Below are 57671 nucleotides of genomic sequence, written 5' to 3' on the forward strand. Positions count from 1 at the left end.
GATCGCCGCGACGCAGGTGGCGCGCGCCGTGCCCGACGGTACGCAGTTGCTGGTCGATGCCTCGTCCTTCGCCGTCAATCCCGCGCTTTACCCCAAGTTACCCTACGACACCGACACGGCTTTCGCGCCTCTGGCCGTGTTGGCGCAGTTCCCCAACGTGCTGGTGTGCACGCCCGGTTTTGAAGCCAAAAGCGTCAAGGACCTGATACGCCTGGCCAAGGCCAAACCCGGGCAGATCGCCTATGCCTCCTCCGGCAACGGCTCGGCCCAGCACCTGGCTGGCGCGCTGTTTGAAGACCTGGCCGGCGTCAAGCTGGTGCACGTGCCCTACCGCGGCGGCGGCCCGGCCATGAACGACGTGATGGCCGGCCAGGTGCCGCTCTTCTTCGCCAACGTGGCCTCCTCGCTGGGACAGATCCAGTCGGGCCGGCTGCGCCCGCTGGCGGTGACCAGCCGGCGCCGCACGCGCTCGCTGCCCGACATGCCGACCATGGAAGAAGCCGGCGTGCCGGCTTATGAGGTGCTCGAGTGGAATCCGGTGCTGGCGCCCGCCGGCATAGACGCCAAGTCCAAAGCCGCGCTGGTCGCCGCCATCCGAAAGACCATGGCCGACCCCGAAGTGCTGGGCCGCATCCGCAGCCTGAGCGGCGAAGCCTTCCCTGAGGGCCCCGAAGCGCTGACCCAGGCTTTCCTCAAAGCCCAGCAGCTCAAATGGGGCCGCATCATCAAAGACCGCAAGATCACCACGGGTTAAGCGGTGCAGAGTTCCACGCCTGACCCGGTGGCGCCCGGCTGGGACAGCCACGTCCACGTCTTTGACGCCGCTGCGGCTGTCGCGCCGGGCCATTACCAGCCCGCGCACCGGCCGCTGGCGGACATCGAGCAACTGGCCCAAAGCCATGGCTTCGGCCACCTGGTGCTGGTGCAGCCCAGCGTTTATGGCACCGACAACACAGTGTTGCTGGACACCTTGCGTGTCGGTGGCGGGCGACATCGCGGTGTGGTGGTGCTGCCGCCTTCCATCGACGATGCGGCACTGCAGGCCATGCATGCGCTCGGCGTGCGTGGCGTGCGCTTTAATCTGGTGTCTCCCGTCGGGGACAGCCTCAAGGCCGGGGAGGGTGACGGCGCCCGGGACAGCTTCCAGGCCCTGGCGCCGCGCCTGCGTGCGCTGGGCTGGCATGTGCAGTGGTATGCGGCACCGCAAGACCTGCCCGTGATCGCGGCCCTGCATGCGGCCAGCCCGGTACCGGCGGTGTTGGACCACCTCGCCGGCATGTACGCCGGCGTTCCTCCGGATCACCCGGCCTGGCTGGCGCTGGAGCAGCTCGCCGACCAGGGCGCCTGGGTCAAGCTCTCGGGCTGGTACCGCCTGGGGGCGCAGGCGCCGTATGAGACGCTAGACGAGACCATCCGCAAGGTCGCGGGGCTGTTCGGGCGGCGCATGGTCTGGGGCTCCGACTGGCCGCACACCGCCTTTGCACCCGACGCGCTCCCCGCCTATGCCAGCACCTGGGAGCCCGTGGCGCGCACGCTGGCGGCGGCCCAAACACAGTGCGTCCGGGAGCAGGCGCCGGCCGCCTTGTACGCCTAATAAGCCCGGCGGGAGCCCTGCAGCCCCGGAGTGGCTTAAAATCACGGGCTACGCCATTTTTAACCCGGAGTCTTCCATGCCCAAGAAAATCAGAGTCGAAGCCGACATCTGCGCCCCCAAGCCAGTCCCTCCCAAGGGCTACACGATCACGACCGGCCGCGGCCAGAAGATCAGCCTGGAGCGCGGTTCGCACACCCGCAGCAAAAAGAACCCAGGCAAGCGCCCTCACCAGGGTTGAGCCGGTCTGCCGATGCGGCCCCAGGCTGCATTCATGAAAAAAGCGCCTCTTCAGGCGCTTTTTTCATGGCCAAAATGGCTGGGAGGTCGGTGAATTGGGTTCGATGCGGCATCCGATCCGGATAAGAACTCCCTTGGTGGAAGACGGCCATGATGTTTAATCCATGGATAACGTCAACGGGGGGTACCGAAAAATGTTGTCCAGAATGGCGGTTTTCCTGGCATTGATCCTGGGGTTGGGATGTTTGTCCATTTCAAGCGCCCAGCCGCTTGCAAACCCGATTGCAACAAGGCAGATAGGAACGCCGAACGCATTCCCGATGGCGATCTACAAAAGCATCAAAGTGCAGGATTTGAATCAAATCCTGATTGATTCGTTTGTGGAATCCGGCTTCACCCTGCTTGCCGCCAAAAAAGACGCAGACAGCGCCACGGTCTTCCGGTTTTCTTATCCCGTGGACAAGAATGGCAAATACGGCGTTGTGATTTTTGGATTCAAGGTAGACGGCACCGTTGTCAATGGCCGGTGCATGAACTGTTTTTTGCGATGGGGAAAAATACAGGACGAAACGGACATCGGGAAATTTCCATGGATGGTCCAGTACGATCTGAGCAGCAGGCTCTACCCGGACATCGACCAAGCGTATTCGTCCATCAAAAACAAATCCCTGAACTACCTGGATCCCCAGCGCGGGTTTGATTACAAAAACGCATGGGGCGGAGAGCGTAATCGCTGGACTTACGACAACTCCTACGTCAAGGTCAAACTGCCGGATCTGAAGCGGGAGTGGGTCCGCGCCTTCACTGATTCCGGTTTCATCCTGTTGCGCGACAGCAATCCTGCCGCCGATGCCTCTGATTCTGTTGTGGATTTTTCATTTCCCATCGACAGCGATAAACCCGGTGGGGTGGTCTATTCCATTCAATTCCGAAGCCAGTTTGATGCCGATGGGCTTTGCTACCCTTGTGAAGCCAGGCCGTCGTATGACCCCTACCAGACATTGCCCCCCGCTGGTTTGTCTGCCATGCCCGGCAGGCTGACGCTGGCTTCGCGGTTTGAGGCCGGCCTCAACAGCGCATACGAGCAGATCAAGGCGACGACGGAACGCAATCTTCGGCCGAGAACCCAGTTCGTCCGGCCGCCAAAATTCGTTCCTCCCGGCTCAGCGCGGCCACCTCCCATTATTCTGCCGGTGACATGAGCCTGCGCTGGCCGGTCGGTACCGCCAATCACGGCCCGCTTCTCTACGATCCGTGGTTTGACAGGCTGTTCCTCTTTGGCACCGCCGGCATCGCGCTGGTCCTGGGCGCTTTGGCGACGATCTCACCCGCGATGTTTGTAGCGGTGGTACTGGTCGACATCTGGCTATTTGCCAGCCCCCACGTCATTGCGACCTACACCCGCATCGGGTTTGACAAAGCCCAAGCCAAAAAGCACTGGTTCCTGATTTTTGGTTTGCCGCCCATCGTGCTGGTCGGGGTCACGATGGTCGCGCTGGCCTATGAGTTGGGCGGCCTGTTTACCTTGTATTTCATTGCGCAGACCTACCATGTCACCCGGCAGTCGTTCGGCATTGCAAGGGCGTACAGAAGGGCCGACCCGCAGGCAACGGGCCCTGATCGCTTGTCTGAAAGCCTGATCTATCTCTTTCCGCTTTGGGGCTTGATGCATCGGTGTACAACAGCCCCTGAATTCTTTTATGGCTACCCCATCTATCTTCCATCCGTTGACGCCGCGTTGACAGGCGCAACAGGCATCGTCGCCGTGTTTGTGTGCGCATGGTGGGGATATCGGCAGCTGCGCCTTGCGCTGGCCGGTCAACTCAACGCGGGGCATTGCCTGTTTGTGGCATCGCACCTGCTTGTCACGGCAGTCGCTTACCTGTGGGCCACGAACATCACGTCGGGGTGGCTGGTGGTCAATATCTGGCACAACCTGCAATACCTGCAGTTTGTATGGCTGCAGAATGTCCGCCGTGACGCGCAACTGCCGGGCGCCGTCGATCAACGATCCCTTGACGGCCAAGACCTTCAGCGCCTGATGAACCCATTCAAAAATGCGGCCAAATACCTTGCCTTATGCCTGGTGCTGGGCGCCGTGATGTACGAAGCGCTGTCGGTGGCGGGTCGGCAATTGATCTGGCTAGGCTTGCCCGCCGTGTTCATTTTGCATTTCACCGTGAATTTCCATCACTACCTGGTGGACGGCGTGATCTGGAAAAGGCCTAAACCCGGCGCGTGACGCATCCGGCGCGAGGTGTTCGATGAAGCGGCCCTGCACCGACTCTGCACCTTCGCCGGCCAGTTGCCCGGTGACCTCGGACCGGGCCAGTGAGAGCAAAAAAAAGGGCGTGAACACAAGGTCCACGCCCAAGGCGCTTAGTTCTGCAACAACGCAGCAAGCTGCACCGCTGGGATCACCTCATAGTGAGCCAGCTGCATCGAATACTGCGCGCGGCCCGAAGACAGCGCGCGCAGGCTACCGATATAACCGAACATCTCCTTCAAAGGCACATCGGCTTCGATCAACGCCGCATTGCCGCGCTGGCCTTGCCCGCGCACCATGCCGCGCCGGCGATTCAGGTCGCCAATACAGTCGCCCAGGTAATCCACCGGTGTGATGACTTCAACGGCCATGACCGGTTCCAGGACCTGTGGCCCCGCTTTTGCAAAGCCTTCCCGGAAAGCCGCCATGGCGGCCAACTCGAACGCAACCGTCGACGAGTCTCTTTCATGGAAACCGCCATCCAGTAGCGTGACTGAAAAATCGACACAGGGATAGCCTGCCACCACACCCGAAAGCGCGGCACGCCGTATGCCGGTCTCTACCGCTGGAATAAATTCCCGCGGCACAGCGCCGCCGACAACACGGCTGTCGAAACGGATGCCTTCGCCTCGGTTCAGAGGCGTCAGCAGGAGTTTGACCTCGGCGAACTGGCCGGGCCCTCCGCTTTGCTTCTTGTGAACATGGTTCACCTCCACATTTCGTGAAATTGTTTCCCGGTAGGCAACCTGTGGCTGGCCAACCGACACTTCGACACCATATTTGGCCCGCAGCTTCTCGATAGAAACCTCGAGCTGCAGCTCTCCCATGCCGGAGAGGACTGTTTGCCCGGACTCCGCGTCATGCCGGAGCTTCAGGCTCGGGTCCTCCCTCAACATCGCCTGCAGTGCCTTGGAGAGGCCTTGCTGGTCGCCGCTGGTCCTGGGTTCTATTGCCACGTGAATCACCGGCTCTGGAACGCTGATTTCTTCCAGATGAACCGGATGAGACGGATCGCACAGGGTGTGGCCCGTCAGCGTGTCCTTGAGACCCACAACGGCGGCAATATCTCCCGCTACCAGTTCCTCGCGTTCAATGAGGTCGTCCGCATGCACCTCATAGAGCCGCGTCACGCGTTCCGTCTTGCCGGTCGTCGCGTTGAGCACGACGTCGCCACGGCCAAGCCTGCCGCCGTACATACGCACGAAGACCTTCGAGCCATGGTCATCCGTGGTGACCTTGAACGCCAGCGCGGCAAGCGGATCACTGGCGGAAGCCGGTTTTCCATCTTCGCGAACCATATCGTCCGGCGCGGGCAGGTAGTCCACGACGGCATCCAGCAGAGGCTCCACACCACGGTTCTTGAATGCCGAACCGCCGAGCGCAGGCACAAACGCTCCAGTCAGCACACCTTTGCGGATGCAGCGGCGCAACACGGCGAGTTCGATCTCCTCGCCGTTGACGTAGGCCTGCAGCGCGGCATCCTCCTGCTCTGCCGCGAGTTCGACCAGGCTGGCGCGTGTACGAACTGCCAGATCCACCAGGTCGGAGGGAATGTCCGCCTCGCGGAAAGGCTCGCTCGCATCGTCCTTGTCCCAGAACATTGCGCGCATCGCCACCAGGTCGACCACGCCGCGGAAGTCGCCTTCCGAGCCGATCGGCAGTTGCAGCGGAACGACCGTCACACCCAGGCGATCTTTCATCATGGCCACGACGCGCTGGAAATCCGAACCGACGCGGTCAAGCTTGTTGATGAAGGCGATCCTGGGCACTTGGTATTTGTCCGCAAGGCGCCAGTTGGTCTCGGTTTGCGGCTCCACGCCGGCCACGCCGTCGAAGACGACAACCGCTCCGTCGAGAACGCGCAAGGACCTGTTCACCTCGATGTTGAAGTCGATGTGTCCGGGCGTGTCGATGACATTGATCTGCGCGCCTTTCCAGTGAACGGTGATGGCCGCACTGTTGATGGTGATGCCGCGCTTGCGTTCCTGGGGGTCGAAGTCCATGCGCGTGGTGCCGTGATTCACGTCGCCGATGCGATGGCTTTCACCTGTGTAGAACAGGATGCGTTCGGTGGTCGTGGTCTTGCCTGCGTCGACGTGGGCGATGACGCCGATATTGCGGAGCTTGTGGGTTTTTGCAGTCATGGTGAATCTTTCTTGCGGCCGCACTCGGCTTTGCGAGCGGCTGCCGCCTGGTTGGCAAAGGCCAGCCCAGGCGGGATTCGCCTGGATGCTAGCGTTGAAGGTTGAAATTGCGGCCGGAGCCCAGGCGCACGGTGCTTGCGCTCCGGCGGTCGGGAATCGTGGCAATCAGCTTGTCGTAGGTACGCATGGTTAAAGCCCAAAAAAACAAAACCCCGGAGGGAAAGCCTGCCGGGGTTTTGTTGTCCGGAAGGCACAAGCCTTCCGAACGCGATCGAAAGGCGAAGTCAGGTGGCGAAAGTTGCCTTGATCACGTTGGTGAGATTCATAAGAGGTCGGATTATTACTGTCATTGATGGGAATGGCAAGACGAAAAAGAGTGCATGGGCAACTCCGCAACACCTGGCGAAGAAGGGGCAAGCTTCCGGCGATGCTGTGCCTGCACCGCAGAACCGGTTCAAGCCGTGGGATAGAAAGTAAGCTTTCCTGAAGGCGCGCAGGCTGGCCGGTTTCAGGTCTCAAGCGCAGCCGCCATGCGGTGCGGCATGAGGCGTTCGCGTGGCGCTTCGCCGCCCCACAGGCTCAGCATCAGGTCCACGATGACCGGTCCGAAATCCTGGTGCGGAATTTCGACCGAGGTGAGCCACGGGGCGAGCCAGGCATTGATCGGGTTGCCGTCGATGCCGACCAGCTCGCAGTCGCCGGGCACCCGGATCCCGCTCTCGCGGGCCACGCGGTGCAGCCCATAGGCGACCTGGTCGCTGATGCACATCGCGCCACGCGGCCAGGCACCGGGCGCCGCGAACTGGGCCGCGGCGGCGTAGCCGATTTCCAGGTGCGAGATGCCCGGAGCCTCTACCCGACGGATCCGGTCGGCTGACAAGCCTCTGGCGCCGGCCCGCTCGCAGAAGCCCTGCACGCGTTCCCGGGTCGTGGACGATCCGCGCGACGGAAATACCACGGCCGGCGCGTCGATGCCGCGGTCGAGCAGGTAGTCTGCGGCGGCGGCGCCGGCCGCCAGGTTGTCCGGCCCCACGAAGGCGCAGGTGCCGAACGGGCTGCGCCGGCTCACGAAGACCATCGGCGCGCCGCGCTCCACGAAGTCGCGCAGGCCGGCACTGGGCTGAGCCGCGACCATCACGTAGCCCTGCACGACCTGCGAGCGCATGGCGTTGAGATAGTCGTCCTGCAGCTCCGGCCGGTCGTGCGTATCGCACAGAATCATCGTGTAGCCGGCCTCGCGCAGCGCGGCCTCGGTGGAGGCGGCCAGTGTGGCCATCACGGGGTTGTCGAGGTTGGCGGCCAGCATCGCGACCAGGCGGCTCTCACGGTTGCGCAGCGCGCGCCCCAGCTGGTTCGGGTGGTAGCCCACGGTCTTGATCGCCTCGCGCACGCGCGCCAGCGTTTCCGACGAAGCCCGCCGGGTCTCGCCGTTCACGATGCGCGAGACGGTGGAGATTGAGACGCCGGCCTGCGCGGCGACTTCGCTCAGCGAAACCGGGCCGACGCCCTTGCGCCTGCGCGGGGTGTCGTCGGTCATCGGTGCGGGCGGCAGGTCTGCCGGGTCTGGACGCCGCAGCGAATATTGGGTTGGCGCGAAGGCCGGTCATGCGGATGGCGAGGCGAGAGTCCGGCGAGTGGAAAGCGAAGCATCGATGGGTCGTATTTTTGGAAAACAAGGGCCGACGGCGGATGGCCGACCGGCGGCGCGATCGGTGCGTGCCAGGACAACATATAACCGAGAAAGCCGTGACTGACAAGTATGGCAAACGATTGCCAAGCGTTGGCAAACGTTTGCCATAATAGCCCAAAGTCAGCCACGATCGCAAAACAACGGCACAAGACGACATGGGTTCCATCTCCAGCAGCACGCACAGCGCCGGCAAGCCCCTGTCGGTGCTCCTGCTCGATCCGTATCCGCGCACCGAGGAAATGCTGCCCGGCGGTGGACCGGATGCCGCGCTGCGTTCCGGGGCCGACGCGCATTCCTGAAGCCGGCGAACGATCGGCCCCACCTTCCTTTTTCCAGAAAGAGACAACCATGAACTTCCAGCTTCGTTCCCTCGCCAGGCACGCCACGCGCGCCGGCCTCCTGGGCGCCACCGTCGCCACGCTGGCCACCAGCGCCTTCGCCGAAATCCGGGTTATGTGCTACCAGGACGGCAACGAGTGCGACGTGACCGCCGACCTCATCAAGCGCTACGAGGCGCAGAACCCCGGCGCCAAGGTCATCCTCGACACCGTGCCCTACAAGACGGTGGTCGAGCAGCTGCCCGTCCAGCTGGCGGCGGGTCAGGGCCCCGACATCGCGCGTGTCGCCGAGATCGGTGGCCTGTCGAAGAACTACATCGACATCAGCGCCCATGTGAAGGACCGCAAGTACTGGGAAGACAACTTCGGCAGCACCTTGCCCTGGATGCGCAACAAGGCAGGCGACAAGGGCATCTACGGTTTCCTCTCGCAGATGACCATGACCGGCCCCTTCGTCAACAAGACCTTGTTCGAGCAGGCCAAGGTACCCATGCCAGGCCCCAAGGCTACTTGGGAAGAGTGGGCCGATGCAGCGCGCAAGGTGGCCAAGGCCACGCAAACCCCGGCCGCCATGGCCTGGGACCGCTCGGGCCACCGCTTCGCCGGCCCCGCCGTGAGCTATGGCGCGAAGATTTTCGACGCCAAGGGAAACCTCACGGTGGATGCAGGCTACAAGGCCGCCGTGGGCAAGTTCGTCGCCTGGCACAAGGACGGCACCATGCTTAAAGATGTGTGGGGCGGCTCGGGCGGCTCCAGCTATGCCGATGCGGTGGGCGAGTTCAAGAACGGCCGTGTGGTGATGATCCTTTCGGGCTCATGGCAGATCAACCGCATGCAAAAGGAAATCGGCAATGCCTTCGACTGGGTCGCCGTGCCCAATCCCTGTGGCCCGGCTGCCTGCTCGGGTATGCCCGGCGGCGCGGCCTGGGTGGCGCTGAAGACCACCAAGTCGCCGAAAGAAGTGGGCCGCTTCCTGGACTTCATGGCGCAGGAGGCCAATGTCGCCGAATTCGCGTCCCGTACCAACAATATTCCGGCCCATGCAGGCGTGGCCAAAAAAGGCGTGGACTACCCGAGCGCCGGCCCAGCGGCGCGTGCCGCGCTCGGCGTGTTCACCAGCGGCACCTCCACCATCGCGCCGCCGGCCTACGCGCTGCAAGGCTACAAGTACAACCGCGCCCTGATGCTGCCGACCGTAACCCGGGTCACCCAGGCCATCGTGGGAGAGATCAGCGTGGATGAGGCCGTGACCAAAATCGGCACCGACATGGCCGAAGCGGTAAAACAAGCCGAAAAATAGGCGCACCCCCGTGGCGCGCACTGCGTGCGCGCCTCCCCCTTGCAGGGGGCGACACCTGCGGCCTGGCGGAGCCAGTTCCGCGGTGTCACTGGCATAAGACGGCGCAGAGGGCGTCATGTTGGGCACAGTAGATCGGAGTCGGTATGTCGGTTTTTTCGGCCTTCCTGGGCTTTTTGTTCAACCTGTTCGAGCCGGTCTTCCGGCTGGGCCAGAAATGGCTGGGCGCCTCGCGCATAGGCTGGCTCTTTGTCGGCCCCAACCTGGTGGTGATCAGCATCTTCACCTTTTTACCTATCGTGGTGAACCTGGTGTATGCGGTGACCGGCGGGGTAAATCTACTGCCCATGCAGCGGCCTTTCACGGGGCTGGAAAATTTCGCCATCCTGCTTGAATGCCGCGACTACACCGACCTGCAGACCTGCCGCACCGACATCTTCTGGCGTTCCATCGCCAACACGGTGAAGTTCAGCCTGATCCAGGTGGCCTTGATGGTGTTCTTCTCGCTGGTGACGGCCCTGGTGCTGAACCGCAAGATCATAGGCCGCGGCTTCTGGCGCGGTGTGTTCTTCTACCCGGTGCTGCTGTCGCCGGTGGTGGTGGCGCTGATCTGGAAATGGCTGTTGCAAAGCCAGGGCGTGTTCAATGCCGGCCTGGTGGCCATGGGCGGCTCGCCGATGGACTGGCTGCTTGACCGGCACTGGGCATTCTTCTGGGTGGTGGTGGTGTCGATCTGGGCTCACATGGGTTTTTACACACTCATTCTGCTGGCCGGCCTGCAGGCCATTCCGAAAGACGTCTACGAAGCCGCCGAGATGGACGCTGCACCGCCGTTTCGCGTGCTGAGGCGCATCACGCTGCCCCTGCTCATGCCCAACCTGATCGTGGTGCTGGTGTTGGTGATGATCCGCGCGGTGCAGAGCTTTGACGAAGTGTTTGTGCTCACCGGCGGCGGCCCGGGCTCGGCCACCACCTTCATCGTGCAATACATCTACCAGACCGGTTTCGCCGAACAGATCCACCTCTACGGCCTGGCCGCCGCGGCCTCGCTGATCCTGGCCGCCGGCCTGATGGCCCTGACGCTCGCGCAACTGCGGCTGTCCAAAGCCGGTGAGGCCGGAAAAATCAAGAAGTAAGGAAAAGCCATGGCCAATTTCCTCACCCGCACCAAGGGCTACAAATACGGTGGCACCAGCCTGCATTGGACCGACTGGGTCTCCTATGCCTACCTGCTGGCCGGCCTCATCGTGATGTTCGGCCCGGTGCTGTGGCTCGTGATGTCGTCCTTCAAGACCGAAAGCGCGCTGAGCCAGTTCCCGCCGACCTTTCTGCCCTACAGCCAGAAGGAAGCGGTGGTGGCCGGATACGACAAACCCCTGCCGCTGTTCCGTGCCAAGGACGAACAGGGCAATATCCGCGAACTGGCCCAGGTGCGCCGCATCGGCCTGGTCGCCACCATGGTCGATCCCGCGGCGCCGCAGACCGAACTGCGCGTGAACATCAATGACCGCAAACCGGTGAATGAACTCAAATTCGCCGGCGGCAACTACACCGAGCTGTTCGGCAAGTTCGCCTTCGGCACCTATCTATGGAACAGCGTGTTCATCACCGTGGTGGCGACCATCCTCACGCTGCTGTTCAATTCGATGGCGGCCTTCGCGCTGTCCAAGTACCAGTTCACCGGGCAGAAGACGGTGTTTGTGCTGATCATCGCCACGCTGATGATTCCGCCCACCATCATCCTGGTGCCGGCTTTCCTGGTGATCTCGGAGCTGAACCTCTTGAACAACCTCTGGGGCGTGATCCTGCCCGCGGTGGCCACGCCGACGGGCGTGTTCCTGCTGCGCCAGTACATGCTGACCATTCCCGACGAATTGCTGGAGGCCGCGCGCATGGACAACGCCAGCGAGTGGCGCATCTACTGGAAGATCATCCTGCCGCTGGCCGCTCCGGCGATGGCGGTGCTGGCCATTTTCTCGTTCATGTGGCGCTGGAACGACTTTCTCTGGCCGTTGATCGTGCTGTCCAAGTCGGAGCACTTCACCTTGCAGCTCGCGCTCAATGCCTTCCAGGGTGAACTCAACACGCAGTGGCACTACCTGCTGGCGATGACCGTGATCACCTTGATTCCGATCACCCTGGTCTTTGCCTTCCTGCAGAAATACATCGCCACTGGCATCGCCAGTGCCGGCGTCAAATAACCAAGGACTTTCCCGTGGCCACTCTTGAACTCGCCAACGTCGTCAAAACCTTCGACAAAGCCACCATCATCCATGGCGTGGACCTGACCGTTTCCGACGGTGAATTTGTGGTCTTCGTCGGTCCCTCAGGCTGCGGAAAATCCACGCTGCTGCGCATCATCTCGGGGCTGGAGCCCGCCAGCGGCGGCGACATCCGCATCGACGGCCAGCGTGTCAATGACGTGAGCGCCGCGCACCGCGGCTGCTCGATGGTGTTCCAGTCATACGCGCTCTACCCGCACATGAGCGTCTACGACAACATGGCTTTCGGCCTGGAAAACCTGGGCGTGGCCAAAGCCGTGATCGAGAGCAAGGTCAATGCCGCCGCCACCATGCTGCAGCTCGCGCCGCTGCTGCAGCGCAGGCCCACCCAGCTCTCCGGCGGCCAGCGTCAGCGCGTAGCCATAGGCCGCTCCATCGTGCGCGAACCCAAGCTCTTCCTGTTCGACGAACCGCTGTCTAACCTCGATGCCGAGCTGCGCGTTTCGATGCGCGCCGAGATCCGCGACCTGCATGCCCGGCTTGGCGCGACCATGATTTACGTGACACACGACCAGGTCGAGGCCATGACCATGGCCGACAAGATCGTGGTGCTGCGCGCCGGCCGCATCGAGCAGGTCGGCTCGCCGCTGGAGCTGTATAACCGGCCCTGCAACCAGTTCGTGGCCGGCTTCATCGGCAGCCCGCGGATGAACTTCGTGCCGGTGGCTCAGATGCCTGGCGCCAAGCCTGGAACAAGCACGGTGGGCATCCGGCCCGAGCATGCGCAGCTCACCAACGACGGTCCGCTGGAGATGAAGGTGTCGCAGGTCGAGCAACTCGGCAGCACCAGCATCTTGCATGGCAACGTGGTGCCCGATTCGCCTTTTGAAATCATCCTGAGCGGGCAGACCAACATCCAGCGCGGCGACACCGTCAAGGTGACCGCACCCGCAGAGCACCTGCATTTCTTCGACCAGAACGGCTTGCGTCTTTGAACCTGCGCCACCCGAAACATTGACCAGCCGACCATGCGCCTTGACCAAGCTCCCACTTTCGCCCTGCAATCGCGCAGCGGCAACCACCTCGTCCTGAACAGCACCAGTGGTGCCACGGCCCACATCTGGGTGCTCGAAGAAGACATCGTTCGTGTGCTGGTGCTGCCGCAAGGACGGCTGCAGATGCCGCGCAGCTGGACCGTGGCGCCTGGACTTGAAAACTTGCCCGTTGAAGGCCGCGACCGCTTCGACGTGAGCGGCTTTTCGCTGCCCGCATTCGAACTCAAGGAAGAGGGCTCGCAACTACAGATCACCACAGGCGCCGTGCGCCTGACCATCGCGCTCGAAGGCTTCTTTTGCCGCTGGGAAAGCCGGCAACAGGGCCGCTGGCAGGCCACAGCCTCCGACCGCACCACGCAGAGCTACAACTTTGGATGGTGGGACGAAAAGGTCTACCACTACCTGCAGCGCGAACGCGGCGAAGCCTACTTCGGCCTGGGCGAGCGCGCCGGCGACGCCAACCGTGCCGGCCAGCGCTACCGCATGTGCAACCTCGACCCCATGGGCTACAGCGCACGCAGCACCGACCCGCTGTACAAACACATCCCGTTCTACATCACGCGCAAAGGTGGTGAAAAAGACGCCGGCCTGTGTTTCGGTTTGTTCTACGACACCTTGTCCGATTGCAGTTTCGACATGGGCCGCGAGATGGACAACTACCACGGCCACTACCGTTACTTCGTAGCCGATCACGGCGACCTCGACCTGTATTACATCGCCGGCGCCGACCCGGCCGCCATCACGCGCCGCTACACCTGGCTCACCGGCCGGCCCATCTTCCCGCCGCGCTACGCGCTGGGCTATTCCGGCTCGACCATGAGCTACACAGACGCACCGAATGCGCAAGAGCGCATGGGCGAGTTCCTCGAACGCTGTGAAGAGCACGACATTCCCTGCGACTCGTTCCACCTGTCGTCGGGCTACACCTCCATTGGCCCGGGCCGTTACGTCTTCAACTGGAACCGCGAGAAGTTTCCCGACCCCGCAGCGTTTGTGCAGAGTTACCTGGAATGCGGCGTACGCCTGGTGCCCAACATCAAGCCTGCGCTGCTCAGCAACCACCCGCGCTTCGAAGAGGTCAGGCAGGCCGGCTTGCTGGTGCAAGACCCGGACGGCCAACCCACGGCCATACAGTTCTGGGACGGCACCGGTGCGTACCTCGACTTCACCAACCCCAAGACCATCGCTTGGTGGAAGAGGCAGGTGACTGAGCAGCTGCTCGAATACGGCATCCCCGCCACCTGGAATGACAACAACGAATACGAGATCTGGAGCGACAAGGCGCTGGCCCACGGCTTCGGCGCGCCCCGTCCCGCGCGCGAGGTGCGCCCGCTGCAGACCTTGCTGATGATGCAGGCGTCGCATGCCGCGCAGACCGAGTTCGCGCCCGCGGAGCGGCCCTACCTGGTGTCGCGCTCAGGCGCCGCGGGCATGCAGCGCTATGTGCAGACCTGGTCGGGCGACAACTACACGGCCTGGGAAACGCTGCGCTACAACATCCGCATGGGCCTGGGCCTGGCGATGTCGGGCGTGTCCAACACCGGGCACGACATAGGCGGTTTTTCCGGTCCTGCGCCGGGGCCCGAGTTGCTGCTGCGCTGGGTGCAGCACGGCATCTTCCTGCCGCGCTTCAGCATCCATTCGTGGAACGACGACAAAACCGTCAATGAACCCTGGATGTACCCCGAGGTGACGCCCCAGGTGCGCGAGCTGATCCGCCTGCGCTACCGGCTCATGCCTTACCTGTACGACCTGGTATGGCGTTACCACAGCGCCTACGAACCCATCATCCGGCCGACGTACCACGACTTCCCGGAAGACAGGCACTGCCTGGAAGAAAACGACGACATGCTGCTGGGCGCCCATTTGCTGGTGGCCTCGGTGGTCGAGCCCGGCCAGACCGAGCGCCGCGTGTGGCTGCCCGGCACCGGCGGTTGGTACGAGGCGCACACCGCGCGGTACGTGAAAGCCGGCCAGTGGATCACGCTGGATGCGCCGCTGGATGGCCCGCCCCCATTGCTGGCACGCGAAGGCTGTGCCGTACCGCTGAACCTCGGAGAGATCCATTTCGCAAAGGTCCAAGACCTGCGCGGCTTCCAGGTATTTCCCTTCAAGGGGGATGGCAGTTTCGAAGCCAGCTGTTTTGAAGACGACGGCCATAGCCAGGCCTGGCGCAGCGGCGCTTATGGGCAGTGGCGCCTGCGCGTTGATTGCACCGCGCAAGGCCTGCACATCGCGGTGTTCCGTGAGGGCGCACAGCCGCCTGTGCAAGACAACCTGGTCTTGCTGTTGCCGGCAACAGAGCAACGCCCGCTTAGCTTTGACGGCGGGGCGCTGGTGCAGGATCAGCTCGAAGGCGCCTGGAGGCGGCTGACGCTGAAGCTTTGACCCTATATGAGGGAAATGTGTCCTGGGCCGCTGCGATCCCGGGCAGCGGATCACCAGCCTTGGCGGTAAGCCGTGACGGTGCAACACGATGGCTGGAGTTCTGGCACGTCCTTTGCATGCTGTCACTGCAGTGACGACAATTCACTACGGGAGGCTTCAAATGTTGGTCCTGATCTTGCGACCCCTTGCATCTGTCGGCCTGGCGGCCGCTTTCACCACAACCGGCCTACACGCCTCAGACGTTGCCGCCGGCCGCCCGGTCAGCCCAGCCAGCCAAACGCAAACCCTGAGTGTGCCGGACCACAGTGTCAAACCGGTCAACGCGGCCAAAACCAGGGCCGCGGCAAAACGCACGCTGGGTACGAACCCGGCGATGCCGCTTTGGGAAGGCCCCTGGGGTCCTCACCATTGAGGTGGACTTCGACGGAAGTTGTGACTTGGCCCATTGCACTCTCCGGCGTCTCTGGTGTGATTGGCCTGGAGCGGCAACTTCGCGCGTTGATCAGTCTCCTGGACCACGCCGCCTCTGCCTCATTCAGCTGGCCACCGCCGGAGCCTCAAGGGGCAGGCGGCGACTGGCTCGTCAACCACTGGCGCAGTGATTGGATTACGGGCGCCTTGGCGCGCTCGTTCGTCGTCACCAGAAAGTAACTGCGCGGCGAAATAAAGGGCTTGTCATTCAGCTTGACCAGGCGCCCGGTCTGCAGCGCCGATGCGCTCACATAGTCCGGCGCCAGTGCGATGCCCAGTCCGGCCTCCGCTGCCGTCAATGCAAGCGACAGCAGACCGTAGTGGGCGCCCGGCATCGGGACTTCTACAGACGCGCCCAGCTGCCGCAGGTAGGCCGGCCATGAGTTGGGCACCATGCTCTGGTGCAGCAAGGGCAGCGCTGCCATTTGCGTGCCCGTCAGCGGCGCCGCCAGCCGGCTCAGCGTGGGCGCCGCAAGAGGAAAGGAGTGCAGGGGGTGTAGCAGGTCGGCCACGCAGCCGGGCTCCGGCCCTTCGCAGTAGACGATAGCCGCGTCCAGCCCCGAGTCGCGCATGCTGATGGGCCCGGTATGCGTGGCCACGTCCAGCTGGATTTGCCGGTGCGCGATGGCGAAGGCGCACAGCCGAGGCATGGCCCACAGCGTGCCAAAGGTGGTGGGCACAGACAGCCGCAGTATCTTGCCTGGCATGGAGCCCATGGACGCGGCGATGGTCGCTGACTCCAACTCGTCCAGCAGGGTGCGCACCCGTCGCAGGTAGCTGGCACCGTCAACCGTCAGCTCCATCCCGCTAGTTGTGCGCCGGCACAGTGCAACGCCGACAAAGCCCTCCAGGTCCGACAGCTGGCGGCTCACCGCGCTTTGCGTCAGACCCAGTTCATCGGCTGCGGCAGTGATGCTCAGGCGCCGTGCAATCACCTCGAAGGTGTTGAGGTTGACGATGGAGGGCAGGTGGCGCTGCGTCGGATATTTCATGGCGGTTACGGCCATTATTGGCATGGCATCCGTTCGCCCGCAATGAAAAAGGCTATGCGGGCATGAAATAAATGCAGGAGGGTATGCGTTTATTCCGTTGGACAGGCCGGCGCGCATGTCAGATATTCAGGGCGCCGCAGTGGGCGGCCCCTCAAGAACAGAAGTTGGAGTCACAGATGTCGAAATTTCAAGCGCGCCTTGTACTGCTGCTGGCGGCGGCCACGCTGGCTGGCACCGCCCTGGCGGCGGATTGGTCCGCCACCCAGCCTATCAAACTGATCGTGCCCTCGGCCGCCGGCGGCACGCCCGACCAGACCAGCCGAAAACTGGCCTACTACCTTCAGGACAAGCTCAAACAAGCGGTGATCGTCGAGAACCGCCCCGGCGCGGCAGGCACCATTGCCATGCAGGCGGTGGCCACCGCCAAACCCGACGGCTATACGCTGGGCTTCGGCAATATCGTGACCATGGCCATCAACCGCAGCCTGATTTCCAAGATGCCCTACAACCCCGATAAAGACCTGGCGCCGGTGGCCGTGCTCTCGCAGGTGCCCAATGTGCTGGTGGTCCGCCATGGCCTGCCCATCGCCTCGGTTCGCGAATTGGTCATCTATGCCAAGAGCCACCCGGGCAATCTGACCATGGGTTCCGGCGGCAACGGCACCACCAGTCACCTCAGCGGCGAAATCCTCAAGGAAAAAGCCGGCATCAGCTTCAGCCACATTCCCTACCGCGGGGCTCCGCAGGCGCAGACCGACCTGATCGGCGGGCAGATCGACTTCATGTTTGACAACCTGCCGTCCATGGTGGGCGCGATCCAGTCGGGCAAGGTGCGTCCGCTCGCGGTTACCAGTAAACGTCGCTCGGCGCTGCTGCCCAACGTGCCGACCATGGAAGAGGCGGGCATTGCAGGCTTCGAGGTGGTGGCCTGGGGCGGCATTGTGGCACCGACGGGCACGCCTCGGTCGGTGATCCTGCGCCTGAACCGTGAGATCAACAACTGGCTGCAGGCACCTGCGACCAAAGCCGAATTCGCACAAGTGGGGCAGGTCGCGCTTGGGGGAACGCCCGAGTTTTTCAAGACACATATTGACAGCGAGGCGAAAAAATGGGGTGACGTGATCCGCAACGCCGGAGTAAAGCTTGACTGAATGTGCCTGGCCTTTCGCGTAGGCCTGCTGTTGCGTTTCGGCTATTCGCTTCACACAAGGATGCGCTGACAGGCGCAACCACATACCAAAAACAGACCCCAAGGACAAGCATGTTCAGTTCCCCCGTCCCCGCTACCCAGGTTCTCGCGCACTGGGCTGCCACGGTCCCCAGTCAATGGGGTGAATCCACCCTGCGCACGGCGGAGCACTCCCTGGAGGACACCATCGTCGCCATGGTGGCGGGTGCTGGGGATCCGGTTTGCGCCTCGGTACGTGCGGGATTGCGTGTCGCGGGACCGGTCCCGGTGGTGGGTAGCAACACCGGGACTTGTGCCGCCTTCAGTGCATTGGCCAACGGCACGGCCGCCCATGCGCGGGAGTTGGATGAGATGTTTTTCGTCGCCGGTGGCCATTTTGGCTGCGCTGTGATCCCAGCCATCCTGGCGCAAGCGCACGAGATTGATGCCACGCTCGATGCGGTGCTGGATGCACTGATCGTCGGAAGCGAGGTGATGGCCCGCGTCGGGATGGCGATGGACCGGTCCCATGCCGAAAAAGGCTGGCATGGTACTCAAACCATTGGTGTAATTGCTGCCGCAGCCGCTTGCGCCAGACTGCTTGGGCTGGGCGTCGGCGGTATGACACACGCCCTCAGCCTGGCTGTTTCCATGGCAGCTGGACCCAAGGTCCAGTTCGGCACCGACACGAAACCCGTGCATGCCGGACTGGCGGCTCAAGGCGGTGTGCTGGCCGCATCGCTTGCGGCCTCAGGCGTCACCGGCAGCGATAAAGCCCTGGAAGGCCCGCATGGGTTTGGCGCACTCTATGCTGGGGGCTTGGCGGCCGACTGGCGGTCCATGACTGCAGTCAACGATGGCCCGCTGGCGATCGACAGCCACGGCCTGGGATTCAAGCTGTATCCCAACTGTGCGTCCACACACCGCTGTCTGGACGCGTTGCAAGCCCTGGCCACGGAACACCGATTCGGCATGGAGGACGTGGAGCGTGTCGAAACATTGGTCGGGCGCGTCAACCTGGTGAATCTCAAATACCCGGAGCCGAGGGATCCCCGCGAGGCCATGTTTTCCATGCCCTACGCGGTGGCAACGATGCTCCGTTATGGCACGGTCACGTTGGCCGACTTCACGCCGCAAGCGGTGCAAGACGACGTGACCCGGCGCCTCATGCCACGCGTCGAAATGCGCCTGGATTCGACACGCGTAGAAACCGCAACGCAGCTGCTCCCCCACACCACAGTCGTAACCTTGAAGGACGGACGACGCCTGGAGCGTGTGGTTCACCACGCCAAAGGGTCATTCCTGAATCCGTTTTCGTCGTTGGAGCGGCAAATCAAATTCGAACAATGCACAACGGGCATCCTTCCGGAAGAGCGTTTGGCACCGCTTCGCGACAACCTGGCTCGACCGCAAGGCGTCAAGGTTCGCCAACTGCTCGCTCTGCTGCAGTTCGAAGCCCGGGTTGATGATGGCGCGCGTTTCGGCCGTCCATGAGGAGGCGGGTCGGGCCCCCTTCCTTGATCCATGGAATCCAGCTTGCTCAGGCGGGCCCGAACCCGACGGTTCCCCCGCGCGGATCACAGCCGAAGCGGCGCTGGCAACGGAGAGTCCGCGACCGTGTTGCAGCAGGTTGACCACTGATCGATATCCAAGTCCGTCAGATTCGCGGCACAAAGGAAACTCTCATCATGCACAACCGTTGTTTATCGTCGGCTTTCGCCAAGGCCCTGATGGCACTGGCCGTGGGGGCCCTTGTGACGGGAGCCGGTCCGGTACTCGCCGCAGAGATCATGGTAGGCCAAGTCGGCCCCATGTCAGGGCCGGAGGCCGGTCAGGGCCGCGCTTACGCCGCCGGCTTGCAATTGCATTTCAACGTCATGAACAAGGCCGGTGGCATCAACGGTCATAAGCTCACACTCTTGCGCAAGGATGATGGCGGGAGGCCCGACGACACGGTCACGTTGACCAAGCAGATGATTGCTGAAGATAAGCCACTGGTTCTGGCCGGTTACTTTGGCGGCAAGAATGTTGCAGACTTGGTGTCTGCGGGAATTTTGGCAAAAGAAAAGATCGCTCTGGTGGGCTACCGTACTTCGGAGATTCAGCCGGACACCCCCTACCTGTATAGCGTGCGGGCAGGCCTGCGCGACGAGATTTCCAAACTCATTGAGCATTTGGCCACCATCGGGATTAAGCGCCTGGGGCTTTTCCATGAGGCTGGGCCGGGCTCAACTGCGGTAATCGCCGCGGCCGAGGAGTCAGCTAGGAAAGTCAGAGCGACGATCGAAGGACGCGCCTCCTACGTCGCCAACACGGTCAACGTCACCGACGCCGTGGACACTTTCATGAACATGCAGCCGCAAGCGATCATCATGGTTTCCAGCGGGTCTGCTGCGGCTGGCTTCATTGAGAAGTACCGTATCGCAGGTGGCGCGGCTCAACTGCTTTCGCATTCGGGCGCCGACATCGAGCAACTCTCGAAACGACTGTCTCCGGAGCAGATGCAAGGTGTGGCTATCGCCCAAGTGACGCCAAGTCCGTACAAGGTCTCCAGTCAGCTAGTCAAGGAATTTACTGAGACCGCTGCCAAGACACCCAACCTGGAAGTGCCTGTGAGCTACGCCATGATGGAGGGCTATATTGCCGCTCGCGTCATTTCTGAAGCGATACGCCGCCAAGGCAGCAGGCCCAGCCGCGAGGGGACCGTTCTAGCCTTGGACGGCATGAGTAATTTTGACCTGGGTGGTTACTTGATCAGCTTTAAACCGGGACAGCACTCTGGCTCCAGCTTCGTCGAGTTATCCATCGTCACCAGTGCTGGCAGGATTCGTCAATAGTGCTATTGATCAGTTGGGTAATAGCAGCCCCCGGCGATTTACATATTCCTCCGGTACTGCCCACCCACCTCGAGCAGCGCATTGGTGATCTGCCCCAACGAACAGACGCGCACCGCCTCCATCAACACCTCGAACACATTGAGGTTTTCGATCACGGCCTGCTCCAGGCGCTTGAGCGTCGAATCCACCGCGCAAGGCCTGCACATCGCGGTTCACCGTGAGGGCGCGCAGCCGCTTGTGCAAGACAGTCTCATCCTGCTGATGCCGGCGGCTGAGCGGCGAACGCTGGGTTTTACTGGTGCAACGTTGGTGCAGGACCAACTGGAAGAGGCAGGCGCCTGGAGGCGGCTGACCCTGAAGCTCTAGCGAGGCAAGGACGAAGTCCTAGCCCGCATGGCTCTGGGCCTTGTAGACCAGCCAGGAGCCCGACTTCTGCTTGCGCAGGTAGAAGCGAACCGAACAATCAAAAAAATCCACGCTGACCTCCACCGGGTCAGGGTCTTGGTTGCCGGCCAGCCGGCGAAGGCGGTTGCCGTTGGTCTGGAACGGTGTAAACCCGGTCGGTTTGACGCAGCGGCGCAGGCGGGCTTTCCAGCCGGCGTCAGTGTCCACCCCTTCGATGTACGCGTGGGTCGCTGCGATGGCCTCCGCCGGCCTGTGTTCGCACTTGATCCAGAAGGCGAACAGAGCCGCGCCGGCGAAAGGCGCGGCGAGAATGGAAATCAGGATCTTTCGCATCAGGCTGAGTCGCTCATGTTCGCCTGCTCAGCCCTTGCCCAGCGGCGGCTTGCCGAACAGAGTCGATGCGTTGCTGATAGGCCCCAGCTCCGCGCTCGCCGCTTGCAGCGCCGGCGCCAGTTCATGCGTGCGCTCGCCGGTGAGGCGCGTGCGCGGCCCCGCGATGCTGATGACGCCGATGGCCGCCTTGCGGTGGAACACCGGCACGGCCATGGCCGACATGCCCGGTGCAAACACTTCGTCGATCATCGCGTAGCCGCGTACCCGCGCCGCGTGCAGGAAGCCGAGCAGCGCCTTGATGGTGGTGGGCGCCTTGGGCCCGTATTGCGCCGGTGTGCCGAAGCCCTGTTTGCTGACGAGTTCCAGCGCGCGCTCATCGCTCAGCGTCATCAGCCACGCATGCCCGGACGAGGTGCATGACAGGCGCACGTCCATGCCCATGTCCGGGTCGTAGCGCAAGCCCGACTGCCGCTGGCCCTGCGCCTTGGCCACAAAGGTGAGGCGGTCTTCGTCGACGATGGACAGGCGCACCAGCTCGCCTGATGTTTGCGCCAGCCGTTCCAGCAGCGGCTCAGCGATGTTGACGATGCCGGCGCTGCTAAGGAAGCCCAATCCCAGCGACACCACTTTGGTCGTGAGCACGTACTCGCCCTGCTTGCGGGCCTGGCGCACATAGCCCAGGCGCTGCAGGTCCGCCAGCACGCGGTGGCAAGCGCTCAGCGGTAGGTTCAGCTCCGTCGCGATCAGCGACAGCGGCGAGCCTTGCGGGTAGTGCGCAAGGTGCTCCAGCACGGTGAAGCCGCGGTCCAGGGCATTGCTCATATCGTCATATGAAAAAAGTTTCCAGTTTGGAAAGATTGTGGCACGACGGGGCAAGAATCGGTTCGCGTCCATGAAAGGTCTCCGTGAGGAATCCCATGCAATCGAAAGTGATTTACGTCCTGAACGGGCCCAACCTCAACCTGCTAGGCGTGCGTGAGCCGCATCTCTACGGCTCCACGACGCTGGCGCAGGTAGAACAACTATGCCGCCGTGTCGCGGACGAGCTGGGTTTTACGTGCGAGTTCCGCCAGACCAACCATGAGGGCATGATGGTCGACTGGGTGCAGGAAGCCCGCGAGAAGGCCGCCGCCCTTGTCATTAACCCGGCCGGGCTGTCGTTCCGTTCCATCCCGGTGCTGGACGCTCTCAAGACGCTGGACCAGCCGATTGCCGAAGTGCATGTCACCAACATCCACCGGCGCGATGCGCTGTACCAGAACTCGCTTGTGTCGCTGGTGGCCACGGGCGTCATCTGCGGCTTTGGCCCGTTCGGCTACGAGTTGGCGCTGCGGGCGCTCGCGCAGCGCCTGACCTTTGCATAGAGCCACGTAGAGCCCGATTGCCCCACCCGGAATTTCCACGCAATTTTCATTTCATCCAAATACATCAAAGGAGACAAGCCATGAACCATTCCATCCAACTTCCGATAGCCCGGCGTACGCTGCTTGGCGCGGGCGCCACCCTGGCCGCCACCGCCGCACTGCGGGCCTGGGCCCAGACTCCCGCCACCATTCGCTTCGCTGCCGTGTTCTCCGACAAAGACATTCGCGCCGAGATGATGAACCAGTTCGCCAAGGATGTCGCCGCCGACTTCAAGGTCGAAATGCACCTGAACTCCACGCTTTTCCGCCAGGGCACCGAGCTGGTCGCGCTGCAGCGCGACAACCTGGAGGTGGGCAACATCGCGCCGCAGGACATCTCAAAGCAGGTGCCGGCCTGGTCCATCCTGACCTCGGCCTACCTGTTCCGCGACGCCAACCACCTCAACACCTTTTTCGCCAGCGAGCAGGGTGCACAGATGAAGAAGATGGTGGAAGACCAGCTGAAGGTGAAAATCCTCGGCCCGACCTTTTTCGGCACGCGACACGTCGGCCTGAAGGGCAAGAAGAAGATCAACACGCCCGCCGACCTGGCCGGTGTGAAGCTGCGCATGCCTCCCGGCGACGCCTGGCAACTGCTGGGCCGCTCGCTCGGCGCCAACCCCACGCCCATGGCCTACGCGGAGACCTACACCGGCTTGCAAACCGGCGCCATCGACGGCCAGGACAATCCCTTGCCCAACGTGCAGAACATGAAGTTCAACGAAGTGCTGGGCCAGCTGGTGCTGACCTCGCACCTGGTGGGCTTTGACGTGCTCACCGTCAACCTCAAGACCTGGGCCGGCATGTCGCCGGCAAAGCAGCGCGCCTTCCAGGCCGCGGCCGACAAGGCCATCGCCTGGAGCACGGCCGAGCACCAGAAGCGCGAGGCCGAGCTGGCGGAGAGCTTCCGCAAGGGCGGGCTCGACGTCTACGTTCCCAACATCGCCGCCTTCCGCGAGTATGCGCAGAAGGTCTACCTGGCGTCCGACGAAGCCAAGGCCTGGCCTGCCGGCATGTTGGCGCAGATCAACGCCATGAAGTGACCCGCGGCCCATGCTGACCCGAGTGTTGAAAACGCTGCACCGCTTCGCCGAAGCGGTGGCCGCCGGCCTGCTGGCCGTGATCTTCGTCGCCTTCCTGGTGCAGATCGTCATGCGCTACCTGTTCAATTGGCCGGTGGGCTGGACCGCCGAGCTGTCGCTGGTGTGCTGGCTGTGGCTGGTGCTGTGGGGCGCGGCCTTTGTGCTGAAGGACGACGAGGAGATCCGCATCGACATGATCAGCTCGCGCGGGAGTTATCGCACGCGCCGGGTGGTCGGCGGTGTCGTGGCCATCGCCATCATCGTGCTGTTCGGCATGTCGCTGCCCGGCGCGTGGAGCTATGTCACCTTCATGAAGGTCGAGAAGAGTTCCTACCTCGGCGTCCGCATGGACGTCACCTATTCCATCTACATTGTCTTCGTCGTGGCGGTCATCCTCCGCGCGGTGCGCCAGCTGATACACGGGCCCGACAAAACCACTCGCGACATGCCGTCCTCAGCGTCCGCCCTATGAACCTCACAAGTCCCTTTTCGCTGGCGATCATCGCCATCGTCGGCCTGAGCCTGCTCGGCGCGCCCATCGGCCTGGCCATGATTGCCGGCTCTGTGCTCTACCTCTACATGAAAGGCATGGACGTGGGCGCCGCCGCCGAGCAACTGCTCAACGGCACCTATTCCAGCTTCCTGCTGCTGGCTATTCCGCTGTTCATCCTGGCTGCTACGTTCATGAGTACGGGCAGCGTGATGGACAGGTTGCTGCGCTTTTGTAACGCCATCGTCGGCCGCTTCCCGGGCGGCCTGGCGCAGGTTAACGTGCTGCAGAGCGTGGTCTTCGCCAGCATGTCGGGTTCGGCCCTGGCGGACGCCGCCGGCTCGGGCAAGGTCATGCAGGTGATGATGACGCGCGAGGGCAAGTACACGCCGGGCTTCGCCGCGGCGCTGAGCGCCGTGTCGTCGGTGATAGGGCCGATACTGCCGCCATCCATCCCCATGGTGCTGTATGCGCTGGTGTCAGGCACCTCCATCGGTTACCTGTTCATCGGCGGCGTGCTGCCCGGCCTGCTGCTGGGCGTGGTGCAAATGGTGCTGATCTGGTTCCAGGCCAAGCGGCGCGGTTTCCCGGTGGAAGAGAGGGTGCCGCTGTCCGAGATGCCGCGCATCACCAAGGAGGCCTTTCCCGCGCTGATGCTGCCGGTGATCCTGCTGGGTTGCCTGTACAGCGGCATCACCACGCCGACCGAGGCGGCGGGTGTCGCGGCCGCCTACGCGCTGCTGATCTCCGCCGGCCTGTACCGCAGCATGGGCTGGCCTGACATCTACGATTCGCTGCTGTCCAGCGCGAAGATGAGCATCTCCATCGGCATGCTGATCGCCGGCGCGCTGGTGTTCAACTACGTCATCACCTCGGAGAACATCCCCACCCACCTGAGCGGCATGCTCAAAGGCATGGAAATGACACCTCTCACCTTCCTGCTGCTTGTCAATGTCATCCTGCTGTTGCTGGGGGCCTTTCTGGAAGGCTCGACCATCATTCTGATCATCCTGCCGGTGCTGCTGCCCACCGCGGTGGCACTGGGCATTGACCCGGTGCACTTCGGCGTCATGGCCGTGCTCAACATCATGATCGGGCTGGTAACGCCACCGTATGGGCTGCTGCTGTTCATGATGATGAAGATCGCCGACGTCTCCTTCTCCGAACTGATGGCGGAGGTCTGGCCCTACCTGCTCGTCATGCTCGGCGCATTGGCGCTGGTGACCTTCTGGCCGGGCATGGTGCTGTGGTTGCCGCGTATGGCGGGCTATACGGGGTGAGTCGGCGCCCAAATTGAGGCTTCAGCGCGGCTCAACACGTTTGGCCTCACGCCACGCCAGAGAAAACCAGGAACTTATCCACACCGTGAGCACCTTCTGCTCACAAAGAGTGTGAGTCCATATTCGATGGAAAACTCGGGTCAGACTTCAGTGCAATTCAACAGTGGCATCTATTGTCCGTCGCTTGTTTTCGACGATTCGGCTTCCTCAGAAACCGTTTTTGGGTAAAGCCGCCCTTAAGGTGTCTCTTCGACGACACGTTTGGGCAGAGCTTCCAAAATCTCGCTTGGCGCCACGTTTCCGCCGACCTCCCCCGTAAAGCCGATCTTTATATTAATAAGTACTCTTATTTTGTTTTTTAAGATGTGAAAGGATACAAGTAACAATCGGCAGAAGTTACAGTTTTCTTACTTCCGAGCCCCTAAGATCGCTCTCCATGCAGGGTTGCCACTCACTGTTGGGTGAAAATAGTTATTAAAAACAAGTACTTGGGAGTGGGAGCATTTTTAGCGCAGCTTCGTCAGACCGGTCGACTTCGTCGCTGGTGCTGCATCCAATCATCCGTTCTGGGTTTTCCCTGGACCGACTCGCTGTCGCGGTTGGCTTGTGGGCGCTTACCGCCGGTATTCATGCCCAACCCGACCCGCGCATTGGCGTTCAGGAGCAGCGCCGCGCGCAGGAGCGGGAGAAGGCCTTGCGGGAACAGCTTGAAACCGCGCCCGATGTGCGCCTGCGCGCCGGGCCCGAACCCGGGCAAGCCCGGCTGCCTGTTTCAGAATCGCCATGTTTTGAGATCCGCACGATCACCCTGCATGGCGAAGGTGACGCTGCGCAACGCTTTGACTGGTTGCTTGCCGCCACCTCCGGCGCCGATGCCAGCGACTCACCTTTGGGACGCTGTCTGGGCGAGCAAAGCATTGCTTTGCTCATCAAGCGTGCGCAAAACGCTTGGACGGCCCGAGGCTTTGTCACCTCACGCATCCTGGCCGAGCCGCAAGACCTCAAAAGCGGCAGCCTCACGCTGACCGTGCTTCCGGGCAGCATTCGTGCCATACGTTTTGCCCAGGGGACCAAACCCGGCACCCGGCCGAACAGCACCGCACCGGCGGAGCCCGGTGCTGTTCTGAACCTGCGCGATGTCGAGCAGGCGCTGGAAAATCTCAAGCGCGTTCCAACCGCCGAGGCCGATATCCAGATCGAGCCGGCCGAACTGCCGGGTCAGAGCGATCTGGTGGTCAGTTACAAGCAGGCCTTTCCACTGCGGCTTTCACTGTCGGCGGACGACAGCGGCGCCAAAAGCACCGGCAGCTACCAGGGCGGCCTGGCCCTGTCCTGGGACAATCCTTTGAGCCTGAACGATCTGCTGTACCTGTCGTTCAACGGTGACCAGGGCGGCGGTGAGGAAGGCGAGCGCGGCACCCGGGGGCGCACGGTGCATTACTCGGTACCCATGGGCTACTGGCTGCTTGGCGCCACCGCCAGCAAGAACCGCTATTGGCAATCTGTTACCGGCTTGAACCAGAGTTATATCTACCGCGGCACCAGCAGCAACGCCGAGCTCAAACTCTCGCGGCTGGTCTACCGGGACGCGGCGCGCAAGACCACGCTGTCCCTCGGCGCCTTCTACCGCAGTTCAAACAACTACATCGACGACACCGAAATTGAAGTTCAGCGACGCAGGGTCGGCGGCTGGCACGCCGCACTGAACCATCGCGAATTCATTGGCCAGTCCACGCTGGATACCACCCTCGCCTATAAGCGCGGCACTGGCGCCTTCAATTCTCTACCTGCGCCGGAAGAAGCGTTTGGCGAAGGTACATCGCGCTTCAGACTGGTCACGCTGGATGTCAATCTGAGCTTGCCGTTTAAAGCAGCAGGCCAAAAGCTCCGGTACAACGCCGGCGTCCGCGCTCAAGCCAACCGCAGCCCCTTGAGCCCGCAAGACCGCTTTGCCATAGGTGGGCGTTACACCGTGCGCGGCTTTGACGGTGAATCCAGCTTGATGGCCGAACGCGGCTGGTTGCTGCGCAACGACCTGGGCGTGGCATTGGGCAACAGCGGACAGGAACTGTATGCCGGGCTGGACCACGGCGAGGTCAGCGGCCCGTCGGCCGAGTTCCTGGCCGGCCGGCGCCTGACCGGTGTCGTGCTGGGTCTGCGCGGAAGCTACAAGGCCATGAGTTACGACGTCTTTATCGGTCGCCCGCTTGAGAAGCCCGAGGGTTTCGTCACAGCCAACGCTACTGCTGGCATCAGCCTGAACTACAGCTTTTGATTTTGATTAAGAGATCTTTGAGAAGAACCGCACCACCATGAACAAGAACCTGTACCGCATCGTCTTCAACCATGCACGCGGCATGCGCATGGCTGTGCAGGAAACCGCCAGCAGCTGCGGCAAGGCCACCGGATCCACACAGTCGCCTGCTGCGCAACGGCCCGACTCGTTGAGCGGCGCAACTTGCTTCAACTTCAGGGCGCTCAGTGTCGCCGTGTTCTGCGCCCTGGGCGGCTTCTCGCAGTGGCTCCCGGTCGCGCAGGCTCAGGTAGCTGCAGATCCCAGCGCCCCCGGCAGCCAGCGCCCGACCATCCTCGTGGCCCCCAATGGTGTGCCGGTGCAGAACATCACCACGCCTTCGGCTGCCGGTGTGTCAATCAACCAATTGATTTTGTTCAACGTCGGGCCCAACGGCGTCATTCTTAACAACAGCCGCACCAACGTGCAGAGCCAACTGGGCGGCTGGGTACAGGGCAACCCGTGGCTGGCCACCGGCTCTGCCGCCAAAATCGTCAACCAGATCAATTCCAGCCACCCCAGCTACATCAACGGCTATATCGAGGTGGCCGGCCAGCGCGCAGAAGTGATCATTGCCAACCCGTCGGGCATCAATGTCAATGGCGGCGGTTTCATCAACGCCAGCCGCGCTACGCTCACCACCGGAACGCCCATCATCAATGGCGGCAACCTCGAAGGTTATGTGGTCCAGAAAGGCCTGGTCAACATCAGCGGGGCCGGTCTGGACGCCAGCCGGACGGACTTCACCGGCATCATCGCGCGCGCGGCTGAGGTCAACGCCGGCATCTGGGCCAACGAGCTCAAGGTCACCACTGGCGCCAGTACGGTGGATGAGGCTCAGACCACCGCCACACCGATCGCAGGTAGCGGTGCTGCGCCTGCATTTGCACTCGACGTTGCGCTGCTCGGTGGCATGTATGCGGGCAAGATCACGCTGGTGGGCACCGAAGCAGGTGTGGGCGTGCGCAACGCCGGCAACATTGGTGCGACTGCCGGCAACGTAGTGGTAACAGTTGACGGCATGCTACAAAACACGGGCCGTATCGCCGGCTCGGCTGCCACCCGGCTGGACGCCAGTGGCGGCATCAGCAACGCGGCCAGCGGCACCATCTATTCCACCGGCGACACCAGCCTGAGCACGCGTGGCAACATCAGCAATGCTGGCCTGGTTGCGGCACAGGGCAACACTACCCTGGCAGCCACAGGCGCGGCCAGTGAAGTCAGCAGCACGGCGGGTTCGGTACTGGCAGCGGGCTTGCGGGAAGACGGTACCCTGGTTGCTGCTACCGGCGGCACCGGCGCGTTGAGCGTCAGCGCCACACAAACGATTGCGGCCCTCGGTCAAAACCTTTCTACGGGCGCGCAGAGCCTGAACGCCGGAAGCATCAATCTGGCGGGCAGCCAGAACAGCGCAGACAGCCTGAACCTGGCAGCCGGTGCAGGCGGTATTGACGCCAGCTCGGCCGTCATGGCCGTCACCCAGGGCTTGACCATCAGCACCCCTGGCCTGCTGCGCACCGACGCAGCCAAGGTGTCTGCAGGTCAGCTTACTGTGGGCGCCAGTGCCCTCAGCAATGTCGCCGGCGAAATCGTGCAGAACGATGGCAACGGCACAGGTACCGCCAACTTCACCATCGCCGGTCAGTTGAACAACACGCTGGGCCTCATCTCTGCAACCGGCACCTTGAACATCAAAGACCCGAATGCAGGCAACGACCCTGCCGTCAACGCCCCCGGCAAGACACTGGCCATCACCAACACCGGCGGCACCCTGATCGCCGGCCAAGCGCTGGTCATTGATGCCGCCAGCCTGAGCAGCGACGGCAAGGTTTTAAGCCAGGGCAGCCTCAACACCAAGCTGCTGGGCAACCATACCCACACCGCCGCAGCGCAATTTCAGGCTACCGGCAATGCGTCGCTGGAGACCACAGGCACGCTGACCAACCAGGGGCAACTGCTCGCGGGCCAGGGGCTGACGCTGAAGGCCGCCAGCCTGGACAACCAGGCCGGTGCAGAAATCCGCGGAACCGCAGTCAAGCTCGTCGCCACCGATGCCAACACATTGACCAACCGCGGCCTGATTGATGGCGTGGAAACGGTGATTGAAACCGTAACCCTCAACAACCTGGGCACCGGCCGCATTTACGGCGACCACGTCGCCATTGGTGCAACCACGCTCAACAACATCGCCGAAGGCGGGGTTGCCCCGGTAATCGCTGCTAGAAACCGCCTCGACATAGGTGCCACCACCATCAACAACGCAGAGCACGCCCTGCTGTTCAGCGGCGGAGATATGGCCATAGGCGACAGCCTGGATGGCGCCAAGCAGGCAACAGGGCAAGCCACCACCCTCAATAACGGCAGTGCCACCATTGAAGCGCTGGGCAACCTGACGATCAACGCCGCCCAGATCAACAACACCAACAATCACTTCAGCACACAGGTGGTGCCGGTGTCCAGTTCGGTGATCACCGAGTTTCAGGGCAGCGGCTCCGGCACCCGTTTCCTGGCGGGCACCCCCGGATTGACGACTTACGACGACGAGTCACTGCACCTGGCCACGCCCGATGGCGGTCGCTATGAAGCCTGGTCGATGTACCAGTACAACCGAAGCATCTCGGAGACCGTGGTCGCAGCGTCGGACCCGGGGCAGATCCTCTCGGGAGGCAGCATGACGATCAACGCCGCCAACGTCTTCAACGACAAAAGCCGCATCATCGCCGGCGGCACATTGACTGGCAACATAGGCACGCTGACCAACACTGAGGTGGCCGGTCAGCGCGTCATCACCGACGCTGGAATGGTCTATCACTACTGGAGAAACCACCGAAGTGGCCGCGACGACACCGGCACCGCCTCCGCCGGCTACAACCCGGGGAGTGCCGTGCAAGGCATCAACCTGACCCCCACGGTCTACCTGCAAAACACCGCGCCCGCTGGAACAGGCACCAGCATCAATGCCCGCACACTGGTCTCGCTTGGGCAAGGCGCCAGCGTGGCCACCAACAATCCCAACACCGCCGTACCCAACAACAGCCTGTTTCGCATCAACCCCAACGCCGCAGGCAACTTCCTGATCGAGACCGACCCACGCTTTGCCAACTACCGCCTGTGGCTCAGCAGCGACTACATGCTGCAGCAACTGGGCCTGGATCCCACCCTTACCCAAAAGCGCCTGGGCGACGGCTTTTATGAACAAAAGCTCATCCGCGAGCAGGTGGCTGAACTCACAGGCCGGCGTTTCCTCGACGGCTACCAGAGCGACGAAGCCCAATACCAGGCGTTGATGAACAACAGCGTGACCTTTGCCCAGCAGTACAGCCTGCGCCCCGGCATTGCCCTGAGTGCCGCGCAGATGGCGCAACTGACCAGCGACATCGTCTGGCTGGTCGAACGAGAAGTCACCCTGGCCGATGGCACTAAAGTCAAAGCTCTGGTGCCCCAGCTGTATGTCAAGGTCAAAGACGGCGACCTCACCGGCGACGGCGCCCTGATCTCGGCCGGCGCCACCAACCTCAACCTGAGTGGCGATGTGCTGAACAGCGGCACCATCGCAGGCCGAACCGCTGTCGTCCTCAACGCCCAGAACGTACAAAATCTTGCCGGCCGCATCCGCGGCGCCAGTGTGGCGGTAGCGGCCACCAACGACCTGAACAACATCGGCGGGCAAATCATCGCCGCAGATACGCTGACGGCAACGGCAGGGCGCGACCTCAATGTGGCCAGCACCACCAGCACCCAGACCGGCGGCACCGGCAACCGCACCAACATAGACCGCGTGGCCGGCCTGTACGTGACCAACCCCGGCGGCACCCTGGTTGCCAGCGCCGGGCGCGACATCAACCTCATCGCCGCCGAGCTGATCAACAACGCCCCCACCGCAGCCGGCCAGCCCGCAGGCAGCACCCTGATCGCCGCCGGGCGCGACCTCAACCTGGGCACAGTGACAGAGGCCAGCAACAACACCATCATCTGGAACTCCAACAACAACCGCAAGGACAGCCAGAGCGCCGAAGTGGGCACCGTCATTCAAGGCAATGGCAGCGTCAGGCTTGCCGCGGGGACAGACCTCAACGCCCGGGCTGCAACGGTGCAAGCAGGTGCGGCCCTGGTGGCCACCGCAGGCAATAACATTAATATCACGGCCGGGCAGAGCAGCCAGAGCGTGGACGAGAACCACCAGTACACCAGCAAGGGGCTCTTCTCCAAAAAGACCACCACGACGGGCCAGACGTTGGACCGCACCGACATGCAGGCCAGCAACTTCTCCGGTGGCAGCGTCACGATAGGCGCGGGCGTGGATGTGAACGTGCAAGCGAGCAACCTGAACGCAGCCAACGCCCTGACGATTGCAGCGGGCAGAGACGTCAACCTCACCGAGGGGCACAACACCCTGGCTGTGAGCCAGTTCAGCGAGACCCGAAAAAACTCCACCGGGCTGGGCAAGGTCGTTGGCGGAACACTCATGGCCACCGGTGCCGTGACGTTTGGCGCCGCCGTGCTTACCAAGAGCAGCAGCGAGCAACAAGCAAAAATGACCAGCAGCACAGCAGTGGGCAGTACGCTCAGCGCCGGCAGCATCGCCAGCAGCAGCGGGCGCGACACCACGCTGCGCGCCGCCACGCTGGTGGCCGATGGCGACATTGCCATCGCAGCTGCGCGAGACCTGAGCATCGTCAGCGCGCAAAACAATCAGACCTTTGAAACCGCGTCTTCCACAAAAAAATCCGGCATGGTCGGCACCATCCTTCAGCCGGCGCTGGGCACCCTCCAGAAAAGCCAGGACGAAACCGGCAAGAGCACCAGCCAGGTGGGCTCCACCGTCGCCAGCCTGGGCGGCAACGTCGATCTGCGCGCCGGGCAAACCTACACCCAAACCGCCAGCCAGGTTCTGGCCCTCGCCCAGCCCGGCACAGGCGGGGCTGGCAACGTCGGCAACATCGACATTGAGGCCAGGAACGTCCTGATCAAAGAGGCCTACAACACCGGCAGCTCTGTTGCCACCGAAAAAACCAGCCAGCAATCGATCGGCGGTAGCGTCTCCATCCCCATCGTGGATGCCATCAAAAGCCTGAATAGCGTCGCCAAGTCTTCCAGCCAGACAGAAGACCCCCGCATGAAAGCCCTGGCCGCAGCAACGATGGCCATGCAGGCAAAAGCCGCAGCAGACATGGCGACGGCAGCAGCAGCGGGCAACCTGGGTGGCTTCAAAGTTAGTGTCAGCATCTCCAGCACCAAAACCCAGAGCACCAGCGAGCAAAGCTACAGCCAGGCCCAGGGCAGCACCGTGGGCGCCGGCGGCAATGTCACCATCAACGCCAGCGGCCAGCCCAGCCAGGGCCAGGGCAACATCACCATCATCGGCAGCGACATCAGCGCAGGCCAAAACGTCGACATCAACGCCGAAGGCCAGCTGGACATACTTGCCGCCAAAAGCGCAAGCGCCCAGCACAGCACCAACAGCTCCCAGGGCACCAGCGTAGGCATAGGCTTTGCCGTGGGCGGTGCACAAAACGGCTTCACCCTGGAGCTGGCCGCCAGCAAAGCCCGCGGCAATGCCGATGGCAATGACACCGGCTACACCAACAGCCACATCACCGGCGGCAGCAGTGCCGGCGACACCGTCACCCTCAAAAGCGGGAGCGACACCATCCTCAAAGGCGCAGTGATTGCCGCTGACACCGTCAAAGCCGAGGTAGGCGGCAACCTGAACATCGAAAGCCTGCAGGACAGCGCCACCTTCGACGCCAAACAAAACAACTCCGGCTTTAGTTTGAGCCTGTGCATACCGCCCTTCTGCTACGGCACCAGCACAGGCAGCGTCAGCGCCGGCAAAAGCAAGATCGGCAGCGACTTCCAAAGCGTTGCCGAGCAAAGCGGCATCAAGGCAGGAGACGGAGGCTTCCAGGTCGACGTAGCAGGCAACACCGCCTTGAAAGGCAGCGTGATTGCCAGTACAGACTACGCCGTCGATACCGGCGCCAACAGCTTCACCACCGGTGGCGCCTTGAGCATCAGCGACATCCAGAACCAGGCCGCCTACAAAGGCAGCGCCTACAGCGTGACCGTGGGCAGCAGCGCCGGCACCAGCAGCGCCGGCATCGGCAAAGACAAGGCGGATGTCAGCAGCACCAGCAGCAGCGGTATCTCGGGCATTGCAGGTAATACCGCTGTCAGAAGTACCGATGCCGAGACGGGTATCAAACCCATCTTTGATGCGGCCAAAGTCCAAAACGAAATCAATGCGCAGGTGGCAATAACGCAGGCCTTCAGCAGGGAAGCGCCCAAGGCGGTGGCCGACTTTGCAGCCAAGCAGGGCAAAGACCTCAAAGAGCAAGCCAAAGCAGAGCAGGATGCAGGAAAGAAAGCCGCACTGCTGGCCGAAGCATCCAAGTGGGAAGAAGGTGGTATCTACCGCATTGCCCTGCACACGGCGGCAGGCGCGCTGAGCGGTGGCCTGAGCGGGGCGGCAGGCGCGGCAGCCAGCGCCAGCGCGGCCAACCTGATGAACGACTTCCAGGACGGCGTTCAGCAGGGCTTGCAGAACGCAGGTTTGAGTGAAGGGGCAGCGAAGACCATTGCGCAAGGGGTTGCTGGTTTGACAGCTGCGGGGGTGGGTGCGGCCTTCGGTAGTGCGCAGGGGGCCGCTACTGCTTTTACTGTGGATGCCAATAATCGGCAGTTGCATCCCAATGAGCGAAGCCTGATCGAAAAGTTGGCTAAAGATAAGGCGAAGCAGGAGTGTCGTGGCAACTCAGCATGCGAAATATCCAGTGCCGTCAAGTGGACTGATTTGATGGAGCGTGCGGCCGAAGGTCAAACCGATTCCCGCGAATACGACAAAAACCTTCACTACCTCACTGCGTTGGCTCAAACTGCAGCGCAGCCTGGCAGCGAAGGAGCTTTGGGAGGTGTTGAAAAATATCTGAACGACCTTAAAACAGCACAGCTTTTGCTTGCGCCCTACACAGGGCAGCCCATAAGCGTGAACGGCCAAATCATGACCGCAAACGGGGCGCAACAAACCTACTTCAGCGCAACGGCCGAGCAGCGTGCTAACCCTTACGCCAACACATTCTTGGGCCAGCTACCCAGCTCTATAGCTGCGGGCATGGATCAACGCGACCAGACGCGACTGGAGCAACTGATTGCGCTGAACGGCGCGGCGACACCCAGCTACCCTGTCGAAGAATTCGTACTCGGCGGGGCGATCGGTAGCCGCGCGCTAACCACGCTCGGTCGGGCTTTGGGTGAAGTAGATGTATTTCTAGCTGGCCGTGCGACCGCATCCAGTGGGGGTAACATCAGCACAAAACAAATCACAGAAGAAGCATTGCCCGTGCGCTTGAGCGCAGTGGAGCAAGCCACTCTGCGCCAGCTTGACAGCTTACCTAACACCAACGCACAAGGTCTATTGCGCGAGTACATTGCGGACAGCTACTTCGCTCGAAACGGCTTTACGCAGTTAGAAGGAAAGTGCGGCAGTGGCAATTGCTTTGACGGGGTATATGTCAAAGGCGACAAGGTCTACATCAATGAGGTTAAGCCGCTCAATGCGAATGGGTCGATTAAATTGAGTGGACCGTCGGGAAGTATGGATACGCAGATGACGGACGACTGGATTAAGAGCGCGATAGCAAGACTAGAAAACGGAACCGCTCAACAGAAGGTAGTCGCAGCCAAAATTCAAACTTCTTTCAACGATCAAACCTTGGTAAAGGTTGTTACCGGCGTCAATGCCAATGGCATGACCATCGTGAAGCTAAGGTGAAATTCCTCATGCTCAAAAATGCCAACGAAAATGCACAAAATCTTGCCGAGATCTCTAAAGAAAGAATGCCGGGGTTAATCAACAAAATCAGGTTTCGCATCAAACCGATCGACTTGCGCGCTTGTTATAGCTCGCTAAGTCACGATCATCTAAGAATTGGCATCTTCGATTACTTTGTGGAGGGCAATTTGCAAAGTTTCAAGCAGCATATGCATGTCGCTTGCAAGCTAGAGTTGGCTGCGATTGCCTTGGATAGCTATCAAAAATTTTCGATTGGCAAAGAAATCTACTATGCGCTCTTGTCCGACAATCCGAAAATCATCGATGCCATGGCAAGCCTGGAACCTCCGGACTTCATGAGGAATCGAAGCAATCCACTTAATTCACACTTCAAAGTACACATGTGGCAGCTAGCCATTTTGGGTGACTACGAAGCCTTGCAAGCCAAAGTAGAGAAACTTGTCAAGCATGGTCGCAAAATTGATCGGCAGTTCGCTACCGACGGCGGGGATTTCTTTTCGTTGTTGATGCGGCGCGATAAAAATGGGCTTGAAAACCTAATTTTGCGAGACGCAGTTAAGCAAACAGGTGATCCTTTGGTAGAGGACTTGATAGCTGAGATGAGCACCTACTGCGCCAAACTCTGCTGGCTCAAAGGAATTCCCGTGCAGATCGACTGCCCGCTCGTACCTATGGAACTCATGCCCAACCAGCCACTGGAGCACTACGACGATGTGTACGACTTTCTCCAGCCCGGGTGGATTCCGCCACCACAGGGGGTGATGGCAAAGATTTCACATTGGATTCATAAATAAACCAACCGACACTCAAGCGGAGCGCATCCTCTGCATGCAGTGAATACGAAGGAGAATAAAGCGGCGAACGACACCGAAATCTACGGTTCAGCTGTCTTCGTAGCCGTTGTCCTGAGTGCTCTTGGTGAAGGTATTGCACGATGGGGGCTGTGAGTCTCTCTGGCAGCAAAAGTGCCGCCAGCAGGAACTAGTCCGCCGCCCTGTCTTACAGGCCCCTTAGTGCATTTCCGTACACAAAATCTGGTCCTGGCCCTTATGCTACTTGCGTAAGCAGCTATGAATTTAATAGCGAATCACAGGCCACATCTTCCGCCTCGTTGTGCCTGCAACAAAGTCATCGCCCCAGCTCCGCAGGACAGCCAGCGAGACATTCCCGTCGCCAAAAACTCCACGCGCAGCACGGCAACAACGGCTTCCCGCGGAGCCATGCCGAGCAATATTCACATATTGCGCCGGTACTGCCCGCCCACCTCAAACAGCGCGTGGGTGATCTGCCCCAACGAGCAGACCCGCACGGCTTCCATCAGCACCTCGAAGACGTTGAGGTTTTCGATCACGGCCTGCTGCAGGCGTTTGAGCATGGCGGGTGATTCGGTCGCGTGGCGGCGGTGGAAGTCGTCCAGGCGCTTGAGCTGGCTTTGTTTTTCTTCTTCGGTGGAGCGCGCGAGTTCCAGCTTGTCCTGCACCGCATCGCCGTGCGGGTTGCGGAAGGTGTTCACACCGATGATGGGCAGCTCGCCGGTGTGTTTGAGCATCTCGTAGTGCATGGACTCGTCCTGGATGCGGCCGCGCTGGTAACCGGTTTCCATCGCGCCCAGCACGCCGCCGCGTTCGGCGATGCGTTCGAACTCCAGCAGCACGGCTTCTTCGAGCAGCTCGGTGAGCTCCTCGATGATGAAAGCGCCCTGTGAAGGATTTTCATTCTTGGCCAGGCCCCATTCGCGGTTGATGATGAGCTGGATGGCCATGGCGCGGCGCACCGATTCTTCGGTGGGCGTGGTGATGGCTTCGTCAAACGCGTTGGTGTGCAGCGAGTTGCAGTTGTCGTAGATGGCGATCAGCGCCTGCAGCGTGGTGCGTATGTCGTTGAACTGGATTTCCTGCGCGTGCAGGCTGCGGCCCGAGGTCTGGATATGGTATTTCAGCTTCTGGCTGCGTTCGTTGGCGCCGTATTTTTCTTTCATGGCCACGGCCCAGATTCGGCGCGCGACGCGGCCCATCACGGTGTATTCCGGGTCCATGCCGTTGCTGAAGAAGAAGCTGAGGTTGGGCGCAAAGTCGTCGATGTGCATGCCGCGCGCGAGGTAGGCTTCAACAAAGGTGAAACCGTTGGACAGCGTGAAGGCCAGCTGGCTGATCGGGTTGGCGCCAGCTTCGGCGATGTGGTAACCGCTGATGGAGACGCTGTAGAAGTTGCGCACCCGGTTGTGCACAAAGTACTGGGCGATGTCGCCCATGACTTTCAGGCTGAATTCGGTCGAGAAGATGCAGGTATTCTGGCCCTGGTCTTCTTTCAGGATGTCTGCCTGCACCGTGCCGCGCACGTTTTCTTGCACCCATTCGCGAATCTTGGCAGCCTCGGTCGCCGTCGGGTCGCGGCCGTTGTCTTTTTTGAACTTGTCGAGGTTCTGGTCGATGGCCGTGTTCATGAACATGGCCAGAATCGTCGGCGCCGGGCCGTTGATGGTCATCGAGACCGAGGTCGAGGGGTTGCACAAGTCAAAGCCGTCGTACAGCACCTTCATGTCGTCCAGCGTGGCGATGGAGACGCCTGAGTTGCCGACCTTGCCGTAGATGTCGGGCCGCAGCGCCGGGTCGTTGCCGTAGAGCGTGACCGAATCAAACGCAGTGGACAGGCGCTTGGCGGCCATGCCTTCGCTGAGCAGCTTGAAGCGGGTGTTGGTGCGGAAAGGATCTCCTTCGCCGGCGAACATGCGGGTCGGGTCCTCGCCCTCGCGCTTGAAAGCAAAGGTGCCGGCGGTGTAGGGGTAGCTGCCGGGTACGTTGTCCAGCATCAGCCATTTGAGGATTTCGCCGTGGTCTTCGTACTGCGGCAAGGCCACCTTGCGAATGGTGGTTCCTGAGAGGGATTTGGTGGTCAGCGCGGTACGGATTTCCTTGTCGCGAATTTTCACCACGTATTCGTCGCCGGCGTAAGCAGTCTGCATGTCGGGCCATTGGGCGAGCAGGGCGCGCGCGTCGGCATCAATGCGGGCCTTGCGGTGGCCGGCCAGGTCCAGCGCGGCTTCGGCGGCGGGCGCGCGGTCGGGCTTGTCGATCTTGAGCATGGCGGCGGCGGCTTTGAGTTGCTGCACCTCGCGCGCCAGCTGAGCCTGCGCGCGGGCGCGCTTTTTGTAGCCGCGCACCGTGTCGCTGATCTCGGCCAGGTAGCGCGTACGCGCGGCCGGCACCACAGGCGTCTGATTGGTGCTGTGGCGGACCTCTGCGGCGGGCAGCATGCCAGCCTCAAGCGCCAGGCCCAGCGCGGCCAGGCGTGGTTTGAGCGCCTGGTAGAGCGCGGTCACGCCGTCGTCGTTGAAGCGCGCGGCCATGGTGCCGAACACCGGCATCTTGTCGGCCGGCGTGCCCCAGGCTTCCCTGTTGCGCTGCACCTGTTTGGAGACGTCGCGCAAGGCATCGAGTGAGCCCTTGCGGTCGAACTTGTTGATGGCGACGAACTCGGCGAAGTCCAGCATGTCGATTTTTTCGAGCTGGCTGGCTGCGCCGAACTCGGGCGTCATCACGTACATGGGCACGTCCACATGCGGCACGATGGCGGCGTCGCCCTGGCCTATGCCGGAAGTTTCGACCACGATCAGGTCAAAGCCTGCACATTTGCAGGCGGCGATCACGTCGGGCAGCGCTTGGCTGATTTCAGAGCCGAAGTCGCGTGTGGCCAGCGAGCGCATGAACACGCGTTGTCCGCTGTCGGCGTTCTTCTGACCAGCCAGGGGAACAGTCCAGGGATTGATGGCGTTCATGCGGATGCGGTCACCCAGCAGCGCGCCACCACTCTTGCGGCGTGATGGATCAATGCTGATGACTGCCACGCGCAATTTGTCGTTCTGGTCCAGGCGCAGGCGGCGTATCAACTCGTCGGTCAATGAAGACTTGCCGGCGCCGCCAGTGCCCGTAATCCCCAGCACAGGGATCTTGCAGGTGGAGGCCTGCGTGCGGACTTTGTCCACCAGTGCCGCGTCGGCCTTGCCATTCTCCAGCGCCGTGATCAACTGCGCCAGCGCCCGCCAGTTCATCTCTCCGTGGCCTTCAATGGCCGTGACGTTCTTGGGCGCGAAACTGGTCAGGTCTTTGTCGCAGCGCATGACCATCTCGCCGATCATGCCGGCCAGGCCCATCTTCTGGCCGTCTTCGGGGCTGTAGATGCGGGTGACGCCGTAAGCATGCAGCTCGCGGATTTCGGGCGGCACGATGACGCCGCCGCCCCCGCCGAACACCTGGATGTGTTCGCCGCCGCGGCTTTTGAGCAGGTCGACCATGTACTTGAAGTACTCGACATGCCCGCCCTGGTAGGAGCTGATGGCGATGCCTTGCGCGTCCTCCTGCAGGGCGGCTGTGACCACTTCGTCCACGCTGCGGTTGTGGCCCAGGTGGATGACCTCCGCGCCCATGCTCTGCAGGATGCGCCGCATGATGTTGATGGCGGCATCATGACCGTCAAAGAGGCTGGCCGCCGTGATGAAGCGCACTTTGTGAGTGGGGCGGTAGCTGGCGAGCGCTTTGTATTCAGCGGACATGTCGGTCATGGTTGTCTCCGGGCGGCGGTTGGACCGTCGATCTGTGATCTGTTTGATTGACGTTTACGTAAACGTCAATCTTAGCCGGTAAGCCGGCGCCGATCAAGTGTGCGCCGTGTAGCGGTGCGAGCAAAAAAAAAGGGACGCGGAGCGCCCCTCTTTGCCAAAGCCTGGTACCCAATGGCTTCCGGCCTGTTTACCCGTACAGGTATTTAGGCAGCCAGAGCGTCAACCCGGGCCAGATGTACATGAACACCATGCACAGGATCACGATCAGCATGTAGGGCATCATGCCGGCGAAGATCTGGTTGATGGTCACATGCGGTGGCGACACCCCCTTCAGGTAGAAAGCCGACATCGCCACGGGCGGCGACAGGAAGGCCGCTTGCAGGTTCACGAAAACCAGCACGCCCCAAAGAATCGGATCGATCTGGAAATGCTGCAGCAGCGGCAGGAAGATGGGCACGAAGATCACGATGATCTCGGTCCACTCCAGTGGCCATCCCAGGACGAAGATGATGGCCTGCGACAGCAGCAGGAACTGCAGTGGTGTCAGATTCATCGACATCACCCATTCCTCGACGACGCGCTGGCCGCCCAGCAGAGCGAAAACCGCGGAGAAGAGTGCTGAACCCACAAACAGCCAGCACACCATGGAGGTCGTCTTGCAGGTCAGGAACACCGCCTCCTTGATTTTCTGAAAGTCCAGCGTGCCGGCATGCCAAGCCATAAGAAAGGCGCCGGCCGCGCCAACGGCCGCCGATTCGGTTGCGGTTGTGATGCCGAACAGGATGACCCCCAGCACGACGATGGTCAGCAGCGCGAGCGGCATGACCGAGCTCACCAGCATCCGCAGGATCTCGAACTGCTCGGCGTCGAAGCGCCGGTAGTACCACAGCAGCAGTCCCGCCATCAGCACGCAGGCGATGGCAAAGCCCGTGTAGAAGGACTCGGGCACGGGTGCGGTCTGTGGCCCCGAACCCGAGGGCTCGCCGATTTCCTGCAGTGGTGCGTCGGCGGTGGTTGCTGCTGTCGATGGCTTCGCATCTTCCGATCCCGGCGGCGCCTGCAAGCCGCCGGCTTCGGCCGGCTCCTTGGCCGTGTCGCCGGGTTCTTTCAGCCCTTCTTCCGCAGGTGGTTCCTGGACTCCGCCGGTGACTGCGGGCCCCTGCAGGCCTCCGCCTGTCGGCGCTGCGGCCTTGGCGGCGCGTGCCGCCGCCACCTGGGCGATGTTGTCGGCCTGCGAATGGATGACCACATACCACCAGGTGCCGCCCAGAGTCGCCAGCGCGAACACCACCGGCACCAGGGCAGTGCCCAAGCTGCGCAACAGGAAGCCGCGGCTGACTTGGGCGCCCGCCTGCAGCGCCTTGCCCGGAGCCGCGATGGCCATGGCCAGCGCCTGCAGCGCCCTGCGTGAATAGGCGGCGGTCACCTGCTGCAGCCAGAGTGGCACCGGCGCGCGGTTCTGCTCCGGCGGCAGCTTGGGCGCGATCTTGGGGTTGAGCATGACCCAGCCGACGATGTAGACCAGGTAGAGCAGGGCCAGGAAGAAGCCGGGGAACATGGCCGCCGCGTAGAGCTTGACCACGGACTGGCCGGCGACGGCGGCGTAGACGATGATCATCACCGAGGGCGGGATCAGGATGCCCAGCGTGCCGCCGGCGGTGATCACGCCGGCCGCCAGTCGCGTGTCGTAGCCGGCGTTGAGCATGGGCCGCATGGCGATCACGCCCATCAGCACCACCACAGCGCCCACCAGGCCACTGGCGATGCCCCAGAACGTGCAGATGATCAGGGTGGTGACCGCCAGTGAGCCGGGCACGCTGCGGAACGCCAGCTGCACACTATGGAACATCTTGTCCACCAGCGCGCCGCGCTCCATCACATAGCCCATCAGCACAAACAGCGGAATCGATAACAGGGTCTCGTTAGTCATCGCTCCAAAAGCGCGCTGGACCATCAGGTCGAAGATCCTGTTTTCCCAAAAATGGGTGGACGGATCGTAGAAGGCCACGAAGCCGAACGCCATGCCCAGGCCCATCAGTGTGAATGCGGTGGGAAAGCCCATCATGATGACGACCACGATCAGACCGAGCATGGTCATGCCGAGTACTGCGTTGCTCACTTGGAGACCTCCGCCCTGTGGGCTGCGGTGCCAAGAATCTTCGGAACGGCCGGGCGATTCATGTTCAACCTTTCAGGCCGGCGGATTTTTCGATGGCCAGCCGCTTGGCTTCTTCATCGACAAACTCGCTGCCGGCCAGCTGCTGCGCGACCACATCGGATTCCTGGGCGTCCTTGAGCCGAGGTGTCCAGATGCCGGTGCGGATGCAAACGACGCAGCGCAGGATCTCGGACAGCCCCTGCATCAGCACAATGGTGCCAGCCACCGGGATCACAAACTTGAACGGATACAGCGGGATTGGGGTGGCGTTGAAGGTTTGTTCGCGCATCGCCAGTGACTCATTGAAGTATGTCCAGCCGGCCCAGGTCAGCGCCATAATCCCGGGCAGGAAGAAGACGATGTACAGGACCAGGTCCAGCCAGGCCTGCGTGCGGGGCTTCAAGTTGCCGTAGAAGAAGTCGCCGCGCACATGGCCGTCATGCGCCAGCGTGTAGGCGCCCCCCAGCATGAACAGCGTGCCATACAGCATGTTATTGACGTCGAAGATCCATGCGGTGGGCGCGTTGAGCGCGTAACGCTTGAAAACTTCAGCGCAAACGACCACCATGAGGATCACGATGAGCCAGGCGGCGGCCTTCCCGACCCAGGTGCTGATGTGGTCAGCCGTGTGAAGGATTTTTTGTGTATTCATTTTGAACCGGTGTTCCCATCAAAAAGGCCAGCCATCCAGGGTTGGACGGCTGGCCGGCTTCGCCGGGGCTCGCAGGCTCAGGCTTTCTTCTTGCCGAAGGAGTGGTTGTAGGCCATCTTGAAATCGACCATGTAGTCGTTCTGCCAGGGGATTGTGCGTGCGGCGTAGGCTTTCTGCGAGTCGATCACCTTCTTGAACAGCGGGTTGGCCTTGGCTTTGTCCTCGATGATCTTGTCCCAGGCTTCCAGCTGTGCCTTGAGCACGGCGTCGGGCGTCTTGTAGAACTTGATGCCCTGCTTTTTCATCTCGGCGTAGTCGGTGGAGTTACGGTCGATGGCCTTCCAGCTCATGTCGGCGCTGGCCGCCTGCACGCCATAGTCGATGATCGCCTTGAGTTCGGCCGGCAGCGCGTTGTACTTGCCTTTGTTGAACAGGATCTCGAATTGCTCCCCGCTCTGGTGAAAGCTCTGCAGCATGCAGTTTTTGACCACGTCTGGGAAACCCAGAACGCGGTCGGAGCTGGCGTTGTTGAACTCGGCCGCGTCGATCAGGCCGCGGTCCAGTGCCGGCACGATCTCACCACCGGGCAACGGGTTCACGGAGGTGCCCATCGCGGTGAAGATGTCGACCGACAGGCCGACCGTGCGGAACTTCAGACCCTTCATGTCACCCACCTTGGCGATCGGCTTCTTGAACCAGCCCAGCGGCTGCGTAGGCATGGGGCCGTAGAGGTATGACACCACATCCATGTTGATCGACTTGTAGATTTCTTCCAGCAGCGCTTTGCCGCCGCCATAGTTGTGCCAGGACAGGACCATGTTCGGGTCCATGCCGAAGGCCGGGCCGGAGCCCCACAGGGCCAGGGCGTTGTTCTTGCCATAGTGATAAGCCACCACGCCGTGTCCACCGTCAAGGGTTCCCTTATTCACAGCTTCCAGTAGCTGAAAAGCCGGCACCACGGCGCCGGATGGAAGCACCTCGATCTTCAGTCGGCCCCCGGCCATGTCATTGACCTTCTTCGCGAAATCGTTGGCGTATTCATGGAAGATGTCCTTGGCCGGCCAGGTGCTCTGGAAGCGAAAGGACGTTGTCTGCGCCATGGCGACCATGGGGGCGGACAGGGCGCCGGCGGCAATCGCGGCGCCTTTCAGCAGGCCGCGCCTGCGGGGGCTTTTGCTCTCGGTCATGACTTGTCTCCTGTTGTTTCGAAAAATATAAGAGGACTCATCATTCCGTCTTGCCCATTCCTTACAAAGAGGGTTTCCACCAACGCTACAGGTTGTTGCCCCTTCTCAGGGTGAAACTGTTTGTGCGTGACCGACAGGAGCCCGCGAGGAGCTCAGGTGACTTTCAGCCCCCTGAGGGCCGGATCGCCCGGCGGAAAGCGTAGCTTCAGTTCCAGCAACCGGGCCCGGACGAGGGTGGCGATCATCAGGTTGCGATGCGTCTTGGAGTCAGCCGGCACCACGGTCCAGGGTGCCCAAGGAGTGCTGGTGGCCTGAAGCAGTGCTTCGTAAGCCTTTTGGTACTGCTTCCACTGTTTGCGAACCTCCAGGTCGCCCGCGCTGAATTTCCAGTGTTTGGCGGGGTCATCTAGTCGCTCCTGCAGCCGTTGCTTTTGCTCATCGGGACTGATATGCAACATGAACTTGAGGATCACCGTACCGGTTTCCGAGAGCATGCGTTCGAAGTCGTTGATGTGCCGGAACCGCTGTGCTGTTTGTGCCGGTGTGATCCATCCGTTGACGGGCGGCAGCAACACATCTTCGTAATGGCTGCGGTTGAAAATCGCGATCTCCCCCGTGCCCGGCATCTGTTGATGGATTCGCCACAGGTAGTCATGCGCCCGCTCGTCTTCCGTCGGCGCCTTCCAGCTGACCGTCCGTACGCCCAGCGGGCTGATGCGCCCAAAGACACCGCGCAATGTTCCGTCCTTGCCTGAGGTGTCCGTTCCCTGCAGGACCACAAGAAGTTTGTAGCGTTTGTCCGCGTAAAACAGGTTTTGCAATCCGTCAATCTCCGTGGCCAGTGCTTCGACGGCAGCTTTATCGCGTAGCTTGTCGCCCGTCGAGAACGGCTTGGCGGCCGGGTCAAGGCTGGCAAGAGAAAACCCCTTGGGCTTCGACGGAGAGGGTTGCCAGGGGGCTACGGTTTTGGCCAGAGCCTTGAAGCTTGCCTTGCCAGGCTGTACCTTTTGTGGAGAAGGTGTGTCGGCGTTGCGGGGCATCGGGGTCTCCTGCAGTTCATGGGTAGGGTGATTGTGCATGTCACACCTGCGCCAGGGATGCGCGGCCTGCCTATGCCCTCACTGTCTGGCGTGTGGTTGCAGGGGGATAAACTTGATCTGCTGGTTTCGGGTCGCTGTCATGCGGTGCATGCATGCCCGATATGCCTGTTGATCAACACCCCGAACTGAGAGGCCCTGTGATGAAAAAAAACACTTCTGCAAATGGTTCCGCGCAACCTGGTGTCCAGACTGCTTCCGGCTATGCCGGCGATATTTCTGCACAGCTGGCTTTTGAATGGATGCAGTCGGGCGAAGCCGTGCTGGTGGATGTACGAACTGACGCCGAACGTGAATGGGTGGGTTATGTACCCGGCTCTGTCCCCCTGGCCTGGAAGCAATGGCCGGGCATGGCAATGAACGCAGGATTCGATGAGGGGCTGAAAGCTGCCGTGCCCGCCGGCAAGAAGGCAGTGCTGTTGTGCCGCAGCGGCGTGCGTTCGGTCGCGGCGGCCAAACGCGCGACCGAGCTGGGCGTCGAGGCTTACAACATCCTCGAAGGTTTTGAAGGCGATGCTGATGACCAGGGGCAGCGCGGCCGCAAGGGAGGCTGGCGTTTTCGGGGCTTGCCCTGGAAGCAGGGCTGAAATTCCGGTAAAACCCTGAATTGAAGCAGTCCTGTGCGTACCTTTGGTAACTTGTATATGTAAGTGAATGGCGCATTTATTTCACAAAAATGAAGTGAATAGTTCGCATGACTTTGTCTGAAGTTTGATGTATGGGGGTGCCCCCTGTTAGTTCTGACAGGGGGTAAGGCGTATCAATTTGTTTGAGCGCTTTCAATGGGGTTCCTCTTTTTAACGGAGTCCCCATGCAAGTACTCGAACGCAAACTTTCCCCTGACACCGCACACTTTTCCAACCCTGCCCTTGGGGCCCAGCTGTGCCAGCGAATATCCCGCGACTTCACGCCGCGCTGGAACCACCAGTGGAGCGGAAAGTTCATGCTTCATGGCAAAACACCGGACTCCAATGCCATCCGGCTGGACGGCAACGACTACCTCAGCGTCACGGGCCATCCGCACATCGTTCACGCGCAGGTGGAAGCCTTGCGCAAGGAGCAGGAGTTTGTGGTGCAGTCCGGTGTCTTCCACCTGAATCAGCATCCCACACACACGCTGGAGCTGGCACTGGCATCCTGGGTGGGCAAGGACGACGGCTTCATTTGCCAATCGGGTTATGCGGCCAATGTCGGCCTGCTGCAGGCGATTGCCGATGCGCAGACCCCTGTATACCTTGATACGCTGGCCCATGCATCGTTGTGGGAAGGCGCCCATGCGGCGCGCGCCCCGGCTTTCGCTTTTCGCCACAATGATCCGGTTCATCTCGCCCGGATGATCGCCAGGAACGGCCCGGGCATCGTGGTGGTCGATTCCGTGTACAGCACCACGGGTGCCATCTGCCCCCTGGGGGAAATTGTCGATGTGGCCGAGCAGCACGGCTGCATGATCCTGGTGGATGAATCGCACTCGCTGGGCACACACGGCCCGGAAGGTGCGGGGCTGTGCGCCGAGTTGGGCCTCACCAGCCGCGTGCACTTCATCACCGCCAGCCTTGCCAAGGCTTTTGCGGGCCGGGCCGGCTTTTTTACCGCGCCGGCGCACATGCGCTATTACATTCTCTGTTCAAGCTTTCCCAATATCTTCAGCTCCAGCCTGCTGCCGCACGAGATTGCCGGCCTTGCAGCCACGCTGGAGGTGATCCGCAACAGCGACGATGCGCGCGCAAGGCTTCACGCCCACACGCGCAGGTTGCGGTCTGCCTTGAGCGAGCTGGGCTATCCCATCCACCAGGGCAGCCAGCAGATCATTGCGCTGGAGGTTGGACTGGAATCCGACACCATGGTGTTGCGGGACCGGCTGGAGGAGCGCAACGTGTTTTCGTCGATGTTCTGCGCGCCGGCCACCAGCAGCAAACGCGCGATGATGAGGTTAACCCTGAATGCCGGGCTGATGGATTCCGAACTGGACCATGTGGAAGCGGTCGCGCGCGAGATCGCGCCGATCGTGAAGCCATGGGACTGGCCGATTGCACGGCGCGCCCGGGCCGGCCAGGAGGCATGATGCCGGCGTCAGTCCTGAAGGTGTCTCTCACCCGAGGTGGCAATAAATCGCTCGTGGCTGCTCATGAAGCCGGGGTTAAAAGGCTCGCCGACGGTAAAAAGCGCCGCATGAAGCACGGTCGGACCGGAGGCGATGGCGAAGGCCTGGCGCGGCTGGGGTTTGTGGCCGGCGCCCAGCGCCAGCTGCAGTTCCAGGTCGATGAGTTTCCTGCCTGCCGCCACGTCCTTCACGGTCGCGGCATCCCAGCCTTGCGATGCCGCCATTTCGGCAAGCTCTGGCAGGTTCCCGGCGGGTTCCAGCTGCAACCAGCTGACGCTGCCTTTACGGTCAAGGGCCAGCACACCGAAGGGTGCACCTATCACCACATGCTCGATCCAGCCTTGCCGCAGTGCCAGGTTTTCCAGCTCCTGCGCGACGGATGGTTCGCACAGCAGCGCATGCTGCGTGCGGGACAGCGTCGCCCGCCAGGTCTGCTGGTGCCGGGGATCGGGCTGTCGCAGCAGCGCCTGCACCGCATCGGTCAGGCGCAGCCGGATCTCCGGAGATTGCTTGGGAATGAATTGTTCGATCAGCCCGCGGTTGAAGGCCGACACGGCAAGTTGCTCGTCGGCCCGGCCTGTCAGCAAAACGCGCGAACCCGACCAGCCGGTCAGCTCGCTCAACACCCTCAGTCCGCTCATGGCCGGCATGGAATAGTCCACCACACAGACCTGCGTGAGCGCAAATCGCGCCGTGCCGTCTTCCCGCCAGTACTGCAGGATTTGCGGGATCAGGGCCGTCCCCTCGCGCCATCGATTGATGATTTCCTGCTGGCGCCAGGCATCCGCTTCCCAGCGCACCGGCTCCTGGAGCAGCAGGTCTATACACGCCACCGGGCGCAGGAACAGGCGTACACACCAGTCCAGCGGCATGACTTCCGCGAGCATTTCGAGATAATCCGGGTCGTCGTCCAGGAAAACCACGCCTCCGGGACGGCGGTAAAGTGCAAAGGACATGTTGTCAGTCTAGCGCGGGTTGTCAAAAGCAAATCATGTGCAAGGTATCAGGCCGTAATCGGCAGCTCGATGGTAAAAGCAGCTCCCACGGCGAACTCTGATTTCACATGAATGGTGCCACCTGCGCTTTGTACCACTTGCTGGCAAAAGGCCAGGCCCAGGCCATGCCCCGTGCCGCGGTTGCTCGAGAAGAACGGCTTGAAAATCTGCGGCAGCAAGGCAGCGTCGATACCCATGCCCTCATCGGCCACCATGATGCGGCCGCGCGCCTGCGTCCTGCCGACTTCAATGCGCAGGGCGCCGTGCGGGTATTTCGAGTCAGCCGCCATCAGGGAATGCAGCGCGTTCTTGATGAGGTTGTCCAGCACCTGGGAAAACTGTGTGGCGGAAGAACGGAAGGTGAAGTCATCGTGAACAAGCACCCGCACGCATTCCCTCTGGCGACTCGACTGGTAGGGATACGCCGCCACGACATCCTGGACCAATTTGCCGGCCGCGACCTGTTGGGTATGCCGTGGCAGCTGCAGCAGCTTGGCATTCGCGATCTGTGTGTCGATCTGGTGGTTCATGTTTCGAACCAGTGCGTGAAGGCGCAGCGCCAGTTTGTCCAGCTGCAGCGCGCGCGGGTTGTCGGGCTGGCGCTGTACCTCCAGCTGGATCGCATCGCCCAGCAGGGCTGCCGTCGACAGCGGCGTGCGCAGCTCGTGCGCCATGATGCCGATGGTAGTGAGCGTGCTGGAAAGCTGTTCCCGCCGCAGGTTGGCCGAGGAAAGGTTCAGCACCAGCGCGATCGACCAGGCAAACGCAAATACCACGGCATGCACGGTGCGCTGGTCTTCCGGCAGGGAGGGAACCGCCGGCCCCACGTACAGGAACATGACCCAGGCCAGCCCCCCACCGGTGATGGTGCCCAGGGTCGCCAGGCGCCAGTCAGTGACATGGTAGTAGATCAGCACCATGGCCGCCAGGGTGGCCAGCCACACGGTATTGCTGCCGTTGCACAGGTACATCCAGCTGAACAGAACCGGCAGTTCGAGCCAGAACACCACGCCAAACACCCGTTGCGCCAGCCTGCTTCCCGGGTCATGGTTGACGCGTTTGGTCATCAGGCTGTAGCCCAGTACGCTGGCCACGACGCGCAGCGGCAGGTTTTCATAGGGCTGCGGCAGCCAGACCGACCAGATCCAGGCGAACAGGGCGTTGCCCGAAAAAAAAGAAAGACCCAGCCACCACAGCCGTCGCGGGGATGGATGCAAAATGGGCTCCAGGGGCGCAAGGATCAGTTCCTCGCGCAGCCACTGAAGCAGGGGACGCCGCGCAAGCCACGCGTGAAAGCGAGCGCTCCTCACGTTAAGAACTTCTCCAGCACAACCGGGAACCTGACTGATGATGCATTTGACATTTGACTGTATTGTCCCGGTTCTCATCTCGTCAAGCTAATGCTGTTACCTGCCAACTTTGACAGCGTCAGCCTGGATGGCGTCATCAGCGACTGGCTGTGCGCCCTTCGCGAGTTCTCGGTCGAAGCGCTCATGGTGCTCGGCCCCGACCCGTTCGGGGGGCAGGAAGACCGGCTGGTGCTGGCCATTCACCCTCCGCGCCTGCTGGATGCCGCCGAGGCCCTGGCAGAGAGCCGGGACTTCGGCGCCCCGTGGCGCGATTCCGACGCACCTCTTGTCGCCTGGCAGGATATTTCCAAAACCGCTTTCGAAAGCCTGGGCCGCTGGCGCCGGCTGTGGCTGGCTCACGGTTACCAAAGCGTGGTGCGCATCGCCTTTCCATTGACGGTGGGGCGGGCCTTTGAATGCTACCTCTTCAGCCCGCGCCAGTGGCATGACCGCAGCGAGGCGGCCTTGCTGGCCTGGTCGGCCCTCAACATCTGGCCGCTGCTCAAGCGCGCGCTGGCCGAAGCGCGCAGTCCGCTGAGCCCGCGCGAACTCGAATGCCTGAGCCTTGCCTTCCAGGGGATGACGGCACGCGAGACCGGCGAGTTGCTGGCCTGCAGCGAACGCACGGTGAACTTTCACCTCTCAAATGCCATGACCAAACTCAAGGTCGACAACAAGCTGGCCGCCATCCAGCGCGCGTGCTGGTTCGGATTGATCTGAGCGTTCTTTGCCGCGTCTACTGGAAAACCTGTAGGCCTGCGCCTGCAGGTGCGCTTCAAACCTGTTCATAATCCGCCAAATGACCTTTCTAGCGCTTGACGTGGGTAACACCCGCCTGAAATGGGCCCAGTACGAAGCCCCTGTGCCCAGGGCCAAGCTGCTGGCGCAGGGTGCGGTGTTTCTGGAAAACATCGACAAGCTGTCCGAAGAAGAGTGGGGCGGCATGCAACCTCCGTCGCGTATCCTCGGCTGCATCGTTGCCGGCGACGCCATCAAGCGGCGTGTGGTCGAGCAAATGGAACTCTGGGACGTGGCGCCGCACTGGGTCGTTTCCAGCCCGCATGAGGCTGGTGTCACCAATGGCTATGACCATCCGGCCAGGTTGGGCGCTGACCGTTGGGTGGCCATGATCGGTGCGCGCCACCGGCTGCTGGCGCGCGGCATCAACAAGCCTTGCGTGGTTGTCATGGTGGGTACCGCCGTGACGGTCGAGGCGATCGACGCTTCCGGAAAATTCCTGGGCGGCTTCATTCTTCCAGGCCACGGCATCATGTTGCGCGCGCTCGAGTCCGGCACGGCCGGTCTGCACGTTCCCACCGGCGAGGTGCGCGACTTTCCCACCAATACCAGCGATGCGCTGACCAGCGGCGGCACTTTCGCCATTGCCGGTGCGATACACCGCATGGTGGAAAACGTCGCCCGCCACTGCGGCGAAACACCCGAATGCATCATGACCGGCGGCGCTGGCTGGAAGATGGCGCCCAGCATGTCGGTGAAGTTTGAGCTGGTGGACAGCCTCATCTTCGACGGACTGTTGGCCATCGCCTCACAGCGTTTTGCAGCCTGACGTCCTTTCCGCGCGGTGGAGTTGCCGCGGGATGTGCTATCAAAAAAGTAGCTGCTTGCGCCCGTCCTTATTGGGCTAGGGCCATAAAAACCTCAAAAAATTAACCGGAACTTCCTGGCAGCTGCGACGCACAGCGAGGGCTCACTCTCCCCAGGGCAGCATCAGCGTCACGATGGACAGCTTGGCGAACTCCGGCACAAACTCGTCGATGATGTGCTGCGGCTCCGGGCACAGGGTGCTGTCGGTGATCACGCCGAACTGCACGCCGCCGCCGTAGCTCAAGATCGACACGCCCAGCCCCACGTCGCCCGACTGCGGTACCCAGAACATGCTTTGCTCCAGTGTCGAGCCGCAGAACTTGAGCTTTTCGCGCGGGCCAGGCACGTTGGTCATCACCGCCGTGGTTTTCTTGGCAAAGAGGTTGAGCATCACGTCCTGCGCCGGCTTGATCAAAAGGCCCGCCACCGCCAGCAGGCTGAAAGCCAGCAACGGCTGGTAGCTGCCCTTGAGCGCAGCCATGCGCCGGCGCACCTCGTAGACGCGCTCGATCGGATTCTCCACCCCGATGGGCAGCACCAGCGGCACCAGGCCGAACCGGTTGCCCAGCTTGTGCGCCTGGTCCAGCGGCCGCAGGTTGACCGGCACCATGGCGCGAATCTCCTGGCCCGCCACATCGTCACCGAAGGTTTTCAAATATTCGCCCAGGGCGCCGGCCACGCAGCTGAGCAGCACGTCGTTGATCGAGCAGTTGAGTGCCTTGCCCACGGCTTTGACTTCATCCAGCGGAATCGGCTGGCACCAGGCCACTTTTTTTGCGCCGCCTGGCTTGCCTTTGAGCCGGGTCTTGGAGTCGTCGGGCATCAGGGCCAGCGCGGCGCCGTCCTTGAGCACCTGCATCAGGACCTTGGCCATGTCCATGGAGCCGTGCATGCCGTCTTCCATGCCCTTTTTGGGGTCACCCAGCATGCCCAGCGAGCGCGCTGCGCCTTCACCGACGGCGCCCAGTGCCTTGACGGTGATGTCGGTGAAGGGCTTGAGCAGGGTGTCGGCAATCCAGTCTTCCGTGCCGGTAGCCGCCGCAGCCTTCGTGCGCCGCTCAGGCGGCGGCGTGCCGCCATCGACCAGCGACATGGTCACGGAGATCAGCGCAATGCCGTCGGCGATGCAATGATGGATGCGCACGATCATCGCGCTGCCCTTGACGCCATCGGGCCCGGTGTAATCCTCGATCAGGTGGATTTGCCACAGCGGGCGTCTCGGATCCAGGCGCTGGGTGGCAAGCACGGCCACGCGGTCCTGCAGGGCCTGCTCCTGGTTGGCTGATTTGGCCAACTTCTCCTGCACGACATGGTTGGCCAGGTCGAAGTTGCGGTCCATCACCCAGGTGGCGCCGGCGGCGTCTTCCATCACGCGCTGCCTGAAACGGTCGTACTTCAGCAGGCTGTTTTCGATGCGTTCGCAGACGGCAGCGTACTTGACGCCCGGCGCCAGCTGCCAGACGCCCACGATCATCATGAGGTTGGCATCGTTGTCCATGCGCAGCCAGGCCGTGTCGACCTTGCTCATGCGCTCCCCTGAAATGCCCAGGGTTCCCGAGACGGCCCGCTTGACGTTCTTCTGGACGTTTTTTGCCACTTTGCGGCCTGCGGCCTGAGCGGTAACGCGTGTAACCATGAGCACTCCCGAATGCAAAACTGATGCGAACTCACCCCGGATGGGGTAAGTTCCCTATTTTGCAAGGAACGGCCTGGCTAAGATACCGGGCAGTTACCCCAAGCCACCTCATTGGTGACCCACTTCTAAAAACGGAGATTCTTCATGTCAGACCTGAAAGCCGCCTTCGACAAAGCCATGGCCGATTCGAAAAACCTCAGCGAGCGCCCTGACAACGCCACGCTGCTGAAGATTTATGCGCTCTACAAGCAGGGCAGCATCGGCGACAACGCCGAGAAAAAGCCCGGCTTCGGCGACATGGTCGCACGTGCCAAGTGGGACGCCTGGAACAACCTCAAGGGCACCTCGCAGGATGACGCGATGCAGCAGTACATCGATTTGATCGCCGATCTGAGCTAAGACTCTCTTCCACAAAAAAGCGGCACAGCCCTGGCGCAATTTGCACCGGGGCTGTGCCGCTTTTTGCTGGCTGTTAAAGACTTCAGTCGGCTTTAATGTTCGCCAGTTTCACGATCCGGTCCCACATCTTGCGCTCGTTGTCACCCAGGGTAGCCAGCTCGGCGCCGCTCATCACAACCGCTTTCGCGCCTTGCTCTTCGGCGCGCTTCCTGAAGCCTTCCGATTCCACCACCTGCTTGATGGCCAGCGAGAGTCGGCCTTGCAGGTCGGCGGACAGTCCCGTCGGCCCGTAGACCGCGAACCACGACGATGCCACCAGCGGCACACCCGTCTCGATAGCGGTCGGCACATTGGGTTGCGCGGCCAGGCGCGTGCGGCCGGTCACCATCAGCGCCTTGAGCTTGCCTGCGCGGATGTGCGGCAGCAGCGGCGGCGGTGTGGTGATGGTGAAGTCCACCGTGCCGGCCAGCAGGTCGTTAAGCGCCGGGCCCGTACCGCGGTAGGGGATGTGCACCATGAAAGTCTTGGTCAGGTCCTTGAGCAGCTCGGTCGTCACATGCTGCAGCGAGCCGTTGCCGCTGGATGCATAGTTGACCTTGCCTGGGTTGGCCTTGACGTACTTGATGAAGTCCACAAAGTTGTCGGCGGGAAAGTTGCCGCGTACCACCAGCAGCTGCGGCGCGTCAATCAAATGGCCTAGCGGCTTGAGGTTGGTCGCCGGGTCAAAGCCAGGCACCGGCTGGATCAGCGGCGTGATGCATTGGTAGCCCGAGTACTGCACCAGCAGGCTGGTGCCATCGGCCGGGCCTCGCGCGACCATCTGGCCGGCGATGTTGCCGTTGCCGCCGCCGCGGTTGTCCACGACCACCGAGGTTTGCAGAATCCTGCCCAAGGGCTCGGCCAGCATGCGTGCCGCAATGTCGGTGGTGCCACCGGCCGCTGTGGGCACAATGAGTGTGATGGGTTTGCCGGCGAGCTGCGCACGCACCGGGTTGAGCCATGCGGCCGTGCTCAGGCTGGCGACGGTCATGAGGGTTCTGCGGGAAATAAGGGTCATGGTTGTCTCCGGATAGTATTTTTTCGGGGAAGGGTGGCTCAGGCCGGGCAATGTCCGACCAGATTTTGGCTGAAGGGCGGTGGATCAGTCGATGCGGGCGCCAGAGTCCTTGACGATCTTGTTCCAGCGCGGCAGGTCGCCCTGGATCAACGCAGCAAACTGCGCTGGGCTGGCGGTCATCACGTCGCAGCCTTGTGCCGCGAGCTTGTCCGCCACGTCCTTGCTGGCCAGGGTCTTTTCAAGGGCGGCCTGCAGCTTGACGATGACTTCCCTGGGCGTACCGGCGGGCGCCAACAGCCCATACCATGGTGTCGAGCCGAAGCCTGGCAGGGTTTCGCCAATCGTCGGCGCATTGGGCAAGGAGGCCAGACGCTTTTCGTTCACCACGCCAAGCACCTTGATTTTTCCGGACTGCAGGAAGGGCAGCGCCGACGGCAGGCTCTGCACCGACACCGGAATCTGTCCGCCGGCAACATCGGTGGCTGCGGCAGCCGAAGCCTTGTAGGGAACGTGCAGCATGTCCACGCCGGCCGCCCGCTTGAACATTTCGCCGATCAGGTGGTTCAGCGTGCCGTTGCCGGCCGAGGCATAGCTGATCTGGCCGGGGCTGGCTTTTGCCTGGGCAATCAGCTCGACCACCGAATTGGCGGGAAAGGCCGAGTTGGCAACCAGCACATAGCCGGCGTTGGCCACCAGGCCGACCGGCTCGAAATCCTTCACGGGGTCGAAACCGGTGCTTTTGTAGATGGCGGGATTGATGACGTGCGCGCTGTTGGTCGTCAGCAGCAGGGTGTAGCCGTCGGGCCTGGCTTTGGCCACCTGGGCGGTGCCGACATTACCGCCCGCGCCGGGCCGGTTATCAACCAGAAAGGTCTGGCCCATGATTTCGCCGAGCTTTTGGGACACGATGCGCGCAATGGCATCGTTGGCGCCGCCCGCCGCCTGCGGAACGATGACGGTGACCGGGCGGCCGGGATAGGCCTGCTGCGCCGCGGCAGGCAGTATTGCCAGACCGGTCATCGCCCCTGCCAGGATGGCGAGATGGTGGAAGAAATTACGTTGTCTCATGTCGTTGTCTCCGGTTGTAGTTTTGGGATGCTGTTTCAGGCGGGTTCGGAAATCTCTATCAAATTCAGGTCGGGGTCGCGCACATAGACCGAGCGGATCTTTTGTGTGGCGCCGGTACGCAGCACGGGGCCTTCAATGATTGGACAGCGCTCCCGCTCGAGATGGGTGATCACGTCAGCAAGCGGGACACCGGCCAGAAAGCACAGGTCCAGAGCGCCGGGCACCGGCAGGTGGGCTCTGGGTTCAAACTCGCGCCCTTTGACATGCAGGTTGATCTTCTGCTTGCCGAACTTGAAGGCCTTGCGCTCTACAGGTGGTGTGCCGCCGGTGAAGGTTTCCAGCGTCATGCCCAGCACGCGGGTGTAGAAGTCCACGCAGGGGGCTTCGTCCGAGGTGGTCAGCACCAGGTGATCCAGTTGCCGAATCATGCCGAGGCGGCCCTTAGCTCGGCCACATAAGGCGGTGGCTCATGCAAATCGGTAATCCGGCCGGCCTTGGCCACCTGCCCAGGCACGTCATGGCCGACGATGCCGGGCATTTGCCGCGCCACCGCAAGCAGCTTTTCAAGGTCCATACCGGTGTCGTAACCCATCGCATGCAGCATGTGTACCGCGTCTTCGCTGCTGATGTTGCCGCTGGCACCGGGCGCGTAGGGGCAGCCGCCCAGGCCACCCAGCGAGCCGTCAAACCGCGTAATGCCGCCCTGCACGGCCGCCAGCACGTTGGCCAGGCCCATGCCGCGCGTGTTGTGAAAGTGCAAGGTCAGCTGCAGGCCTTCAAAGCGTTGTTGTAGCGCCTCCACCATGCGGCCGACTTGAGCCGGGTGGGCCATGCCGGTGGTGTCGCAGATCGTGAGGCCGCGCACGCGGTCTGCGCCGAAGGCGGCGAAGCGATCGCTCCAGCGCAGCACTTCGTCCTCGACCACTTCGCCTTCCATCGGGCAGCCGAAGCAGCACGACAGCGAAATGTTGATGGGCGTGCGGCCGTCAACATGGCGAATGACATCAGAGAGCGCGGCAAAGCTTTTCTCGCGGGGCATGCGCAGGTTGGCCAGGTTGTGGGTTTCCGATACCGACATCACCAGGTTGAGTTCGTCGGCCCGCGACTCCAGCGCTCGCTCCGCCCCGCGCAGGTTGGGCACCAGCACGGTGTACTCCACGCCGGGCACACGGCGTATGCGGCCCATCACCTCTTCGGCATCGCGCAGCATGGGGATGGCCTTGGGCGAGGTAAACGATGTCACTTCGATCTTGGCGTAGCCGCATACGCTGAGGGCATCGACCAGCGCGACCTTGTCATCGGTTGGGATGAAGTTCGGCTCGATCTGGAAGCCGTCACGCGTGGCGACCTCGTTGAAATGGATCTTGACCCCCACGCTTTTCACTTCGTGTAATACGCTGCCCCCCGAGGGGGCTATGCTTGCTTGGGGCGGCCCGGCGCGGCGCACTTCACGTTTCAGGGTGTTCACGATTTGACATCCTTTCCAGCCACGATGCCTTTGTCCTTGAGCGCCTGAATCTGTTCGATTGAAAGCCCGATCTCGCGCAGCACCGCATCGGTGTCTTGCCCCACCTGCGGCGCATTTCGGCGGTGCCCGCCCGGCGTGCGCGAAAGCTTGGGCACGATGCCGGGAACGGCCAGCAGGCTTCCGTCGTCCATCTTTACTTCATCGAGCATGCCGCGCGCCTGGTAGTGCGGGTCAGCAACGATATCGGCCACGGTGTAGATGCGGCCGGCGGGCACCGAGACCTTGTCGAGCGCCGCCAGCACCTCGTCTACTGTGAGATTCAACGTCCATTGGCCGATGGCCGCATCGATCTCGGCCACGCGCGCCACGCGGCCCGCGTTATCGGCCAGCGCCGGGTCGTTGCCGAGATCGCTGCGGCCTATGGTGGCCATCAGCCGTTTAAAGATGCTGTCGCCGTTGCCGGCCACCAGCGCATAGCCGCCGTCCTTGCACAGATAAGCGTTGCTGGGCGCAATGCCGGGCAGGGCGCTGCCGGCCGCGCCGCGCACCGCGCCAAAGGCGCTG

Annotated in this window: 46 protein-coding genes (2 of these 46 running past the window's edge); 27 read left to right on the plus strand and 19 right to left on the minus strand. The window is 62.1% G+C overall.

The features are described from left to right. The 5 genes from AC1DU8_RS01930 to AC1DU8_RS01950 all read left to right on the plus strand — a co-directional run. Positions 1 to 754: the 3' portion of a tripartite tricarboxylate transporter substrate binding protein gene (locus tag AC1DU8_RS01930; RefSeq protein ID WP_457281303.1), read on the plus strand. Its footprint begins 275 nt before the window's first position; 754 of the gene's 1029 nt are visible here — the last part of the coding sequence; its start codon lies off the left edge, out of view; the stop codon is at positions 752 to 754. A gap of 3 nt (positions 755 to 757) precedes the next feature. Further along, positions 758 to 1594, plus strand: coding sequence for an amidohydrolase family protein (locus AC1DU8_RS01935; RefSeq protein ID WP_457281302.1), 837 nt, complete (start codon positions 758 to 760; stop codon positions 1592 to 1594). 76 nt (positions 1595 to 1670) lie between these two features. Next, on the plus strand, positions 1671 to 1832 hold the full coding sequence (locus AC1DU8_RS01940; protein WP_007863796.1) for a hypothetical protein: 162 nt from the start codon (positions 1671 to 1673) through the stop codon (positions 1830 to 1832). Positions 1833 to 1995: 163 nt separating this feature from the next. Then, entirely contained in the window at positions 1996 to 3033 is a 1038-nt protein-coding gene (locus AC1DU8_RS01945; RefSeq protein ID WP_477726380.1) for a hypothetical protein, read from the plus strand. Continuing rightward, positions 3030 to 4073 (plus strand): hypothetical protein, encoded by a 1044-nt coding sequence (locus AC1DU8_RS01950; RefSeq protein WP_457281300.1) that lies wholly within the window; start codon positions 3030 to 3032, stop codon positions 4071 to 4073. The genes AC1DU8_RS01945 and AC1DU8_RS01950 overlap by 4 nt, the downstream gene beginning before the upstream one ends. 137 nt (positions 4074 to 4210) lie before the next feature. Here AC1DU8_RS01950 and fusA read toward each other — a convergent pair whose 3' ends face one another. Beyond that, positions 4211 to 6241 carry an elongation factor G gene (gene fusA / locus AC1DU8_RS01955; protein WP_457281299.1) on the minus strand — a complete coding sequence of 677 codons (2031 nt, stop codon included), beginning with the start codon at positions 6239 to 6241 and terminating at the stop codon, positions 4211 to 4213. Between the two features lie 508 nt (positions 6242 to 6749). Then, on the minus strand, positions 6750 to 7778 hold the full coding sequence (locus AC1DU8_RS01960) for a LacI family DNA-binding transcriptional regulator (protein ID WP_457281298.1): 1029 nt from the start codon (positions 7776 to 7778) through the stop codon (positions 6750 to 6752). Positions 7779 to 8086: 308 nt separating this feature from the next. Here AC1DU8_RS01960 and AC1DU8_RS01965 point away from each other — a divergent pair, with 308 nt between their 5' ends. From AC1DU8_RS01965 to AC1DU8_RS01990, 6 genes are all read left to right on the plus strand, one after another. Next, entirely contained in the window at positions 8087 to 8230 is a 144-nt protein-coding gene (locus tag AC1DU8_RS01965) for a hypothetical protein (protein WP_477726381.1), read from the plus strand. A 49-nt stretch (positions 8231 to 8279) separates the two neighbouring features. Continuing rightward, positions 8280 to 9569 (plus strand): ABC transporter substrate-binding protein, encoded by a 1290-nt coding sequence (locus AC1DU8_RS01970; protein WP_477726382.1) that lies wholly within the window; start codon positions 8280 to 8282, stop codon positions 9567 to 9569. A gap of 143 nt (positions 9570 to 9712) precedes the next feature. Next, positions 9713 to 10702, plus strand: coding sequence for a carbohydrate ABC transporter permease (locus AC1DU8_RS01975; protein WP_457281295.1), 990 nt, complete (start codon positions 9713 to 9715; stop codon positions 10700 to 10702). Between the two features lie 9 nt (positions 10703 to 10711). Further along, positions 10712 to 11767, plus strand: a complete 1056-nt coding sequence (locus AC1DU8_RS01980) for a carbohydrate ABC transporter permease (protein WP_457281294.1) — start codon at positions 10712 to 10714, stop codon at positions 11765 to 11767. A gap of 14 nt (positions 11768 to 11781) precedes the next feature. After that, positions 11782 to 12783 carry an ABC transporter ATP-binding protein gene (locus tag AC1DU8_RS01985; RefSeq protein WP_477689569.1) on the plus strand — a complete coding sequence of 334 codons (1002 nt, stop codon included), beginning with the start codon at positions 11782 to 11784 and terminating at the stop codon, positions 12781 to 12783. Positions 12784 to 12816: 33 nt separating this feature from the next. After that, positions 12817 to 15231 (plus strand): glycoside hydrolase family 31 protein, encoded by a 2415-nt coding sequence (locus AC1DU8_RS01990; RefSeq protein WP_477689570.1) that lies wholly within the window; start codon positions 12817 to 12819, stop codon positions 15229 to 15231. 557 nt (positions 15232 to 15788) lie between these two features. Here the strand turns inward: AC1DU8_RS01990 and AC1DU8_RS01995 are convergent. Further along, positions 15789 to 16694, minus strand: coding sequence for a LysR substrate-binding domain-containing protein (locus AC1DU8_RS01995; RefSeq protein ID WP_457281291.1), 906 nt, complete (start codon positions 16692 to 16694; stop codon positions 15789 to 15791). Between the two features lie 176 nt (positions 16695 to 16870). On the opposite strand from AC1DU8_RS01995, the gene AC1DU8_RS02000 reads away from it, so the two are divergent. The 3 genes from AC1DU8_RS02000 (at position 16871) to AC1DU8_RS02010 (ending at position 20699) form a co-directional block, all read left to right on the plus strand. Beyond that, entirely contained in the window at positions 16871 to 17845 is a 975-nt protein-coding gene (locus tag AC1DU8_RS02000) for a Bug family tripartite tricarboxylate transporter substrate binding protein (protein WP_477726383.1), read from the plus strand. A gap of 110 nt (positions 17846 to 17955) precedes the next feature. After that, positions 17956 to 19356 (plus strand): MmgE/PrpD family protein, encoded by a 1401-nt coding sequence (locus AC1DU8_RS02005; protein WP_477689572.1) that lies wholly within the window; start codon positions 17956 to 17958, stop codon positions 19354 to 19356. A 194-nt stretch (positions 19357 to 19550) separates the two neighbouring features. Then, positions 19551 to 20699 (plus strand): ABC transporter substrate-binding protein, encoded by a 1149-nt coding sequence (locus tag AC1DU8_RS02010; protein WP_477689573.1) that lies wholly within the window; start codon positions 19551 to 19553, stop codon positions 20697 to 20699. Between the two features lie 38 nt (positions 20700 to 20737). Here AC1DU8_RS02010 and AC1DU8_RS02015 read toward each other — a convergent pair whose 3' ends face one another. Then, positions 20738 to 20887 carry a hypothetical protein gene (locus AC1DU8_RS02015; protein ID WP_457281664.1) on the minus strand — a complete coding sequence of 50 codons (150 nt, stop codon included), beginning with the start codon at positions 20885 to 20887 and terminating at the stop codon, positions 20738 to 20740. Here AC1DU8_RS02015 and AC1DU8_RS02020 point away from each other — a divergent pair. Next, complete coding sequence (locus AC1DU8_RS02020) at positions 20871 to 21065, plus strand: hypothetical protein (protein ID WP_477689574.1); 195 nt, start codon at positions 20871 to 20873, stop codon at positions 21063 to 21065. The two genes, AC1DU8_RS02015 and AC1DU8_RS02020, sit on opposite strands and share 17 nt — an antisense overlap. Positions 21066 to 21083: 18 nt before the next feature. Here the strand turns inward: AC1DU8_RS02020 and AC1DU8_RS02025 are convergent, their stop codons facing one another. Further along, complete coding sequence (locus AC1DU8_RS02025) at positions 21084 to 21437, minus strand: hypothetical protein (protein WP_457281286.1); 354 nt, start codon at positions 21435 to 21437, stop codon at positions 21084 to 21086. 27 nt (positions 21438 to 21464) lie between these two features. Further along, on the minus strand, positions 21465 to 22259 hold the full coding sequence (locus AC1DU8_RS02030; protein WP_477666512.1) for an IclR family transcriptional regulator: 795 nt from the start codon (positions 22257 to 22259) through the stop codon (positions 21465 to 21467). 95 nt (positions 22260 to 22354) lie between these two features. Here AC1DU8_RS02030 and AC1DU8_RS02035 point away from each other — a divergent pair, with 95 nt between their 5' ends. The 7 genes from AC1DU8_RS02035 to AC1DU8_RS02065 all read left to right on the plus strand — a co-directional run bounded on the left by AC1DU8_RS02035 (position 22355) and on the right by AC1DU8_RS02065 (position 36571). Continuing rightward, positions 22355 to 22801 (plus strand): type II 3-dehydroquinate dehydratase, encoded by a 447-nt coding sequence (locus AC1DU8_RS02035; RefSeq protein WP_477666513.1) that lies wholly within the window; start codon positions 22355 to 22357, stop codon positions 22799 to 22801. Between the two features lie 80 nt (positions 22802 to 22881). Next, positions 22882 to 23883: a TRAP transporter substrate-binding protein DctP gene (gene dctP, locus AC1DU8_RS02040; RefSeq protein WP_477666514.1), complete on the plus strand. Its 1002-nt coding sequence runs from the start codon at positions 22882 to 22884 to the stop codon at positions 23881 to 23883. A gap of 10 nt (positions 23884 to 23893) precedes the next feature. Then, positions 23894 to 24394, plus strand: coding sequence for a TRAP transporter small permease (locus tag AC1DU8_RS02045; protein ID WP_477666515.1), 501 nt, complete (start codon positions 23894 to 23896; stop codon positions 24392 to 24394). Continuing rightward, entirely contained in the window at positions 24391 to 25692 is a 1302-nt protein-coding gene (locus AC1DU8_RS02050; protein ID WP_477666516.1) for a TRAP transporter large permease, read from the plus strand. Before AC1DU8_RS02045 ends, AC1DU8_RS02050 begins: the two co-directional genes overlap by 4 nt. Positions 25693 to 26296: 604 nt before the next feature. Beyond that, positions 26297 to 27967, plus strand: coding sequence for a ShlB/FhaC/HecB family hemolysin secretion/activation protein (locus AC1DU8_RS02055; protein WP_477689575.1), 1671 nt, complete (start codon positions 26297 to 26299; stop codon positions 27965 to 27967). Positions 27968 to 28004: 37 nt separating this feature from the next. Then, entirely contained in the window at positions 28005 to 35756 is a 7752-nt protein-coding gene (locus tag AC1DU8_RS02060; RefSeq protein ID WP_477689576.1) for a hemagglutinin repeat-containing protein, read from the plus strand. Between the two features lie 8 nt (positions 35757 to 35764). Continuing rightward, on the plus strand, positions 35765 to 36571 hold the full coding sequence (locus tag AC1DU8_RS02065) for an immunity 49 family protein (RefSeq protein ID WP_477689577.1): 807 nt from the start codon (positions 35765 to 35767) through the stop codon (positions 36569 to 36571). A 440-nt stretch (positions 36572 to 37011) separates the two neighbouring features. Here the strand turns inward: AC1DU8_RS02065 and icmF are convergent, their stop codons facing one another. The 5 genes from icmF to AC1DU8_RS02090 all read right to left on the minus strand — a co-directional run bounded on the left by icmF (position 37012) and on the right by AC1DU8_RS02090 (position 45372). Continuing rightward, the gene (gene icmF, locus AC1DU8_RS02070) at positions 37012 to 40335 is read right to left on the minus strand and encodes a fused isobutyryl-CoA mutase/GTPase IcmF (protein WP_477666519.1); all 3324 of its coding nucleotides are present in this window, start codon (positions 40333 to 40335) and stop codon (positions 37012 to 37014) included. A gap of 187 nt (positions 40336 to 40522) precedes the next feature. Further along, positions 40523 to 42454, minus strand: coding sequence for a TRAP transporter large permease (locus AC1DU8_RS02075; protein WP_477689579.1), 1932 nt, complete (start codon positions 42452 to 42454; stop codon positions 40523 to 40525). Between the two features lie 64 nt (positions 42455 to 42518). Beyond that, the gene (locus AC1DU8_RS02080) at positions 42519 to 43145 is read right to left on the minus strand and encodes a TRAP transporter small permease subunit (protein WP_457281277.1); all 627 of its coding nucleotides are present in this window, start codon (positions 43143 to 43145) and stop codon (positions 42519 to 42521) included. Between the two features lie 77 nt (positions 43146 to 43222). Beyond that, positions 43223 to 44332, minus strand: a complete 1110-nt coding sequence (locus AC1DU8_RS02085) for a TRAP transporter substrate-binding protein (RefSeq protein WP_477666521.1) — start codon at positions 44330 to 44332, stop codon at positions 43223 to 43225. Between the two features lie 152 nt (positions 44333 to 44484). Further along, complete coding sequence (locus tag AC1DU8_RS02090; protein ID WP_477666522.1) at positions 44485 to 45372, minus strand: PPK2 family polyphosphate kinase; 888 nt, start codon at positions 45370 to 45372, stop codon at positions 44485 to 44487. A gap of 200 nt (positions 45373 to 45572) precedes the next feature. Between AC1DU8_RS02090 and AC1DU8_RS02095 the strand changes: the two genes are divergently transcribed. Continuing rightward, positions 45573 to 46016 (plus strand): rhodanese-like domain-containing protein, encoded by a 444-nt coding sequence (locus tag AC1DU8_RS02095; RefSeq protein ID WP_477666523.1) that lies wholly within the window; start codon positions 45573 to 45575, stop codon positions 46014 to 46016. A gap of 224 nt (positions 46017 to 46240) precedes the next feature. Further along, entirely contained in the window at positions 46241 to 47491 is a 1251-nt protein-coding gene (gene cqsA, locus AC1DU8_RS02100; RefSeq protein ID WP_457281273.1) for an alpha-hydroxyketone-type quorum-sensing autoinducer synthase, read from the plus strand. Positions 47492 to 47499: 8 nt separating this feature from the next. Here the strand turns inward: cqsA and AC1DU8_RS02105 are convergent, their stop codons facing one another. Both AC1DU8_RS02105 and AC1DU8_RS02110 read right to left on the minus strand, forming a co-directional pair. Continuing rightward, on the minus strand, positions 47500 to 48486 hold the full coding sequence (locus AC1DU8_RS02105) for a response regulator (RefSeq protein WP_457281272.1): 987 nt from the start codon (positions 48484 to 48486) through the stop codon (positions 47500 to 47502). Positions 48487 to 48533: 47 nt separating this feature from the next. Then, the gene (locus tag AC1DU8_RS02110; RefSeq protein ID WP_457281271.1) at positions 48534 to 49742 is read right to left on the minus strand and encodes a sensor histidine kinase; all 1209 of its coding nucleotides are present in this window, start codon (positions 49740 to 49742) and stop codon (positions 48534 to 48536) included. Between the two features lie 183 nt (positions 49743 to 49925). Between AC1DU8_RS02110 and AC1DU8_RS02115 the strand changes: the two genes are divergently transcribed. Both AC1DU8_RS02115 and AC1DU8_RS02120 read left to right on the plus strand, forming a co-directional pair. Then, complete coding sequence (locus AC1DU8_RS02115) at positions 49926 to 50594, plus strand: helix-turn-helix transcriptional regulator (RefSeq protein ID WP_477666524.1); 669 nt, start codon at positions 49926 to 49928, stop codon at positions 50592 to 50594. Positions 50595 to 50673: 79 nt separating this feature from the next. Further along, complete coding sequence (locus AC1DU8_RS02120) at positions 50674 to 51441, plus strand: type III pantothenate kinase (RefSeq protein ID WP_457281269.1); 768 nt, start codon at positions 50674 to 50676, stop codon at positions 51439 to 51441. Between the two features lie 141 nt (positions 51442 to 51582). Here the strand turns inward: AC1DU8_RS02120 and AC1DU8_RS02125 are convergent, their stop codons facing one another. Next, entirely contained in the window at positions 51583 to 53115 is a 1533-nt protein-coding gene (locus tag AC1DU8_RS02125; protein ID WP_477666525.1) for a wax ester/triacylglycerol synthase family O-acyltransferase, read from the minus strand. A gap of 144 nt (positions 53116 to 53259) precedes the next feature. Here AC1DU8_RS02125 and AC1DU8_RS02130 point away from each other — a divergent pair, with 144 nt between their 5' ends. Further along, positions 53260 to 53514: an acyl-CoA-binding protein gene (locus tag AC1DU8_RS02130; protein WP_457281267.1), complete on the plus strand. Its 255-nt coding sequence runs from the start codon at positions 53260 to 53262 to the stop codon at positions 53512 to 53514. An 82-nt stretch (positions 53515 to 53596) separates the two neighbouring features. On the opposite strand, the gene AC1DU8_RS02135 is transcribed toward AC1DU8_RS02130, so the two are convergent. The 5 genes from AC1DU8_RS02135 to AC1DU8_RS02155 all read right to left on the minus strand — a co-directional run. Continuing rightward, entirely contained in the window at positions 53597 to 54571 is a 975-nt protein-coding gene (locus tag AC1DU8_RS02135) for a Bug family tripartite tricarboxylate transporter substrate binding protein (protein WP_457281266.1), read from the minus strand. Between the two features lie 84 nt (positions 54572 to 54655). Further along, positions 54656 to 55639: a Bug family tripartite tricarboxylate transporter substrate binding protein gene (locus tag AC1DU8_RS02140; protein ID WP_457281265.1), complete on the minus strand. Its 984-nt coding sequence runs from the start codon at positions 55637 to 55639 to the stop codon at positions 54656 to 54658. Positions 55640 to 55674: 35 nt separating this feature from the next. Beyond that, positions 55675 to 56067, minus strand: coding sequence for a VOC family protein (locus tag AC1DU8_RS02145; protein WP_457281264.1), 393 nt, complete (start codon positions 56065 to 56067; stop codon positions 55675 to 55677). After that, a complete protein-coding gene (locus AC1DU8_RS02150; RefSeq protein ID WP_457281650.1) occupies positions 56064 to 57014 on the minus strand; it encodes a hydroxymethylglutaryl-CoA lyase in 951 nt (316 codons plus the stop codon). The genes AC1DU8_RS02145 and AC1DU8_RS02150 overlap by 4 nt, the downstream gene beginning before the upstream one ends. A gap of 89 nt (positions 57015 to 57103) precedes the next feature. After that, positions 57104 to 57671 carry the 3' end of a CaiB/BaiF CoA transferase family protein gene (locus tag AC1DU8_RS02155; RefSeq protein ID WP_477726384.1) on the minus strand. 686 nt of this gene lie beyond the right edge of the window, so 568 of the gene's 1254 nt are visible here — the last part of the coding sequence; the start codon falls outside the window, past its right edge; it ends in the stop codon at positions 57104 to 57106.

The sequence above is a fragment of the Polaromonas sp. P3_A5 genome (assembly GCF_056403055.1).

Bases quoted from the DNA above. Each gene is read 5' to 3' on its own strand.
- AC1DU8_RS01940 (WP_007863796.1), top strand. From the start codon at position 1,671: ATGCCCAAGAAAATCAGAGTCGAAGCCGACATCTGCGCCCCCAAGCCA.
- AC1DU8_RS01945 (WP_477726380.1), top strand. From the start codon at position 1,996: ATGGATAACGTCAACGGGGGGTACCGAAAAATGTTGTCCAGAATGGCG.
- AC1DU8_RS01950 (WP_457281300.1), top strand. From the start codon at position 3,030: ATGAGCCTGCGCTGGCCGGTCGGTACCGCCAATCACGGCCCGCTTCTC.
- fusA (WP_457281299.1), bottom strand. From the start codon at position 6,241: ATGACTGCAAAAACCCACAAGCTCCGCAATATCGGCGTCATCGCCCAC.
- AC1DU8_RS01960 (WP_457281298.1), bottom strand. From the start codon at position 7,778: ATGACCGACGACACCCCGCGCAGGCGCAAGGGCGTCGGCCCGGTTTCG.
- AC1DU8_RS01965 (WP_477726381.1), top strand. From the start codon at position 8,087: ATGGGTTCCATCTCCAGCAGCACGCACAGCGCCGGCAAGCCCCTGTCG.
- AC1DU8_RS01970 (WP_477726382.1), top strand. From the start codon at position 8,280: ATGAACTTCCAGCTTCGTTCCCTCGCCAGGCACGCCACGCGCGCCGGC.
- AC1DU8_RS01975 (WP_457281295.1), top strand. From the start codon at position 9,713: ATGTCGGTTTTTTCGGCCTTCCTGGGCTTTTTGTTCAACCTGTTCGAG.
- AC1DU8_RS01980 (WP_457281294.1), top strand. From the start codon at position 10,712: ATGGCCAATTTCCTCACCCGCACCAAGGGCTACAAATACGGTGGCACC.
- AC1DU8_RS01990 (WP_477689570.1), top strand. From the start codon at position 12,817: ATGCGCCTTGACCAAGCTCCCACTTTCGCCCTGCAATCGCGCAGCGGC.
- AC1DU8_RS01995 (WP_457281291.1), bottom strand. From the start codon at position 16,694: ATGAAATATCCGACGCAGCGCCACCTGCCCTCCATCGTCAACCTCAAC.
- AC1DU8_RS02000 (WP_477726383.1), top strand. From the start codon at position 16,871: ATGTCGAAATTTCAAGCGCGCCTTGTACTGCTGCTGGCGGCGGCCACG.
- AC1DU8_RS02005 (WP_477689572.1), top strand. From the start codon at position 17,956: ATGTTCAGTTCCCCCGTCCCCGCTACCCAGGTTCTCGCGCACTGGGCT.
- AC1DU8_RS02010 (WP_477689573.1), top strand. From the start codon at position 19,551: ATGCACAACCGTTGTTTATCGTCGGCTTTCGCCAAGGCCCTGATGGCA.
- AC1DU8_RS02025 (WP_457281286.1), bottom strand. From the start codon at position 21,437: ATGCGAAAGATCCTGATTTCCATTCTCGCCGCGCCTTTCGCCGGCGCG.
- AC1DU8_RS02030 (WP_477666512.1), bottom strand. From the start codon at position 22,259: ATGAGCAATGCCCTGGACCGCGGCTTCACCGTGCTGGAGCACCTTGCG.
- AC1DU8_RS02035 (WP_477666513.1), top strand. From the start codon at position 22,355: ATGCAATCGAAAGTGATTTACGTCCTGAACGGGCCCAACCTCAACCTG.
- dctP (WP_477666514.1), top strand. From the start codon at position 22,882: ATGAACCATTCCATCCAACTTCCGATAGCCCGGCGTACGCTGCTTGGC.
- AC1DU8_RS02045 (WP_477666515.1), top strand. From the start codon at position 23,894: ATGCTGACCCGAGTGTTGAAAACGCTGCACCGCTTCGCCGAAGCGGTG.
- AC1DU8_RS02050 (WP_477666516.1), top strand. From the start codon at position 24,391: ATGAACCTCACAAGTCCCTTTTCGCTGGCGATCATCGCCATCGTCGGC.
- AC1DU8_RS02060 (WP_477689576.1), top strand. From the start codon at position 28,005: ATGAACAAGAACCTGTACCGCATCGTCTTCAACCATGCACGCGGCATG.
- AC1DU8_RS02065 (WP_477689577.1), top strand. From the start codon at position 35,765: ATGCTCAAAAATGCCAACGAAAATGCACAAAATCTTGCCGAGATCTCT.
- icmF (WP_477666519.1), bottom strand. From the start codon at position 40,335: ATGACCGACATGTCCGCTGAATACAAAGCGCTCGCCAGCTACCGCCCC.
- AC1DU8_RS02080 (WP_457281277.1), bottom strand. From the start codon at position 43,145: ATGAATACACAAAAAATCCTTCACACGGCTGACCACATCAGCACCTGG.
- AC1DU8_RS02085 (WP_477666521.1), bottom strand. From the start codon at position 44,332: ATGACCGAGAGCAAAAGCCCCCGCAGGCGCGGCCTGCTGAAAGGCGCC.
- AC1DU8_RS02090 (WP_477666522.1), bottom strand. From the start codon at position 45,372: ATGCCCCGCAACGCCGACACACCTTCTCCACAAAAGGTACAGCCTGGC.
- AC1DU8_RS02095 (WP_477666523.1), top strand. From the start codon at position 45,573: ATGAAAAAAAACACTTCTGCAAATGGTTCCGCGCAACCTGGTGTCCAG.
- cqsA (WP_457281273.1), top strand. From the start codon at position 46,241: ATGCAAGTACTCGAACGCAAACTTTCCCCTGACACCGCACACTTTTCC.
- AC1DU8_RS02105 (WP_457281272.1), bottom strand. From the start codon at position 48,486: ATGTCCTTTGCACTTTACCGCCGTCCCGGAGGCGTGGTTTTCCTGGAC.
- AC1DU8_RS02115 (WP_477666524.1), top strand. From the start codon at position 49,926: ATGCTGTTACCTGCCAACTTTGACAGCGTCAGCCTGGATGGCGTCATC.
- AC1DU8_RS02120 (WP_457281269.1), top strand. From the start codon at position 50,674: ATGACCTTTCTAGCGCTTGACGTGGGTAACACCCGCCTGAAATGGGCC.
- AC1DU8_RS02125 (WP_477666525.1), bottom strand. From the start codon at position 53,115: ATGGTTACACGCGTTACCGCTCAGGCCGCAGGCCGCAAAGTGGCAAAA.
- AC1DU8_RS02130 (WP_457281267.1), top strand. From the start codon at position 53,260: ATGTCAGACCTGAAAGCCGCCTTCGACAAAGCCATGGCCGATTCGAAA.
- AC1DU8_RS02135 (WP_457281266.1), bottom strand. From the start codon at position 54,571: ATGACCCTTATTTCCCGCAGAACCCTCATGACCGTCGCCAGCCTGAGC.
- AC1DU8_RS02140 (WP_457281265.1), bottom strand. From the start codon at position 55,639: ATGAGACAACGTAATTTCTTCCACCATCTCGCCATCCTGGCAGGGGCG.
- AC1DU8_RS02145 (WP_457281264.1), bottom strand. From the start codon at position 56,067: ATGATTCGGCAACTGGATCACCTGGTGCTGACCACCTCGGACGAAGCC.